The organism is Anaerobacillus sp. QJM3NY_17 (genome assembly GCF_056173665.1).
The window spans coordinates 4,312,493-4,370,163 of record NZ_CM149685.1; the positions used below are offsets into that span (position 1 = coordinate 4,312,493).

General features: G+C 40.1%; 55 protein-coding genes and 4 tRNA genes (2 of these 59 running past the window's edge). 12 read left to right on the top strand and 47 right to left on the bottom strand.

Annotation, left to right across the window (positions count from 1 at the left end):
* Positions 1–590 carry the 5' end (the start) of a molybdopterin-dependent oxidoreductase gene (locus AC0VYV_RS22010; protein ID WP_475373148.1) on the bottom strand. 1,681 nt of this gene lie to the left of the window's left edge, so only the first 590 of its 2,271 coding nucleotides appear in the window; the start codon lies at positions 588–590; its stop codon lies beyond the left edge, outside the window.
* A gap of 102 nt (positions 591–692) precedes the next feature.
* A complete protein-coding gene (locus AC0VYV_RS22015) occupies positions 693–1,388 on the bottom strand; it encodes a LuxR C-terminal-related transcriptional regulator (protein ID WP_430245452.1) in 696 nt (231 codons plus the stop codon).
* A 135-nt stretch (positions 1,389–1,523) separates the two neighbouring features.
* Here AC0VYV_RS22015 and AC0VYV_RS22020 point away from each other — a divergent pair, with 135 nt between their 5' ends.
* From AC0VYV_RS22020 to AC0VYV_RS22030, 3 genes are read left to right on the top strand one after another with little or no spacing between them, the layout of a single operon-like run.
* The gene (locus AC0VYV_RS22020; RefSeq protein WP_475373149.1) at positions 1,524–2,414 is read left to right on the top strand and encodes a R2-like ligand-binding oxidase; all 891 of its coding nucleotides are present in this window, start codon (positions 1,524–1,526) and stop codon (positions 2,412–2,414) included.
* Between the two features lie 18 nt (positions 2,415–2,432).
* Complete coding sequence (locus AC0VYV_RS22025) at positions 2,433–3,959, top strand: aldehyde dehydrogenase family protein (RefSeq protein ID WP_475373150.1); 1,527 nt, start codon at positions 2,433–2,435, stop codon at positions 3,957–3,959.
* Between the two features lie 18 nt (positions 3,960–3,977).
* A complete protein-coding gene (locus AC0VYV_RS22030) occupies positions 3,978–5,192 on the top strand; it encodes an iron-containing alcohol dehydrogenase (RefSeq protein WP_430245449.1) in 1,215 nt (404 codons plus the stop codon).
* 33 nt (positions 5,193–5,225) lie between these two features.
* Here the strand turns inward: AC0VYV_RS22030 and AC0VYV_RS22035 are convergent, their stop codons facing one another.
* On the bottom strand, positions 5,226–5,843 hold the full coding sequence (locus AC0VYV_RS22035) for an NAD(P)-dependent oxidoreductase (protein ID WP_475373151.1): 618 nt from the start codon (positions 5,841–5,843) through the stop codon (positions 5,226–5,228).
* Between the two features lie 77 nt (positions 5,844–5,920).
* The gene (locus AC0VYV_RS22040) at positions 5,921–7,117 is read right to left on the bottom strand and encodes a class I SAM-dependent rRNA methyltransferase (protein WP_475374318.1); all 1,197 of its coding nucleotides are present in this window, start codon (positions 7,115–7,117) and stop codon (positions 5,921–5,923) included.
* Between the two features lie 134 nt (positions 7,118–7,251).
* Between AC0VYV_RS22040 and AC0VYV_RS22045 the strand changes: the two genes are divergently transcribed.
* Both AC0VYV_RS22045 and AC0VYV_RS22050 read left to right on the top strand, forming a co-directional pair.
* Complete coding sequence (locus AC0VYV_RS22045) at positions 7,252–7,374, top strand: hypothetical protein (RefSeq protein WP_255622932.1); 123 nt, start codon at positions 7,252–7,254, stop codon at positions 7,372–7,374.
* Between the two features lie 86 nt (positions 7,375–7,460).
* Positions 7,461–8,795 (top strand): MFS transporter, encoded by a 1,335-nt coding sequence (locus AC0VYV_RS22050; RefSeq protein ID WP_430245443.1) that lies wholly within the window; start codon positions 7,461–7,463, stop codon positions 8,793–8,795.
* A gap of 81 nt (positions 8,796–8,876) precedes the next feature.
* Here AC0VYV_RS22050 and AC0VYV_RS22055 read toward each other — a convergent pair whose 3' ends face one another.
* The 3 genes from AC0VYV_RS22055 to AC0VYV_RS22065 form a co-directional block, all read right to left on the bottom strand.
* The gene (locus AC0VYV_RS22055; protein WP_475374319.1) at positions 8,877–10,361 is read right to left on the bottom strand and encodes a hypothetical protein; all 1,485 of its coding nucleotides are present in this window, start codon (positions 10,359–10,361) and stop codon (positions 8,877–8,879) included.
* A 143-nt stretch (positions 10,362–10,504) separates the two neighbouring features.
* Positions 10,505–11,299, bottom strand: a complete 795-nt coding sequence (locus AC0VYV_RS22060) for an ABC transporter ATP-binding protein (RefSeq protein WP_430245440.1) — start codon at positions 11,297–11,299, stop codon at positions 10,505–10,507.
* 161 nt (positions 11,300–11,460) lie between these two features.
* Positions 11,461–12,987: an RQC-minor-2 family DNA-binding protein gene (locus tag AC0VYV_RS22065; protein WP_475374320.1), complete on the bottom strand. Its 1,527-nt coding sequence runs from the start codon at positions 12,985–12,987 to the stop codon at positions 11,461–11,463.
* Between the two features lie 165 nt (positions 12,988–13,152).
* Here AC0VYV_RS22065 and AC0VYV_RS22070 point away from each other — a divergent pair, with 165 nt between their 5' ends.
* Both AC0VYV_RS22070 and AC0VYV_RS22075 read left to right on the top strand, forming a co-directional pair.
* Positions 13,153–14,607 carry a phospholipase D family protein gene (locus tag AC0VYV_RS22070; RefSeq protein ID WP_475374321.1) on the top strand — a complete coding sequence of 485 codons (1,455 nt, stop codon included), beginning with the start codon at positions 13,153–13,155 and terminating at the stop codon, positions 14,605–14,607.
* A 265-nt stretch (positions 14,608–14,872) separates the two neighbouring features.
* A complete protein-coding gene (locus tag AC0VYV_RS22075; RefSeq protein WP_303532760.1) occupies positions 14,873–15,241 on the top strand; it encodes a VOC family protein in 369 nt (122 codons plus the stop codon).
* A 48-nt stretch (positions 15,242–15,289) separates the two neighbouring features.
* Here AC0VYV_RS22075 and AC0VYV_RS22080 read toward each other — a convergent pair whose 3' ends face one another.
* On the bottom strand, positions 15,290–15,520 hold the full coding sequence (locus AC0VYV_RS22080) for an excisionase family DNA-binding protein (protein ID WP_475373156.1): 231 nt from the start codon (positions 15,518–15,520) through the stop codon (positions 15,290–15,292).
* A 138-nt stretch (positions 15,521–15,658) separates the two neighbouring features.
* Here AC0VYV_RS22080 and liaG point away from each other — a divergent pair, with 138 nt between their 5' ends.
* Entirely contained in the window at positions 15,659–16,513 is an 855-nt protein-coding gene (liaG, locus tag AC0VYV_RS22085) for a LiaG family protein (RefSeq protein WP_475366257.1), read from the top strand.
* A gap of 423 nt (positions 16,514–16,936) precedes the next feature.
* Here the strand turns inward: liaG and AC0VYV_RS22090 are convergent, their stop codons facing one another.
* From AC0VYV_RS22090 to nagA, 4 genes are read right to left on the bottom strand one after another with little or no spacing between them, the layout of a single operon-like run.
* Positions 16,937–17,686: an SIS domain-containing protein gene (locus AC0VYV_RS22090; protein ID WP_475374322.1), complete on the bottom strand. Its 750-nt coding sequence runs from the start codon at positions 17,684–17,686 to the stop codon at positions 16,937–16,939.
* 21 nt (positions 17,687–17,707) lie between these two features.
* Positions 17,708–18,430 carry a GntR family transcriptional regulator gene (locus AC0VYV_RS22095; RefSeq protein WP_194218185.1) on the bottom strand — a complete coding sequence of 241 codons (723 nt, stop codon included), beginning with the start codon at positions 18,428–18,430 and terminating at the stop codon, positions 17,708–17,710.
* Between the two features lie 15 nt (positions 18,431–18,445).
* Positions 18,446–19,180, bottom strand: a complete 735-nt coding sequence (gene nagB / locus AC0VYV_RS22100) for a glucosamine-6-phosphate deaminase (RefSeq protein WP_475374323.1) — start codon at positions 19,178–19,180, stop codon at positions 18,446–18,448.
* Positions 19,167–20,375 (bottom strand): N-acetylglucosamine-6-phosphate deacetylase, encoded by a 1,209-nt coding sequence (gene nagA, locus AC0VYV_RS22105; protein ID WP_475374913.1) that lies wholly within the window; start codon positions 20,373–20,375, stop codon positions 19,167–19,169. The genes nagB and nagA overlap by 14 nt, the downstream gene beginning before the upstream one ends.
* A 185-nt stretch (positions 20,376–20,560) precedes the next feature.
* Here nagA and nagE point away from each other — a divergent pair, with 185 nt between their 5' ends.
* Positions 20,561–22,426, top strand: a complete 1,866-nt coding sequence (gene nagE / locus AC0VYV_RS22110) for an N-acetylglucosamine-specific PTS transporter subunit IIBC (RefSeq protein WP_475374324.1) — start codon at positions 20,561–20,563, stop codon at positions 22,424–22,426.
* 48 nt (positions 22,427–22,474) lie between these two features.
* Here the strand turns inward: nagE and AC0VYV_RS22115 are convergent, their stop codons facing one another.
* From AC0VYV_RS22115 to mqo, 4 genes are all read right to left on the bottom strand, one after another.
* The gene (locus AC0VYV_RS22115) at positions 22,475–23,038 is read right to left on the bottom strand and encodes a hypothetical protein (RefSeq protein WP_194218181.1); all 564 of its coding nucleotides are present in this window, start codon (positions 23,036–23,038) and stop codon (positions 22,475–22,477) included.
* Between the two features lie 12 nt (positions 23,039–23,050).
* Entirely contained in the window at positions 23,051–24,238 is a 1,188-nt protein-coding gene (locus AC0VYV_RS22120) for a ParM/StbA family protein (RefSeq protein WP_194218180.1), read from the bottom strand.
* Between the two features lie 494 nt (positions 24,239–24,732).
* Complete coding sequence (locus AC0VYV_RS22125; RefSeq protein WP_194218179.1) at positions 24,733–24,993, bottom strand: DUF4190 domain-containing protein; 261 nt, start codon at positions 24,991–24,993, stop codon at positions 24,733–24,735.
* A 210-nt stretch (positions 24,994–25,203) separates the two neighbouring features.
* Positions 25,204–26,766 (bottom strand): malate dehydrogenase (quinone), encoded by a 1,563-nt coding sequence (gene mqo / locus AC0VYV_RS22130; RefSeq protein WP_475374325.1) that lies wholly within the window; start codon positions 26,764–26,766, stop codon positions 25,204–25,206.
* A 577-nt stretch (positions 26,767–27,343) separates the two neighbouring features.
* Between mqo and AC0VYV_RS22135 the strand changes: the two genes are divergently transcribed.
* Together AC0VYV_RS22135 and AC0VYV_RS22140 are read left to right on the top strand one after the other, a co-directional pair.
* Positions 27,344–28,342, top strand: a complete 999-nt coding sequence (locus AC0VYV_RS22135) for a tRNA dihydrouridine synthase (RefSeq protein ID WP_475366259.1) — start codon at positions 27,344–27,346, stop codon at positions 28,340–28,342.
* A gap of 394 nt (positions 28,343–28,736) precedes the next feature.
* The gene (locus tag AC0VYV_RS22140; protein WP_475374326.1) at positions 28,737–30,182 is read left to right on the top strand and encodes a DEAD/DEAH box helicase; all 1,446 of its coding nucleotides are present in this window, start codon (positions 28,737–28,739) and stop codon (positions 30,180–30,182) included.
* Between the two features lie 204 nt (positions 30,183–30,386).
* Here the strand turns inward: AC0VYV_RS22140 and rlmH are convergent, their stop codons facing one another.
* The 27 genes from rlmH to AC0VYV_RS22275 all read right to left on the bottom strand — a co-directional run bounded on the left by rlmH (position 30,387) and on the right by AC0VYV_RS22275 (position 53,280).
* Positions 30,387–30,866, bottom strand: coding sequence for a 23S rRNA (pseudouridine(1915)-N(3))-methyltransferase RlmH (gene rlmH / locus AC0VYV_RS22145; protein WP_194218174.1), 480 nt, complete (start codon positions 30,864–30,866; stop codon positions 30,387–30,389).
* Positions 30,867–30,974: 108 nt separating this feature from the next.
* Positions 30,975–31,139: a CxxH/CxxC protein gene (locus AC0VYV_RS22150; RefSeq protein WP_475366261.1), complete on the bottom strand. Its 165-nt coding sequence runs from the start codon at positions 31,137–31,139 to the stop codon at positions 30,975–30,977.
* 81 nt (positions 31,140–31,220) lie between these two features.
* Positions 31,221–32,432: a S1C family serine protease gene (locus AC0VYV_RS22155; protein ID WP_475374327.1), complete on the bottom strand. Its 1,212-nt coding sequence runs from the start codon at positions 32,430–32,432 to the stop codon at positions 31,221–31,223.
* An 84-nt stretch (positions 32,433–32,516) separates the two neighbouring features.
* Positions 32,517–33,311 (bottom strand): MBL fold metallo-hydrolase, encoded by a 795-nt coding sequence (locus AC0VYV_RS22160; protein ID WP_194218171.1) that lies wholly within the window; start codon positions 33,309–33,311, stop codon positions 32,517–32,519.
* A gap of 14 nt (positions 33,312–33,325) precedes the next feature.
* Positions 33,326–34,228 (bottom strand): two-component system regulatory protein YycI, encoded by a 903-nt coding sequence (locus AC0VYV_RS22165; RefSeq protein WP_194218170.1) that lies wholly within the window; start codon positions 34,226–34,228, stop codon positions 33,326–33,328.
* On the bottom strand, positions 34,215–35,600 hold the full coding sequence (locus tag AC0VYV_RS22170) for a YycH family regulatory protein (RefSeq protein ID WP_475374914.1): 1,386 nt from the start codon (positions 35,598–35,600) through the stop codon (positions 34,215–34,217). The genes AC0VYV_RS22165 and AC0VYV_RS22170 overlap by 14 nt, the downstream gene beginning before the upstream one ends.
* 2 nt (positions 35,601–35,602) lie before the next feature.
* Positions 35,603–37,405, bottom strand: a complete 1,803-nt coding sequence (gene walK / locus AC0VYV_RS22175) for a cell wall metabolism sensor histidine kinase WalK (RefSeq protein ID WP_194218168.1) — start codon at positions 37,403–37,405, stop codon at positions 35,603–35,605.
* Between the two features lie 7 nt (positions 37,406–37,412).
* Positions 37,413–38,120 carry a response regulator YycF gene (gene yycF / locus AC0VYV_RS22180; RefSeq protein ID WP_098445599.1) on the bottom strand — a complete coding sequence of 236 codons (708 nt, stop codon included), beginning with the start codon at positions 38,118–38,120 and terminating at the stop codon, positions 37,413–37,415.
* A gap of 269 nt (positions 38,121–38,389) precedes the next feature.
* Positions 38,390–39,796: a peptidoglycan DD-metalloendopeptidase family protein gene (locus AC0VYV_RS22185; RefSeq protein ID WP_475366263.1), complete on the bottom strand. Its 1,407-nt coding sequence runs from the start codon at positions 39,794–39,796 to the stop codon at positions 38,390–38,392.
* A gap of 292 nt (positions 39,797–40,088) precedes the next feature.
* Positions 40,089–40,164, bottom strand: a tRNA-Phe gene (locus AC0VYV_RS22190).
* A 178-nt stretch (positions 40,165–40,342) separates the two neighbouring features.
* Positions 40,343–40,418 (bottom strand) — tRNA-Asp (locus tag AC0VYV_RS22195).
* 131 nt (positions 40,419–40,549) lie between these two features.
* A tRNA-Met gene (locus AC0VYV_RS22200) sits at positions 40,550–40,626 on the bottom strand.
* Positions 40,627–40,797: 171 nt separating this feature from the next.
* Positions 40,798–40,873, bottom strand: a tRNA-Lys gene (locus AC0VYV_RS22205).
* 118 nt (positions 40,874–40,991) lie between these two features.
* Positions 40,992–41,429 (bottom strand): PilZ domain-containing protein, encoded by a 438-nt coding sequence (locus tag AC0VYV_RS22210; protein ID WP_194218166.1) that lies wholly within the window; start codon positions 41,427–41,429, stop codon positions 40,992–40,994.
* A gap of 128 nt (positions 41,430–41,557) precedes the next feature.
* On the bottom strand, positions 41,558–42,844 hold the full coding sequence (locus tag AC0VYV_RS22215) for an adenylosuccinate synthase (protein ID WP_194218165.1): 1,287 nt from the start codon (positions 42,842–42,844) through the stop codon (positions 41,558–41,560).
* 244 nt (positions 42,845–43,088) lie between these two features.
* Positions 43,089–44,450 (bottom strand): replicative DNA helicase, encoded by a 1,362-nt coding sequence (gene dnaB, locus AC0VYV_RS22220; RefSeq protein WP_194218164.1) that lies wholly within the window; start codon positions 44,448–44,450, stop codon positions 43,089–43,091.
* A gap of 48 nt (positions 44,451–44,498) precedes the next feature.
* Complete coding sequence (rplI, locus tag AC0VYV_RS22225) at positions 44,499–44,942, bottom strand: 50S ribosomal protein L9 (RefSeq protein ID WP_194218163.1); 444 nt, start codon at positions 44,940–44,942, stop codon at positions 44,499–44,501.
* Complete coding sequence (locus AC0VYV_RS22230; protein ID WP_475374328.1) at positions 44,939–46,915, bottom strand: DHH family phosphoesterase; 1,977 nt, start codon at positions 46,913–46,915, stop codon at positions 44,939–44,941. Before AC0VYV_RS22230 ends, rplI begins: the two co-directional genes overlap by 4 nt.
* 15 nt (positions 46,916–46,930) lie before the next feature.
* Positions 46,931–47,857: a YybS family protein gene (locus tag AC0VYV_RS22235; RefSeq protein WP_475374329.1), complete on the bottom strand. Its 927-nt coding sequence runs from the start codon at positions 47,855–47,857 to the stop codon at positions 46,931–46,933.
* A 250-nt stretch (positions 47,858–48,107) separates the two neighbouring features.
* Positions 48,108–48,407, bottom strand: coding sequence for an HPr family phosphocarrier protein (locus AC0VYV_RS22240; RefSeq protein WP_194218160.1), 300 nt, complete (start codon positions 48,405–48,407; stop codon positions 48,108–48,110).
* A 155-nt stretch (positions 48,408–48,562) separates the two neighbouring features.
* The gene (gene rpsR / locus AC0VYV_RS22245) at positions 48,563–48,799 is read right to left on the bottom strand and encodes a 30S ribosomal protein S18 (protein ID WP_048311135.1); all 237 of its coding nucleotides are present in this window, start codon (positions 48,797–48,799) and stop codon (positions 48,563–48,565) included.
* Between the two features lie 63 nt (positions 48,800–48,862).
* On the bottom strand, positions 48,863–49,375 hold the full coding sequence (ssb, locus tag AC0VYV_RS22250; protein WP_098445609.1) for a single-stranded DNA-binding protein: 513 nt from the start codon (positions 49,373–49,375) through the stop codon (positions 48,863–48,865).
* Positions 49,376–49,401: 26 nt separating this feature from the next.
* Complete coding sequence (gene rpsF, locus AC0VYV_RS22255; protein WP_048311133.1) at positions 49,402–49,698, bottom strand: 30S ribosomal protein S6; 297 nt, start codon at positions 49,696–49,698, stop codon at positions 49,402–49,404.
* Between the two features lie 141 nt (positions 49,699–49,839).
* Positions 49,840–50,940 carry a redox-regulated ATPase YchF gene (ychF, locus tag AC0VYV_RS22260; protein WP_194218157.1) on the bottom strand — a complete coding sequence of 367 codons (1,101 nt, stop codon included), beginning with the start codon at positions 50,938–50,940 and terminating at the stop codon, positions 49,840–49,842.
* 196 nt (positions 50,941–51,136) lie between these two features.
* Entirely contained in the window at positions 51,137–51,334 is a 198-nt protein-coding gene (locus tag AC0VYV_RS22265) for a DUF951 domain-containing protein (protein WP_430244397.1), read from the bottom strand.
* A 13-nt stretch (positions 51,335–51,347) separates the two neighbouring features.
* On the bottom strand, positions 51,348–52,232 hold the full coding sequence (locus tag AC0VYV_RS22270) for a mechanosensitive ion channel family protein (protein ID WP_475374330.1): 885 nt from the start codon (positions 52,230–52,232) through the stop codon (positions 51,348–51,350).
* A gap of 25 nt (positions 52,233–52,257) precedes the next feature.
* The gene (locus AC0VYV_RS22275) at positions 52,258–53,280 is read right to left on the bottom strand and encodes a YkvI family membrane protein (RefSeq protein ID WP_194218154.1); all 1,023 of its coding nucleotides are present in this window, start codon (positions 53,278–53,280) and stop codon (positions 52,258–52,260) included.
* A gap of 125 nt (positions 53,281–53,405) precedes the next feature.
* Here AC0VYV_RS22275 and yyaC point away from each other — a divergent pair, with 125 nt between their 5' ends.
* Positions 53,406–54,035, top strand: a complete 630-nt coding sequence (gene yyaC, locus AC0VYV_RS22280; RefSeq protein ID WP_475368266.1) for a spore protease YyaC — start codon at positions 53,406–53,408, stop codon at positions 54,033–54,035.
* A gap of 135 nt (positions 54,036–54,170) precedes the next feature.
* Here the strand turns inward: yyaC and AC0VYV_RS22285 are convergent, their stop codons facing one another.
* The 4 genes from AC0VYV_RS22285 to AC0VYV_RS22300 all read right to left on the bottom strand — a co-directional run.
* Positions 54,171–54,884 (bottom strand): DUF554 domain-containing protein, encoded by a 714-nt coding sequence (locus tag AC0VYV_RS22285; RefSeq protein ID WP_430244390.1) that lies wholly within the window; start codon positions 54,882–54,884, stop codon positions 54,171–54,173.
* A 13-nt stretch (positions 54,885–54,897) separates the two neighbouring features.
* Entirely contained in the window at positions 54,898–56,046 is a 1,149-nt protein-coding gene (locus AC0VYV_RS22290; protein WP_475374331.1) for an aminotransferase class V-fold PLP-dependent enzyme, read from the bottom strand.
* A gap of 76 nt (positions 56,047–56,122) precedes the next feature.
* Entirely contained in the window at positions 56,123–56,971 is an 849-nt protein-coding gene (locus tag AC0VYV_RS22295; RefSeq protein ID WP_475374332.1) for a ParB/RepB/Spo0J family partition protein, read from the bottom strand.
* Positions 56,964–57,671: the 3' portion of a ParA family protein gene (locus tag AC0VYV_RS22300; protein WP_371017943.1), read on the bottom strand. 78 nt of this gene lie beyond the right edge of the window; 708 of the gene's 786 nt are visible here — the last part of the coding sequence; the start codon falls outside the window, past its right edge — the gene reads right to left on this strand; the stop codon is at positions 56,964–56,966. Before AC0VYV_RS22300 ends, AC0VYV_RS22295 begins: the two co-directional genes overlap by 8 nt.

A 57,671-nucleotide genomic window follows, 5' to 3' on the forward strand; every position in this document is an offset into this window, starting at 1 on the left:
TGTAATGCCTTCAGCCTTCCTCTCATATTTGGTCCTGTCATTAAGCTACCATTTGAAACAATTGGATTCGCTCCAATCACAAGAAAATACTGTGTTCGATCGATATCAGGGATCGGTATACTGAAATCACTACCATACATAAACTCAGCTGCTAGCTGCTTTGGAATCTGATCGACTGTGCTTGCTGAATATTGATTTCGACTACCGAGAGCACGAAGAAAGAGAGGTAAATAAAGTAAACCTGAGAGATTATGAACATTAGGGTTACCGAGGTAGACGCCCACTGCATCGCGACCATACTTTTCAATCACACGACGAAGCCCTTTCCTAACTTCCTTAAAAGCCTCCTCGTAGCTTACTGTAAACCACTCTGTTCCTTTTCGAATCATTGGCTCTCGAATGCGCTCTGGATCATGATGAAGTTCTTTTAAACTAAATCCTTTCGGGCACAAATATCCCTTACTGAAAGGATCTTTCTTATCACCCTCAATATGCGTTACTTCTCCATTCACCGTGTGAATTTCTAAGCCGCATGTGGCTTCACAGAGCGGGCAAGTACGGTAGTGAATCTTCTCCTCAGCAGTGGTCATCGCATATTCCTCCTTATGTTCGTTTAAATACCAACTGGTTAGTATTTAAAGTTTACTGAAAATTCCATCACTATTCAAGGGAAAGTAAAAGGATTCCGTTAGTTACAGAATCCATTTTTCTCTTAATGCTTTTGCAACTGCTTCGGCACGATGATTAGCTTGTAACTTTCGAATCGCCGTACTTATATAATCTCTCGCTGTAAAATCACTGATTCGTAATAACCTGGCCATTTCTTTCGTACTGTAGCCATCAGCTGCATATTGAAGAACTTCTGTTTCACGTTTGCTTAAGGGATTGGGTGACCGAGAGATTGGTGGGAGCATATAAGCAAGTGCCTGTTGAAAATAAATCATCACATCATCAATAAGCCCTTGATGAACCGTAACACCCTCTTCGTTTTTATCAATTAGGACACAGCCAATAGCAATTCGCTCAATGCTTAATGGAATAATTAAGACAGATGTTAAATCATAAGCTTCGATATATTCTGTGGGGAAGAGCTGATGATGCTGATCCATCACCAGGAAAGAAGGCTTGTTACTTAGAAGGACTCGTTGAATGGGTGGGATGCGCCGTATATCCTCACGTATAGCGCTCATAGAAAACACTCCACTACGATCAACGCGAAGAATGCCTTCTCCAACACCTGTAAAATAGGAAAAAGTAAAGAGACTCGCACGCATGAATGGAAAATGGGCAAGACATTGTTTAATCATTACTTCGCAACGTTGGATTGGATCTTTCATCTCTAACATCCGATGAAAAGATCGCATCCACGTTTCCTCATGCATCGACATGATTCACCCCTATCTTTTCAGGAATCGAACTGCCGTACAAAAATCGTTAAACTGTATATGTAAGCGCTTTCTAAGATAGCTCCTTCATTATAAAATTTGCTAGATTAAATCGCAAGTATTGAAAGGTGGTCAAAGATGCGGAAAGAAATGATAACGACAAGCAACCGCGGACTTCAGGAAGATTCCCTGCCATTTCGTCTTTATCAAAAAGCGAAGAAATTTGGCGGATGGGACCCAAGAGAGATTGATTTTACTCAAGACGTAAAAGATTGGCAGTTTCTAACCGGGGATCAACAAGAAGAGATACTGAGACTAATTTCTCAATTTCAGGCTGGTGAAGAAGCAGTCACATTGGACCTTCTGCCATTAATCATGGTGATCGCAAAAGAAGGAAGATTAGAAGAAGAGATGTACTTAACAACTTTTCTTTTTGAGGAAGCAAAGCACACGGAATTCTTTCGTGTATTTCTAAATGAGATTGGTCAAACCGGGGACCTGTCCCGTTTTCACTCCGACACCTATCGGAAAATTTTTTATTCTATATTACCGGAAGCAATGGGGAAACTCCAACAGGACCATTCTCCTGAAGCGCTAGCTGAAGCTTCTACTGTCTACAATATGTTTGTGGAAGGGGTTCTTGCTGAAACAGGCTATTTTTCTTTCTACGAATCTCTTGATAAAGCCAAGGTTATGCCAGGATTAATGAAAGGCGTTGGATTGCTGAAAAAAGATGAATCACGTCATATCGGCTATGGCACCTTCTTGTTACAGCGCCTGATTGCTGAACATCCCCACCTCTTTGAGATTGTGCAAAATAAGATGAATCAGCTCGCCCCACTTGCAGATCAGTTAACACAGGAAGGAATAGGAGAAAAAACACATAGCGCATTCGGAAATACACTTGATGCCACAATGGCCTTTTCTATGAAACAGCTATCGGTAAGGATGGACATCCTTGCACGCGCAAAAGGAAAAGACATCAACGAGATTTACCGTACTTCTGAATCCGATGTTGGCGTTCTTTAAAGTAAAGGAGGAAGAGCTATGTCAGTAAACGTAGAAATAAAGTCATTTCCGCTTTTTATTAATGGAGAATGGTCTCCTTCAGAAAGTGGTCAACTGTTCGAGGTGATGAATCCTGCTACTGGAGATGTAATCGCAAAAGTAACGAGCGGTAACGCTAAAGATGTTGACCGAGCTGTAGAGGCAGCATCCAAAGCATTCGATAATGAAGAATGGCGGGAGATGCCTCCAAAAGAGCGATCGAAAGTCCTTTACTCCATCGCTCAGAAAATCATGGAAAATGCAGAAGAACTTGTTGCCTTAGAAGCGCTCTCTTCAGGTGGCACCGTTAGAAGACTTGGATCCAATGACATCATTCAGATGGTGGATCTATTCCAGACTCTCGGTAAATTTGTGCTCGATTACACCTATTCAGAAACACTGCCATCTCCTCCGTTTCCAGGACCAGCTCATAACTTTATCTGGCGTGAGCCAATCGGCGTCTGTGCCGCCATAACGCCATGGAACATGCCTATGCTTATTGCAACGTGGAAGATCGCACCTGCGCTTGCCATGGGGAACACCATCGTTATTAAACCAGCGAGTTATACACCACTTACAACGCTCCGTCTCGCTGAAATTATTTCTGAAATAGTTCCCAGAGGAGTGATAAATGTTGTCACGGGTAGTGGAAAAGACGTTGGTGAACCACTCGCTACGCACCCCAAAGTCGATAAGATAGCTTTCACTGGTTCTACTGAAGTGGGACGTCACATTATGAGTTTAGCTTCTAAAACAGTGAAGAACACAACGCTTGAACTTGGTGGGAAATCACCTTCCATTATCCTGGATGATGCAGATCTTTCAATCGCCCTTCCTGGCAGTCTGTTCGGTGTCTTCCTTCACTCTGGTCAATTGTGCGAATCCGGAACGAGACTCTTTGTTCCAGATAAACTGTATGATCAGGTAATCGATGGACTCAAAGAGCTTTCTGAGAAGCTTGTGATTGGGAATCCAATTGATCCGGCGACAGATATGGGTCCGGTGGTTTCTGCTACGCAAAAAGAAGCTATCTTATCTTACATTGAGAAAGGTAAGCGGGAAGGGGCTCGTCTTATATGTGGCGGGAATGAAGTTAACGTGAAGGGCTGTGAGAAAGGACATTTTATTTCTCCAACAATTTTTGCCGATGTCACGAACGACATGACGATCGCCCAAGAAGAAATCTTCGGGCCTGTGCTTTCTGTTATCCGGTATAGCGATGTTGATGATGCCATCCGTATGGCGAACGATACGATTTACGGACTAGCAGCAGGTGTTTGGTCAACTGATGTGAATAAAGCCTATAAGGTCGTAAGAAAACTGCGTGCCGGTGTTGTTTGGATAAATGATTGGCATATGCTCAGAAATGATGCACCGTTTGGCGGATACAAACAAAGTGGCATTGGTAGAGAAATGGGCAAGCATTCTCTTGACGCATATACTCAGGTGAAGCATGTGCACACCTCCATGGTGCCAGAAATCGAACGGAGAAATTGGTACAGTCTTCTCTTTTCTAACCAATCTTAATAAAGGAGGTAAAACCGTATGACATTAACATATTCTCAATATTTGCTTCGAACGGCCATTCATAGCGGGGCAGGCACTCGGGCACTTGTACCCGATCTGTTCAGAGGACTTCAAGCAAAGCGTGTGGTTCTCTTTAGTGACCACGGACTTGAAAAAGCTGGTGTCGTTGAAAAGATCAAAGAGATATTCGATCTGACACCACATGGGACTGGCCCTGAACTTGCAGGGATTTATCTTGATATCAATCAAGATGCAGGGAGTCATGATGTTAATGCAGCGCTTAAATTTGCCAGGGAAGTAAGTGCGGATGGGCTACTCGCTGTTGGCGGTGGCAGCGTGATGGACACCGTAAAAGGGGTGAAATACGCCCTTCACAACGGATTAACAGATATTAAAGAAGCTATTCCAGGAGGACTTCTCTATTTATCCTGGCCAGAGGCCACTCATATACCAATTCCCCACATCTCGATCCCTACAACCGCTGGTACAGGATCAGAGGTATCTCCTATTGCCGTGATTTATAACGAAGAAATCAAGATGAAGACAAACATTATTCATCCATTTATTAATGCCGATATGGCTATATTGGATCCAGAATTGACAACGGGATTACCACCTATTATTACGGCTTTTACTGGATTTGATGCGTTAACTCACGCAATTGAAGCATTCGCCTCACCATCAGCCACATCGCTAACTGATGCTTATGCCCTCCAGTCTATTCGCTTGATTGAGTCACATCTCTCAACTGCCGTCAACCAGGGAGATAACCTCACAGCACGTATGGAAATGCTCCAAGCGAGTATGATGGGTATAACGGCATTTAGCTTCGCCCTTAATGCCATTCCTGTGCATAATTTTGCGCATGCGTACGGAGCTCTTTTCCGCATTCCACACGGCCTTGCGAATGCCGTTTTTCTTCCGGTTGTAATGGAAATGCTCCCTGATCTCTATCTCCCAAAAATAAAGGAACTTGCTCGTGCCCTTCATTTAGAGACAACCGGCAAGAATAATGACACGTTGCTACAAGCTGTCATTCATAAACTAAAAGAAATGCAGCAGAACGTTGGTCTTCCAGCTAATTTCAAAGATTATGACATTAAGCTTGATGCACTTGACGCTACAATCGCAGCGGTAAAAATGGATCCTGCTGCTCTCAATTATCCACTTCCACCAGAATTAATTCGCGCAGTTGGCGAGCGCGTCATTCATTCCCAGAAGGTATTCGTATAACGAAAGAACCGTGAAGCTTAAGCTTCACGGTTCTTAGTATGCAAGTCCGATCGATTCTCGAATGTAGAGATGATCTGTTACGGTATGAAGCATAAAATCAGCTACATCTGATCGAGCGATGCGACGTCCGCCTTTTGGAATGCCACTTCGCGCTTTCCGATACTCTCCAGTCCGATCATCATTCGTTAATCCCATTGGACGAGCCACTGTCCACTCTGCTTCACTTGCAGCAAGAAGGTCGACTGCTCTTCGATGATCAGCAAGGACGTTCTGCAACAGCTTGCCTGCAACAAACCCTGTCACTCCAGGAATCTCTTTATTAATCCCAGCAGAAGCCATATAAACGATCCGCTTTACATCATGAATGCTCATCGCATCGAGGATATTTGCCGTCATTGTAGAAAGATCTGTTGTTTTTCCAAGTCCATTAGCACCCAAACATGAAATAATGGCATCAACGTCAGAAGTTATCGCCTGCTTCACATCAGCTGACTGCATCGCATCGCCAATTTCAACTGATAAATTTTTGTGAGTCGTTTCAAGTTTTGAAGGTGTTCGAACAAATGCAGTGACGGTATGGCCCGCTGCAATGGCCTGTTTCACAAAAGCATTTCCTGTACCGCCTGTAGCTCCGAATACAATTAGTTTCATGAGTACGACCTCTCCCTCTATTCAACGATCTTTATCTTTTTATCCCCGTTAATAGATATCAGTGAAACGCAAATACCCTATTTAATTTTCTTTATGAAAACAACCTTAAGATAGTTTCCTTCACGAAACTCTTTAATCGTACGAAAATCTTCAGGTAGTGTAAATTCTTCTAGCAGCTCATATTTACCGTTCGTTTCTTTAAATGCCTGATCAACAAACCCTTTAAACTTCTTCATATCATAGCCGCTATAGTTCGTTGAAGCGACAATCACACCATTATCTTCCGTAATTGAAATCGCATCTTTCAACAGATCTTTATAATCTTTAGCAGCACTAAATGTATGTTTCTTAGAACGTGCAAAGCTTGGAGGATCAAGAACCACCATATCAAAAGATAAATTCTTTTTAACGGCGTACTTAAAATATTTAAATACATCCATCACGAGGATGTTTTGTTCTTCATAATCAATGTCGTTAACGCTAAACTGCTCGATCGTCTTATTCAAGCTTCGATTAGCAAGATCAACGCTTGTAGTACCCGTCGCGCCACCTTCAACCGCAAATACCGAGAAAGCACCTGTGTAGGAGAACGTATTTAATACTGTTTTCCCCTTCGCGTATTGATCACGGATTAACTTTCGAACAGGGCGCTGATCAAGAAATACTCCAACCATGGCACCTTCATTTAAATACACAGCAAAGTTCACACCATTTTCTTTCACAATTAGCGGGAATTCGCCGCGTTCTCCTTCAACAAAATCATCATCTTCTACATATTGACCTTTCGCGTCAAAGCGTTTCTTCTCATAGATACCTTTAAAATCCACAAGCTGTTTTAACGCCTCTACTACAACATTTTTAAACGAATATATCCCTTCACTGTACCAGTTAATAAGATAATAACCGTCGAAATAATCGATGGTTACGCCTCCCAGGCCATCTCCCTCCCCATTCACCACACGAAATGCCGTTGTTGTTGGATCTTCAAAGAACGAAGTACGATGACGAAGGGCTTGCTGGATTTTCCTCACAAAAAAGTCCTGATCAATTGCTTCTTGTTCATTTTGTGAGAGCACCCAGCCATACCCCTTGTTTTGCCTTCCATAATAGCCTCTTGCAATAAACTGACCTTTCTCATCTTCTAGTCTTAGAATCGTCCCTTCTTCTTTCAAGACGTCTGCATTCTCAATCGCTTCCTTGAATATAAGGGGATATCCTTTAAAAAATTTCTTTTGATGCTTTGCTTGCACCTGCACGCTTCGTTCGTTCCTCATCGTGTCATCCTAACTTTTCGAGTTTTTTTATCTGCTTGCATTATATCACGTAACCTACCTGCTCCATAAACCGAACTTCCCTCTGGATAATTGGATCGATTCATTCAGAAACTAACGACGAAAGGTGGTGATGAATGGTGAAAACGAAAACAGGAACGGATATTGAGACAGTGAAACGTCTTAATGCAAATTCAGGGCTTACCTATAACCAGGCAAAAGAAATGTTGGCTAAAAAGATGAAGAAAGAAAAGAGTTAATTTCATTGAAACCGTGAAATGAGACGAATCATGCGCTTATCGTTTACAATAAGCTGGTGCTTTACTAACGCATCAGGAGGGTTTTAATGAACGAGAAAACAACTTCAAGCTATTTCAAAACCATTCTTCTTTTAAGTGTGGCGGTCTGGCTTGTTGTCATGAATACAACAATGTTTAATGTTGCTTTACCAAATGTATTAACTGAATTTAACCTTTCCCCTGCAGATGGCGCCTGGATTGTGTCTGGATACTCCATTATCCTCGCAATTTTCACGATTACGTATACTCGTCTATCGGATTATCTACCGATCAGACGCCTCTTAATTGCAGGGATTGTCATATTTGGACTCGGATCAGTTCTTGGCTTCTTTTCAGAGACATTTCCACTACTATTAGCTGCACGTCTTTTACAAGCAACCGGAGCAGCTGCAATTCCTGGACTATCTATGGTGTTTGCGGGACGATTCATTCCATTTTCAAGTCGCGGACGGGCGATGGCCATGATTGCTTCAGCATCATCTCTCGGGTTCGGACTTGGCCCTGTTGTTGGGGGCGTCGTAACGGAGTATCTTGATTGGAATTATCTTTTCACTGTAACTTTATTTGTAGTTTTACTCATACCAATTCTCTTTCGTCGTCTTCCGGAAGAGGAGGTTCGTAAAGGAAGCTTTGACATTATAGGAGGACTATTGACAGGGGCTACTGTTACAAGCTTTCTACTCTATATTTCAACTTTTAATTGGCTGTTTTTAGCTCTGGGCATTATCGTAGGCGGACTCCTCTGGCTTCGAATTACAAGAACAGATATTCCTTTTATTCAACCGTCTCTTTTTAAAAACAAAGGATATCGAAAGCTATTGTATATGAGCTATCTTGGGTTCACAACCCACTTTGCCATTTTACTTCTTATGCCACTCATGCTTCAGAACGTTTATGAAAAAGGACCTTCTGTCGTAGGGTATATTATTTTTCCAGGCGCCATGCTTTCAGCAGTTGCCGCTATTTATGTTGGAAGACTACTTGATCGATACGGAAACATGAAAGTGATTTATCTTGCTCACGGTCTGCTTCTCATCTCCACCGTGATTTTCTACTTCCTATCACCTCTAAATGAATACATGATTATGATTGGCTATATGTTCACAAGTTTCGGCTTCTCAAGCCTTTCATCTAGTACAACGAACGAGGTGTCGCGCATTCTTCCTTCTGAAGAGATCGCCACTGGCATTGGTATGAAACAGCTCATACAATTTGTTGGGAGCGCCTCAGGATCTGTAGCTGGTGGGATCATGCTTGAACTTAACGGATTAACATATAGTACAGAATCATTCCAGCTAACGTATATCTTCTTATTTATCTTAATGGCACTATCAGCCATCATCATGTGGATATACGCCCGCAAATTGAAAACCTCAGTATAGATCATCTAAGCACTAGGAGACTAAATAACCCACCTCATGATGAGGTGGGTTATTGATTCGACAGGAATCGGGGAGTGCCTGTCACTCGCTATGTTTCAATCCCTTATTCCAAATAAGCGGTAAGATAAACGCAAGAACAAGGAGATACGCCCAGGTACCGAATGGAACTTTGGTTAGTATGAAGTGTACGACCCAGAATACAGGGATCAATAACGCAAACGGGATAGTCTTCCAACCATCACTTTGCCCGGCTGATTCAAAAGGCTCCGAAAAAGGAAGCGTGCCTTTCAATATTCGAAAACAAATGACGCTATAAATAAGAGCGATTAAGCATACGATGATCAAATCTGGAATAATTCGAAAACCGAATAAAAAGGTATAAATCGCACTGATAGCCACAAACACAGGTGCAAATAGGCGAAGTAGAAAAGCCTTTAACGTACCCTTAATAATCACGCCAGAATTTTGTATAGGTGTGACATGATAAATCCATGACCCTTTACTTTTACTCGAATATTGAAGCATGATCACTATTCCCGGAACCATCATCATGCTCGCATAAATCGTTAAATAGGAGTTACCTGAAGTAAGGGCTTCAAATGACTGCCCAGCAGAATAGCTATTATACAGAAAAACAAAAGGAAAGATCATAGCAAACCCAAGAGAAGGATAGATCTTCAGTTTTAAATCACGTTCATTCTTTAGCATTCTCCCCGCAAATTGATAAAACGCATGCTCTTCTCTGCTTCGCGTGATAAATGAAGCCAAATGTTCCATTCCCTTAAATGTCTTCTTTTTCGATGGGCCAGTCTGATCGATGAGCTTAAGAAGGTTCTTCTCAAACGTAGGTAACAATGATAAATATAGCCACAGAGCGATTAGTGGTATCAAAATAGCTAATGCGATAAAGATATAGTAATAAGCTCCGTTAGCCCCATTCAACACTACAGCAAACGGTGCGCCAAACCAAACTGGCGGTAAAAGGAGATTCCACCATGTTGGTGAAAAGCCTACCTGTAATCCCGCAAATTCAAAAGCACGAGCAAGTACTTGATAACCGACTACGATGGTGATCGATAACCCTATTTGCACATAATTAATGACATCTCTTAAGCGTTCTCCGCCAAAAAATTTTAAGATGATGTAATACAGCAGCGCTGTCAGCGCCACAATTAACAAATCACTAAAAAACACTGTAACGACAAATAACACTCCAAATAAAATTCCATACTGCACAGTTCCTACAATAAGTGGAACAACAACAATCGCAGCCGTTAAGAAAAATAAATATATCGTAACGTGGACAGCCCGTGCTGCACTAATCGTTCGACGATCGACAGGTCTTGTGCCAATAACCGTTTGGTCTCGAACGTCTAAAAGAACAGAAGAGAAATCTGAGATCATCGCCGTCATAATTAAAAACATTAAAACACCGAAAATCAAGCTCATCTGAAACATAAAATTGTCACCAAAAAACAGGATCGGAATCAACGTTAGCCCAATAAAAGCATAAAACCAGAGTGATTTAAGAAACTGGTTGGAATCTTTCTTTTTGTTCCCACTCATGTTCTGGCTCATTATCGTAGTAGGGCGTCTCCCATCCATCGTTAGCTTTACCTGAAGTATTCGACGCAAGGTTGGATAATCAATATCCAGCCGCTCAAATAGGAACCGAAAGAGGTCAAGAATCTTTAGTGTTGGAAAGTTCTTCATACATCTTCACGCTGCACGATTTGCACAAAATCTCCCGCAAGATTTTGATGCTCATTAAAACCTGTTAATTGATTAAATATCTCCTCAAGTGAGCCCTCTTTATTTTTTTGACGAAGCTGTTCAAAGCTTCCATCCGCAACAATCTTGCCATCATTTAGAAGGAGAATACGGCTACTAATTTTCTGAACGACCTCCATAATGTGTGAAGAGTAGAAAATCGTTTTCCCCTGAGCCGCAAGCTGAGCAAGGATTTCTTTAAATACCATGACACTATTCGCATCAAGACCATTGATCGGTTCATCGAGAAAAAGAATATCAGGGTCATGAAGCAAGCTAGAAATCAGTAAGACTTTTTGCTTCATACCTTTTGAGTAGGATGAAATACGAGATTCATAAACGTCTTCAAGCTCAAACACTCTCATCAGCAATCTAGCTTTATATTCCGCTGTATCAGCATCTAATCCGTAGAGTTCACCTGTAAACGTTAGGTACTCCTGGGCAGATAAGTTATCATAAAGGTCCGCCGATTCTGGAACATACCCGATTCTCTTTTTATAATCAACGCTATTCTTTTTAATATTTTCTCCAAATATCTCAACTTCACCAGCGTAAGTAGCTTCTAATCCGAGCATGATTTTAACAGTGGTACTCTTACCAGCCCCATTCGGACCAATGTAACCAATAATTTGCCCTTCATAAACATCAAGATCAATATTATCTAGAACGAGCTTTTCTCCGTACCACTTCGTCAATCCTTTCAAAGAAAGTACTTTTCCCGGTCCGTGTTCCATACAATCCCCTCCATATGTAAACTTCTACTTATTTCTACGAAACGTACGATAAAAGGTTTCATCCTGTCCACAAACCCTTTAGGTAGTATAATCAGGTCCTTTCACACCGAAAATTCATTTCGTCAAAAAAAAGACGATGATACTCACATCGTCTTTTTGAGCTATTCGCCCTCTCTACTTAACATTCGATTGGCCTTCTTTGTCAGCCCATAGCCTTTGGAGATCTTAAGCAGCAAGCCGTCTTTCTCCATGTATTTGATCCCTTTGACAACATGTTTTTCTTGCCAATTCTGTAAAAGACCGAACACCTCATTTTCATGTAGTCTTTGTGCTCGTATCGCATTTGTTGCTTGTCCGGTAAAGACTTTTGAGAGCACATGAAGTGGCTCATTTTCATGCCCGATAATGAAGTGAAGCAATAACTTCATCTCGCCAATTGTCATCGTATGTTGCTTTACATTCATGTACTCTTCCTCATTCGAAGGGACATTTTGACTGATTGACTTTACTTTTTCCAGGTAGTCTCGAACAAAGGTGATTTCTCTTTGATCCAAATCCGGAAAAACTGTCCGAGGCTTAAAAGGTGCTATGGTATCGGTTAATACATGGGAAAACCAAATAAGTGGTGAGCCTGCTCGATCTTCTGGCAGTCTCACGCTTTTGAGCTGCTGATAAACCGTAACCGTAGATGGCGCTTCAAATAAAGCAAGTTCTTCTTCTGATAAAGTATGCTGAACTTGTAGCACTTCAGCATAAAGCGGTGCATACGGCTTGAATGCTTGAATCGCTTGAGACACTTCCTCTATTTTTTCTACTAAACGTGGAGTCTTGTCTACCATTTCATTGAATTGTCGTTCAATCGTTCCGATACGTTTCTTCGCACGGTCAATGTCAATTTCCTCGTTAAAATGGACAAGGTTTTCCTCTATATCATAATAAATCGCATATCCGCAGGCCTCACAATAAAATTCAACATCACCACTAGAAGGGTGAAGCATCATCTTCTTCTCATGATGACAAACTCCCTTTTCGGTCCATAACCATTCATCTGGAACTTCGCGGTAAGGTCTCATCACAATGTCGACTCGGTGTCGCCAGTAAGCAAGATCTTCAGGAGAATTTAAAAGGGAGATAAGAGGCGAGTGATTCATCCTTTCAACCGCTTTTACAACGTTTTCTTTCTCTCTAGCCAATTGAATAAACGGATGAAGTTGATACGCCTCTATAATGCGCTCTTCCCATTCTACACGAGACTTTTCAGCTAACTCCGCGCAAAAAAGGTAATCTCGAATAACCCGATCGAGATGACGATCAAGATCTTCCGTTGATAACTGTAAATAAAACTCTTGATAAGTAGAATTGTTATGGATGGGGAGGCCATGCATCGGTGAAAAAGTTTGCCACAATAATTGCTCTGGTTTGGTAAGATGTGGGTAAAGCTCATCTTCTTTATTTAAAGGAATAGGTAAAACGGCTTCGTTTTCCTTTTCAAGAAACGTTTGCAACTTCTGCTTCTCTTCCTGGATAAGAGCGCCAACCTTCCGTTTCACATGTTCGTGAAGACGATGAATCATGCCTTTTTGTACTTTCTGACCTACCGTTCTAATTCGTTTATTTTTCTTTCCCATTGGGACAAACGCAAACATCGGATAGGCATCAAAATGATAAGTATGATGTTCAACTGTCATTATGCAAAACCCGCTTTCTGTCTTTCAGCTGTTTATCCAACAGTATACGGCGGAATTTGGTATGGAAACAACCTTACAGCATGCAAAAAAACACATTCAGAGGAGGGATACATTTGTACGGCGCGGGGTATATAAAGAGAAAATAGAAACTGAGGAGCACTACATATGAAGAAACGATCATGGTATCGCAAAAAACGTTGGATGATATTCATTATATTTTTAGTTATTTATGTAGGCGTTATCACTTATCACCGCTTCAAGCCTTTACCTGAAGGCGTATCCTACGCAGGTGAAGTTCATCAAATAAATGATGAAGACATCGAGTTTCTTTTTGACTTAACTTACGACAAAAAGGAGAAAGAAGTTTATGATCATAGTATTTTTGATGAAATCAACAGTACGATTCAAGAAGCCGATGATTTCCTTATTTTAGACCTTTTCTTATTTAACGGATACACGGACGGGAAAAGAGATTATCCAAAAATCAGTGAAGACTTAGCGAATACAGTAGTTGAAGTAATGAAGGCGAAGCCTAACCTGAAGGTTGTCCTCATTAGCGATGAAGTGAACACAACATATGGATCTCACGAGGCTGACCAAATAAATAAAATTAAGGAAATGGGCGCCGAAGTTATTTTCACTGATCTTGATCGGCTGCGAGATCCAAACTTATTTTATTCAGGGCTTTGGAGAATGGGGATCACCTGGTTTGGGCAAGAAGGCAAAGGATGGCTTCCAAACCCAATGGCACCTTCAGCACCAAAAGTCACTGCACGATCTTATCTAGAATTGCTTAATGTGAAAGCGAACCATCGTAAAACGGTGACTACAGAAGATGCGGGTATTATCATGTCTGCAAATCCTCATGATGCGAGCGGTTTTCATTCTAACATTGCCTTTAAAGTGAAAGGCGAGATTCTAAATGACCTTATCGAAACTGAAAAAGCAGTTGCCGCCTATTCTGGAGGAAACGTATCGTCATTTCCAGACACTAAGTTGACCGATGAGAGTCCCGAGGCTGCTTCTAATGTTAAAGCTCAAATTGTGACAGAAAGTAAAATTCAGGATAGTGTTGTGACAGCTATTGATGATGCCAAAAAAGAAGAGCTGATCTATATTGGAATGTTTTATCTGGCAGACCGGGATATCGTTGATGCGCTTGTTGACGCAACCGAACGAGAGGTCGACGTACGTCTCGTACTAGATCCCAATCAAAATGCCTTTGGACAGCAAAAAATCGGCTTACCTAACCTTCCTGTGACAGCTGAGCTAGAGAAACAAGGAAGTGAGCATCTTACAATCCGCTGGTATGACACAAATAAAGAGCAATTTCACACAAAACTATTGTATATAAAAGGAAATAAAGAGAGCACAATCATCGGTGGATCAGGCAACTATACCTCTAGAAACCTGGATGATTACAATATGGAAACGAATATTCATTTAAAAGCACCTAACGATACTAAAGTCGTCCAGGATGTTGACCGCTATTTTGAGCGAATTTGGTCAAATAAAGATGGAACCTATACAGCTGACTACGAAAAATATCAAAACTCTCTTTCCCCCTATAAATATGTCATGTATATTCTTCAAAAATTATTCCAAGTAACCACATATTAACTATCATTAAAAATCCCCGGGAAAAATTTCCCGGGGATTTTTAGGTTACCTTGTTCTTCTTTTATTTCGCATTTTCTTTACAATCGGATAAATAATGGGACCGTATTTAATCGCTTTTTTAATCAAATTTCTCATAAAAGGATACCCTCCTCTAGTACTATCCTTTATTCCCGATTTCTTATTACCTAAACGAAAGATTAGAGGAGATTCAACGGACTGGAGAGAAATAGAAAATAACCAGATAATTAGGAGGACGATTTCTCTTATGATCAAACAGGTGAGCCAAATAGCGATTCCCGTCAAAAAGATGGAGCGAGCGGTCCAATTCTACAAAGAGCATTTGGAACTTAAATTATTATTTGAAACAAATCAGATGGCTTTTTTTGATTGTAATGGGCTGCGCTTGCTACTAAGTATTCCAGAGAAAGAAACTTTCGCACATGCAAGCTCAGTTCTTTATTTTGAAGTAAGTCATATTGAGAAAAGCTACGAACGTTTAATGAAGAATGGGGTGATTTTCATTAGTAAACCTCACCTAGTTGCGAAAACAGATGACGTTGAAACGTGGATGGCGTTTTTTGAAGATAGTGAGCAAAACACACATGCCATCATGAGTGAAGTGCTAACAAAATAAAGAAAGGATGCCGGTGGCATCCTTTCTTACTTGAGTTCTAAACCTTACTTAATCTTCATCTTTTACATCTGGATCTTCTGGAAGCGGCTCATTGGCTTCTTCTTCTAATTGTCTCTTCATTTTTTCCAGCTGTTCAAAATGAGTATTAAACTGCTCTTTATATAGCAAATATTGCTCACCATCAAAAATGGTGCGAACGCGCTTCTCTCGAATGAGCGTTTCGATATAGGATTCTGGTAAAGATAAATATTCTGCCGTTTCTTTAATAGTGAGGTACATGCGCCTGCCTCCAATATACGTCATTACGTCTCAAGTCTTATTCCAATTTAATACTCTAGATGATGTTTAGATGACTTGAACTACTATAAGATTACCATAGGGAATAGCATAACGACGGAAACTCGGGGAGGAAATATAGTGAGAAGTGGATTTATGGTCATTGTTGGGTTGCTTGCAGTAGGGGCGGTTTTATTAATTTTATTTGAAAACACCTCTCTTTTTGCACGAGGAAGTGATGAGAACAGCATTGAGTTAAGTGAAAGAATTAATCAAGTTAGTATTTTGACGCACAGCAGTGATATGAACATAGTCACTGAATCACGTGATGATGTGAAAGCAACCTTAAATGGTAGTGGAGAGCTTTCGGTGAGAAAGAAGGGAAATGCGATTGAAGTTGAAGTGAAGCGAAAGTGGTATAAGTTTTTTAACTTTAACGGGGGATCAGATGTTACTGTTTACCTCCCAGAAGACTTTAAACACGATCTCAAGCTTGAGGTTGGCTCAGGAAGTGTTGTCTTCAATAATGAAGAAAATCCTACCATTTTAAACGAAGTAGATATTGATATGAGTTCGGGTGATGTTGAACTTTCCAACCTTGAAACAAAAAGCTTCGAGCATGACGGCTCATCTGGTCGTCTTATCATTGATCGACTTTCAACCGAAAAGGGAAGCTTTGATATAAGTTCTGGAGACGTGATTTTAACCCATTATTCTGGCCCACTTGAGGGAGAAATGTCATCAGGTGACATGAAAGTTCAAATGGATCAGTTAACAGGGGATGTATCGTTTGACCTTAGTTCAGGTGATGTTGATTTGGACCTTCCGGACAATGCTGATTTCACATTGGATAGTGAGGCAAGCAGCGGGGACATCTCAACCAAATTCACTTTAGAAGAGCAGACGATTAGCAATAAGGAAATATCAGGAGTACATGGTTCAGGGAAGTATCACGTGAAGATATCCCTTTCAAGCGGAAGCGCCAGCGTTTATTAAAAAGGAACACCTGCTTTCCAATAGGATGGCAGGTTATTTTTGAGTTTTCAATGGAAAATAAACGATTTGGTTTACTCGTCGGTTACTATAACGGCATTTATCATTTCACATCACCAAATTATTTCCATGAAAATATTCCTTAACATGTTCTAGGTAATATTTATAGCCCTGCCTTCGTAATTATACTCGGTGGAACGCTCATTACCATTATAGGAATCTTGAGCATTCTCTTCATTCAGAAATCAGAAACAAAGCATAAAAAGCAAGCTTACAAAATACCTCGCTATAAAGAAAAAAACCACTTTTCAGCTCTACTGAAAGGGCGCCCTATGATGACCAATCCGATTGGTCACCACAGGGCGTAAATGAGTCTAATATCAACAACATTCAATTACATAGTCTTTAAAATAAGAGATTTTTTTGCTAAAAATCTTGATTGCCTTCGAGGAGCGGAATACGTGATTTGTATCTCTCAACCAATGCCTGATTCGATTCATCTGACCCGTCTACATTCCCGCTCTTAAACACAGGAGGAGTTATTCCCCGTTCAATCAACTGATGAATAGTTTCTACAGTAATACCGTTCAGGATCCCCATTCCTATAACGGTAGAGATTGAACCAAATGAGACTTGATTCTCTGTATCTTGAATCACCGCATCACCCACCTCAACATGGTTATCAATCACTTGATCTACTACATCGTACAAGTACTTTCCTTCTTTGTGACGAGATGATTGTCCATTTGAAGCTTTTCGTGAGGTTAAGCCGATAACGTACGCTCCTCTTTCTTTACTAAGAAGGGCAACATCAATCGGAACCGGGTTACGACCTGACGTCGATACAACGATCACTACATCGCCTTTTTGAATATCCTGGTCCGCCATGAATTCCCGGGCTAATCCATTCGTTCGCTCTAGAGCAGAAGATCTCGTTCCGCCTCTATGGAGCATTAAGTCTTCAATAAAAATAGGACGAACTGGCACAAGCCCACCTGCACGGTAAAAAACTTCTTCCGCCATCATGTGAGAATGTCCACATCCAAATACATGAATGATTTTTCCGTTTTCGATGCTATCAGCTAGAGCGACTGCTGCTCGCTCCATAGAAACGGCTTCTTTCTCTTCAATTACTTGAAGGGATGTTCTAATTTTGTTGAAGTAATCATGAAACAAATGAACGCCTCCTCAATGAAATTAACGCTTAAGTGTAATCATAAATTTATACCGATCTGCTCTGTACGAAGACTTCACTACTTCAAGCGGTGTATCATCCGCTAGTTTCGTATTCCTCTGAATGAGCAGTATCGGTGCTCCTTTTTGTATATTTAGGTATTCTGCCTCCTGCTGAGTTGCTACAGAAGACTCTAACACTTGGGTCGCTTCCTCAATCTTGATCGCTAGCTGATTTTCAATGTGATGATATAAAGAGTGCTGTACAGTTTCTTCCGTCAACCCTTTTACAAGGTTAGCCGAGATGTACGTCTTCTCAAGTGCCATTGGGATACCATCAGCAAGTCTGACCCGTTTAATTTCGTAAACAGGTGCGTGATCCTGTATTTTTAACTGCTCCGATATATAAGGTGGAGCAGGTACAATTTCAAACCCTACTAGTTTACTACTTGGTTCCATGCCACGTGATTTCATATCTTCGGTAAAACTTGTTAACCCCATCAGCTGTTGCTCAATTTTTTTCTCAGCAACAAAGGTACCTACTCCCTTTTGTCGATAGAGGTAACCCTCATTAACCAGCTCTGTAATGGCCTGTCTTACTGTCATGCGACTAATGCCAAAGCGCTCTGCATATTCTCGCTCGGATGGAAGCGAATCTCCTGGGGTTAACTCGCCTCTTTCAATCAGTCCTTTTATCCACTCAACTAACTGATAATAAATAGGTAATGGGGACGTCTTATCAATCATCGGAAATAACTCCTTTCAGCGCACTGTTACGCCTGATAACGCTTTTTTATCAGCAATAATTGTAACATGAGAATGCCTGTTTAACACCGATGCAGGAAAGGATTCGTCCACTTCACCTTCAACCAATTTCCTCATTGCCTCGTTCTTTGCTTCACCAGCAACAAGTAGCAAAATCTCTTTGCTTTTCATAATGGTTGCAATCCCCATCGTAATAGCTTCATGTGGTACTTCGTTAATATCGTGAAAAAAACGAGCGTTGGCTTCTCTAGTAGATTGAGCTAGCTGAACTATTTGTGTTGTAGCTTCAAAAGAAGTCCCAGGCTCATTAAATCCGATATGCCCGTTACTACCCATTCCGAGTAGTTGCACATCAATTCCACCTGACTCTTTAATGCTTTCTTCATATGTTTTACATTCATCATTAAGATCAATCGCCGTACCATTTGGAAGATGTATATTCGCACTTGGAATATCGATTTTCCCAAAAAGTTTCTCATACATGAAAGCATGGTAGCTGTTCGGATTATCAGCTGAAAAACCGACATATTCATCAAGGTTATAAGTAGTAATCTCCTTGTAGGTAGTATGATTTCGTTGATGATCCTGAATTAAATGCTTATAAGTCCCTTGCGGAGTTCCTCCAGTCGCAAGTCCCAAAACCATACTTGGATGTGTATGAATTTTATCAATAAGATAATTCGCTGCCAGTTCACTCATATGCTCATAGTCATGTGCTTCAATGATTCTCATTTTCTACATCTCCTTTATTCGTATATGCAAGATGTCCATTACAAAATGTCATCATTACTTCTCCATCATTGGATCGTAAGAAAAAGTCTGCGTCTTTTCCCACGGCAAGGCTTCCTTTTCGATCAAAAACACCAAGCTGTTTCGCAGGATTTTCCGATGCCATTTTTATCGCGTTTTCAAGAGTACAGCCGGTAAAAGCCTGGATGTTAGCAAGTGCATCCTTCATTTTCAGCACACTACCTGCCAAAGTTCCATTATCTAATAGCGCTTTACCATCTTTCACTTCAACATCTTGTCCACCCAAATCATAGCGACCATTTTTTAGACATTTGGCTCTCATCGCATCGGTGATTAAAATCATCCCAGCATCTGATTTTTGAAAATAAGCTAACTTAATCATTTCAGGTCTCACATGATACCCATCTGCAATCACTTCTGTTTTCAATTGCTTACTTAACAGAGCAGCACCTGCTACACCCGGTTCACGATGATGGAGACCTCTCATCCCATTATAGAGGTGGGTAACGTGAGAGGCACCACATTCAACTGCCTTCATGACCTGCTCATATGAAGCATCGGAATGACCAATTGAAGCCACAATACCTCTTTCTGTTAAATATCGAACAAGTTCCATGCCACCTTCTATTTCAGGTGCCAGGGTAACTAGCTTAATCGTGTTGTTTGCTAGTTTATTCCACGTTTTAAATACATCCACATCTGGTTGCTGCATGGCATGTGGCGGCTGTGCACCTGCCCGCTTACTATTAAGGAATGGACCTTCTAAGTGAATGCCAAGTACTTCCGCATGTCCTGGTTGTTGTCTCTCCATTAAGTACTCGCCTGCATTCTGAATAGCACACTCAATCGCTTTTGCTTCCTGAGTAATAGTCGTTGCTAGAAAGCTCGTTGTTCCTTCAGCTGGAAGTGCTTTCGTAATAGTATCAAGCGCTTCAGTAGAAGCGTCCATCGTATCGGCTCCATTCACGCCATGAATATGGACATCAATCATTCCAGGAAGCACAGATACACTTTCATTAAACGAATAGACTTTTTCTTGTCCTGCTATAGTACGTTCATCTGTATGACCTATTTCAATAATTTTACCGTTATCGACTTTAAGATAGCCGTTTTGGATCGTTTGTTCTTCGCTATAAACTGTCACATGATCAATAACAAAACACGCTTCATTCACGATGAGACACTCCTTTTTTCGGTTCATCTTGTTATTAAAATCGTACCACCATTAAGTACAGTTGTCTATACCAGTATAAACCCAAATTCGTCCTGCACAAGGAAATTGGTATAGACAACTATATTTAGTGCTGTTATGATGAACATGACAATAAAACGTTTTCAAATTTCGAAAGGGGTTGAACGTAAATGCTCGGAGCTTTACAACGTATTGGTAAGTCCTTAATGCTACCAATTGCTGTACTTCCGGCTGCTGCCTTGCTATTGAGGTTAGGGCAGGATGACTTACTTGGTATTCCATTTGTAGCAGCAGCAGGGGGAGCCATATTTGATAATCTCGCACTTATCTTCGCAATAGGTGTAGCCATTGGATTTTCTAAAGACAGCAATGGTGCGGCCGGTCTAGCCGGTGCCATCGGTTATCTTGTTCTTACACAGGGAACTCAAGCAGTTAATGAGAATATTAATATGGCGATACTTGGAGGAATCCTTTCTGGTATTGTTGCAGGACTTCTTTATAATCGATTTCATGATATTAAACTTCCGACCTGGCTTGGTTTCTTTGGTGGACGACGCTTTGTCCCTATCGTCACAGCAACAGCAATGGTTATTCTAGCAGGGATATTTGGATTTGTTTGGCCTCCGATTCAAGAGGGCATTAATTCGATTGGACAATGGATTATCGATGCAGGAGCACTTGGTGTTGGTGCATTCGGATTCTTAAATCGACTACTTATTCCATTCGGACTACACCACGTCCTTAATAGTTTAGTTTGGTTTGTCTTTGGTGAATACAACGGTGCAACTGGAGACTTGAATCGATTCTTTGCAGAAGATCCAACTGCTGGTATATTTATGGCTGGTTTCTTCCCAATTATGATGTTCGGACTTCCTGCAGCGTGTTTTGCAATGATTGCAGCTGCTAAAAAGGATAGAAGAGCAGAAGTAAGCGGGATGTTAATCGGGATCGCATTTGCATCCTTCTTAACAGGGATTACTGAACCAATTGAATTTGCCTTTATGTTCTTATCACCATTATTGTATGGGATTCACGCTCTATTAACTGCCAGTTCGATGGTTCTGGCGTATGTGCTGGATATCCATCACGGCTTCGGTTTTTCTGCAGGAGCCATTGACTTTTTCCTAAATTACGGCTTGGCACAGAAGGCAGGTTTACTCCTTGTTATTGGGATCATTTACGGAGGAATCTATTTTGTTGTATTCTATTTCCTTATTAAAAAATTAAATCTCAAAACACCTGGACGTGAAGATGAAGACATGTCATATCCAACAAATGCACCAGCTACAAAAGAAGACAAATACGATGTAATGGCAGGTCACTTTATCCGCAGCATTGGTGGCATTGATAACATCTCATCTATTGATAATTGTACAACAAGACTCCGTTTACAAATGAATGACATGGCAAAAGTAGACGAAGCAGAATTAAAGCGTCACGGTGCTCGAGGTGTAGTGAAAGTTAACAACCGCAACTTGCAGATCATCGTAGGAACTGATGTGGAATTTGTTGCAGATGCAATGCGCGGAACAAATTCACATGCTTCTAAAGAGAGCAACGATACAACTATCAATCTTACAAAAACGCTAGCTGAGCAAGATTTCGTCATGCCAGTCAAAGGAAAAATTATTCCACTGCAGGAAGTTCCAGATGAAGTGTTTTCTGCAGGTATGATGGGGGATGGCTTCGCAATTCTTCCTGAAGACGGACATTTCGTTTCACCTGTTGATGGTGAGATTATAAGCATCTTCCCTACAAAGCATGCAATCGGCATTAAGTCGAATAGCGGCGTTGAGATATTGATCCATGTAGGAATTGATACCGTCAACTTAAAAGGAGAAGGCTTTACAACACTTGTAAACGAAGGGGATACAGTTAAGAGAGGCGATAAGCTTATGACGGTCGATTTAAGTAGCGTCAGACGTTCCGTACCTTCAGTTGCAACTCCAGTCATTTTCACGAATTTACAAAAGTTGAAAATCAAAAAATCCGGTAATATTAATCAAGGCGATAGTGGAATCATTTCGATTGATTAATCGCCAAAAACGAAGAAAGGCAGCGGATATCCGCTGCCTTTCTTTTTTTTATTTATTCATTTTATCAAGAAATCCGCCGAGCAAATCATCTGCGCTTTCTTCTTCCTCTACCGCTGAACTTTGCTCCTGTTGCGCCTGATCCCAATCAAAATTCATCAAATCATCATCAGACGACTTGGAAGGTGCTTCAATCGGTTCATAAACGTCTTTTGGCATAGTCCTTTTCGAAACTTCATCTTGCAAATAAAGCGCCTGATCAATATCAATCGAGTTGCTGTTAAAAGATGCAAGGAGTGATGCAGCCCGCACTGGATCAGATAAAATTTGGTAAACGATGTTGCCAAGAAGCGCTTCTGAATGCTCATGCTTAAGCCAATCTCGTTGGGCTTTGCTTAATCCCTTAGGCAAAGGCACAGTAATAGCATCATTATCGCGCCTTATCGTTTGCGTGACACCATCTAACACATACTCCGCAACGCGGCTTGAGAAGTTACGCTTTTCTTCGTCCTTTAACTTCTGAAGCTGCTTTAGAATATGATCAGGTGTATCAGAGGGAAGACGAAATGTAATCGCCTGTCCTCTCTGAATCCCCGTCATCCCCGCCTTTTTCATCAAATCACCCTACTAGTTTTTGACCTTGTTCTTTTCTTCTCTCTTTTCCTGGGGCTTGTCTTTATTATTCTTACGATTAAAGTCAGAGATGAGCTTGTAGTAAGCATTCGACATCATCCAAATGCTTTCTTTTTCATCTTCAAAGAAATCAATATTGTAGCCATCAAGATTGTTATTCAATGTTTTAAGGTAATCTTTTAGAACAATGGAGCCACCACCAACGAAATAGCAGATTTCAGATTGAGAGTTCTTCTGCCAAACGTTACGAAGATGGCGATATTGCTTCTTAGCTAGTTCTAGTAAAATGCGATCCGTAATATCATGAACGCTTGTACGACTTCCGCGAACCATAATATGATTACGATCGTTTTTCTTCGTAATAATATCTACTACGTCTCGACGGCTGTCGAGCTCCACACCATGCTTAGAGCGGATTTCCTCACGAATGGCTTCTAGTGACTCAGCAACTCCAAGATTAAAGCCCTGCGCCTTATCATCGTCGACATTACGATTCTTAATAACCGCGATGTCAGTAGAAAGACCACCGATATCTTGAATCAAAATACGCTTATCAATTAAGTCTTTATTAATGATGTTTAAATCGCTGTCCATTACAAGATTAATGTAAGCAGCAAAACCTTCAGGGTAGACCTTCACTTCATCAAATTTAATATTAACTTTCTTTCCTTGGTACTTAGGCGTTACAAGAAATTCTACCTGGTGGACGGATCCTAGAAGTCTTGAGCGATATCCAACGTCCTTTCCTTCTTTCACTTCACGTAGTGGAAGTCCTGTACCAAGCGTGTAATTCGCATCCACAACGCCGTTCTGATTTCTGAAATTTGCTGAGTTCTTTGGATCAACAGCATCTAGAGCAAGTGATGCAAACAACATTACAAGAGTTTGATCCTCTTCTGATTTTGCGCTTCCTGGATCTAATTCTGTTGGGTTGTCACTCTTTGTCGCCAGATTGCCAACCCGATAGATCGCGTTGTTATCTTGTAGAGCAGGGGAGTGTACACGAATATGAATGCCATCAAGCGGATCTTTAGTATCCAACTCTTCAATTCCAATTACAGGGCGATCTTCTATATCTCTAGCAATTACGTTTGGTATGTATAGATCAGATTCAAGTTTTCCATAGATTCCTTTTAACGAGTCGTTACCTACATCGACTGCTGCAATTCTTGAATTACTCATAAAATAATCCATCCTTTCATATTTGAAATCTAGTATTTCTACTATTAACTTAAAATTTATAGAAATTTGCAAATGAAGTCAATGAGTCATTCTATCTAGTTTACAAATTTGTGTACTTGTACACAAATACGTTTACATGTGTACACTTTCTGTATACACGTAAACAATTATGTTTACATCCCTACAAATCAACATGCGTACACTTTTGTATACTTGTGTACGTTTTTCGTTTACAAGTACACGATTTTGTTTGCATGTGTACGTTTTCTGTATACATTACTTTTTAAGTTCTACTCGTCTTTTTAAGTTCCCCCTAATATTCTTTACAATCTATAGATTTTAAGCAGAAACACTAAATCAACTTATTGAAATCCTAAAGAAAGGAAGAGTAAAACAAACTAAGTCTTTTCTGTAAAGGTTCTGTAAAGGTTCGGAAGTAGAAATAGAAAAAGGAAGATGAGAGAAACTAATCCCTCCCCTTCCCTTCAAACACGTTACATTAATGAGGCAACTCCTGCCCAAAACCATATTTTCAAACCTAACGTAACAATTCCCGTAACTAACCCTGTAACGGCAAATCCTTTCTTAAGAGGGTTTTTCTTCGCAATTACTCCAAAAATGATGGCCAATATTGCCAAAGGATAAGGAATAATTGGCACTAGAAAAAGCACAAGTCCAATAATACCTAACACCATCGAAGATACCGCGAGACCATTGCTCTCTGGTTGTGGAGCTACATTCACATTTCCTTCCATATCAATTCCCCCCTAAAAATCATCTCTTTTTAGAAACCTATTTTTTTACATAATTGAATTTATTAAAGTGGCATTGATTTTATTCCATTAAAAAAAGCATGTAGCAATTAATTGCTACATGCTTTTTTTGTGTATTTTTCAACTAAGCCAAATATAATCAGGGTTTCTTTAGCAAATAAGGCTACAAATCCTCCTCTATTTCATCACAACTTAACTATAAGCGGGCTCACTTTCATTGAGAGCAAGCGTCTGTACTATTGAGGCATTGATTTCCTTGAATAATTCAGGATTTTCTCCTAGTAACTTGCCATATGAAGGTATTATTTCTTTAATTTTGGGTTCCCAATCAGCCATCATCTCTGGGAAACATCGCTCGAATATCTCAAGCATAACGTGTACAGCAGTAGAAGCACCTGGAGAAGCGCCAAGAAGCGCAGCAATGGAACCGTCAGAGGAACTAACAATCTCTGTTCCAAATTGAAGCGTTCCTTTTCCTCCACCTTCCGTATCTTTAATTACTTGCACACGTTGACCAGCCGTTACGATATCCCAATCTTCACTTTTGGCAGTTGGAATAAATTCACGTACTTCTTCCATACGTTTTTCATCTGATAACATGACTTGTTGCACTAAATATTTTGTAAGGCCCATCTCTTTTAAACCAGCAGCCATCATTGTTAACACATTATTGGGCTTAACTGAGCCTATTAAATCCAAATTTGACCCGCCTTTTAAGAACTTTGGTGAAAAGCCCGCAAATGGTCCAAACAACAAGCTTTTTTTGTTATCAATATATCTTGTATCAAGGTGAGGAACAGACATAGGAGGAGCGCCAACTTTGGCTTTTCCATACACTTTTCCATGATGCTTCTCAATCACCTCAGGATTATTGCATACCATGAAGAGTCCGCTTACCGGGAATCCGCCAATATGTTTTGACTCAGGAATACCAGTCTTCTGTAGTAGTGGTAGACTACCTCCTCCACCGCCGATAAAGACGAAATCAGCTGTGTGATACTCAAGATTATCGTTGTCGATATCCTTTACCTTTACTTCCCAAATGCCATCACTATTTCGTTTAATATCTTCTACGCTATGCTTATAGTGAAGTTCTACATTTTCACCTTCTAAATGCTCAAACAGCATGCGCGTTAACGCTCCAAAATTGACATCTGTACCAGAGTCAATTTTTGTCGCAGCAATCGGTTCATCTGACGTTCTTCCATCCATGATGAGTGGAATCCATTCTTTCAGTTTCTCAGGATCGTCCGAAAATTCCATTCCTTTAAACAATGGGTTAGCTGACAACGCTTCCAATCGCTTTTTCAAAAATTTTACATTATCTTCCCCATGAACAAGGCTCATGTGAGGAAGAGGCTTGATAAAGTCCTGTGGTTTATCAATCAATTGATTGTTTACTAAATAAGACCAAAATTGTTTTGAAAGCTGAAATTGCTCATTGATTTTGACAGCTTTCTCAATGTCTATCGACCCATCGGTCTTTTCAGAAGTATAGTTTAGTTCACATAGTGCAGAATGGCCTGTCCCCGCATTATTCCATTCATTAGAACTTTCTTCTCCTGCACTTCCTAGTTTTTCAAATACTTTAACGTTCCAATCAGGTGCTAATTCTGTCAGTAATGATCCCAAAGTCGCACTCATGACTCCAGCACCAATTAAGATAATGTCTTTTTTTTGATTCTTGCTCATGATACCCTTCCTTGTCTCATTTATTTGTAATAAAAAGAATAGGCGCTCATGCTCACATGTCATAAAAAGCAAGGCGACTCTTAGGTACACAACATGTTCTATCTTAATTATACCTTATCATAGTCAATTGTTATAATTGTAGAAAAAATATCTAATAATCTGATGCGTTTTTACTAATTTTTACACGTTATTTGAAGAATAAGAGGCTTGAAAAACAATACAGAAACTAACATCGGAAATTATAAAGTTAAATAAGGTAGGATCATTCTTATTTAAAAAAATTTACTATCCCAGGTAGCTTAAAGACCAACTTCTACCATGAAAAATAAATATTATCCAAGATAGAATTCCTAACAAACCAAATTCTTGTTTGGAATCACACTAACTATTTTCCCTTTTAGCCCCGTCATTAACCGTTTTGAAGTCTGTTTGTTCTTATCCAGAGGTTATAGAGTTTTGATTTGTTTCTATGTCGATTTACTTAAACACAAGACGACTCTTCCTCTTGCACTTTTCATTGAATGCTTTTAAAGTATATAATGGTTAAATTCAGTCTAACTAGTAATGGATAAGATAGAAACATTATTACTTTTTAATTTTGGGAACTTGTTTTCCCTTAAGGAAAGGGTTCAGATATACTATGAAAGATAATTTTTGGCACGAGTTGCCTCGACCATTTTTTGTTCTTGCTCCAATGGAAGCTGTGACGGATGTTGTTTTTCGACATGTTGTGAGTGAAGCAGCGAGACCTGACGTGTTTTTTACAGAGTTCACCAATACTGCAAGCTACTGCCATCCGAGAGGAAAAGACAGCTTAAGAGGACGATTGACATTCACAGAAGATGAACAGCCAATTGTTGCCCATATTTGGGGAGACAAGCCCGAATACTTCCGAGAAATGAGCATTGGCATGGCAGAAATGGGTTATCGTGGAGTGGATATCAATATGGGCTGTCCTGCTCCTAATGTTGCCACTAAAGGGATGGGATGCGGACTCATTCGTCGTCCTGATGTTGCAGCGGACATCATCCAGGAAGCGAAAGCGGGGGGATTGCCCGTCAGCGTAAAGACTCGCCTTGGTTATACGGAAGTGGAAGAATGGCGTCACTGGCTGAAGCACCTTCTAGAACAGGATATTGTTAATCTTTCCATCCATCTTCGTACGAAAAAGGAAATGAGTAATGTTGATGCGCATTGGGAGCTGATTCCGGAGATCAAGAAACTTCGAGATGAAGTTGCCCCAAATACGCTTCTGACGATTAACGGCGATATTCCAGACCGTCAGAAGGGACTTGAACTTGTTGAGAAGTATGGCGTGGATGGCGTTATGATCGGGCGTGGGATTTTCCATAATCCGTTTGCTTTTGAAACAGAGAAGAAAGAGCATACGAGTGAAGAATTGCTTGATCTTCTTAGATTGCAGCTCGATTTACATGATAAATATTCAGCAGAACTAGAAACGCGTCAGTTTATAACGCTTCGCCGCTTTTTTAAGATCTATGTAAAAGGATTCCGTGGCGCAAGTGAATTAAGGAATCAGCTTATGAGCACTGAATCCACTGATGAAGTGCGTGCTCTTCTTGATGAATTTAAAGAAAAAGAAAGATCAAATAAAAGTGAAAATTTTTCTATTTCTTGAGTAAAGTTTGAGTCATTTGAACCAAATCGTTCTTAGATTGTTACAGGAGAGGAGAGCCATTCGTGCTTTTCTCTCTTTTTTATAAGACTATGTTAATAAACCATTTTGATTTTTCCTCATTGAAACTCTGTGATGAGCAATCGCATTGAGCAAAAACCAAGAATCAACAGAAGAAAGCTGGTCTGGCTTCAATATGGAGGCTTGACCCCATTTCTTTAAAGCTTTATCAGATGTAATGTCAGACAATTTATATCTGTTACTTTTAAAAATTTAATATAAAAGCCGGTTTCTCCCGCACTTTTCAAGTATAATGGACCATATTCTGATAATGCATATAATATTTCTTGGAGAGAATTCTATACATATGACGAAAAACCAAAAACGAGGTTGAAAAATGAGTAAAAAAAGTTTTGCAGAATATCATCTAAGCGAAGAAATAAAAAGAGCACTAGCTGTGCTAAAATACGAAACGCCAACAGAAGTTCAAAGTGAAGTTATTCCATTAGCATTAGAAAATCAAGATCTTGTCGTAAAAGCTCAAACAGGAAGTGGAAAGACTGCTTCCTTTGGTATTCCTGTTTCCGATATGATTGAATGGGAAGAAAAAAAACCACAGGCCTTAATTCTTACTCCTACTAGGGAGCTTGCGGTTCAAGTCCGCGAAGACATTACGAATATCGGAAGGTTTAAACGCATTAAAGCAGTGTCCGTTTATGGCAAAGAACCTTTTACGAAACAAAAGGATGAATTGAAACAAAAAACTCATTGCGTCGTTGGTACTCCTGGACGGGTCATGGACCATATTGAACGAGAAACTCTAGCTTTGGATCAAATAAAGTATCTTATCATAGACGAAGCTGATGAGATGCTTAATCGAGGTTTTATCGATAAAGTAGAAGCGATTATGAAAGAGCTGCCTTCAAACCGAGTAACAATGGTTTTTTCTGCTACCTTGCCTAAAGATGTTGAAAATCTATGCCATAAATATATGAACGATCCGATTCAGATTGAGATTGAATCGGACGGGATGACAGCCGATACCATTGAACATTCTTTAATTGAAGTGAGAGAAGAAGAAAAGATCTCACTCCTTAAAAGCATCACGGTTGTAGAAAATCCAGACAGCTGCCTCATTTTCTGCAGAACCAAAGAACACGTTGATTCTGTGTATAGCGAACTAGAGAAATCTGGATACCCTTGCGAGAGACTCCATGGGGGGCTAGAACAAGAAGACCGGTTCTCTGTTATGGAAGGTTTCAAACTGGGGAACTTCCGCTATCTCGTGGCTACCGATGTAGCTGCGAGAGGTATTGATATTGATAATGTGACACTTGTTATCAACTACGACGTTCCTATGGAAAAAGAGAGCTATGTACACCGAACAGGAAGAACCGGTCGCGCTGGAAATAAAGGAAAAGCCATTACGTTTTCGACGCCTTTTGAAGGAAAGTTCATTAAAGCAATTGAAAGATACATCGGCTTTGAGCTACCAGTTATAGAAGCTCCAAGCCATCTGGAACTGGCTGGCAAAAAAGCAGCTTTCGAAGAAAAACTTAACAGCAGACGCATTGTAAGAAATAATAAAACAGCCCGCATCAATCAAGATATTATGAAACTCCATTTCAGCGGCGGTAAAAAGAAGAAAATTCGTGCTGTTGATTTTGTTGGAACGATCGCAAAAATCTCTGGAGTCACTGCAGAGGATATCGGCATTATAACCATCCATGATCATATGTCCTATGTTGATATTCTGAATGGCAAGGGCTCACTAGTTCTACAGGCCATGGAGAATGCGACTATCAAAGCAAAGAATTTAAAAGTGAGCATAGCCATTAAATAAAATATTTATAGAAATCCTTAAATCCCCCTCACCTTTAAAGATGAGGGGGATATTTGCTTCTATATGAGATTAAAAGAGACATGATGACCCCAGTGTTTGGTCTAGCCAAGTTTAGCTCCTACTGTACTGAATACAATGAGAACAAAGTAATATGTTTTCTCCGGAAAAACTTGAGATTTTGACTCTATTCTTTTATATCCACATTTACTTATGATACGGTTCGCCTCTATTAATCTTAAACGCACGATAAACCTGCTCAACTAGAATAAGCCTCATTAGCTGATGAGGAAAAGTCATCTTAGAGAAGGAAAGCGTGTCATTTGCTCTCTTGAGAACATCATCACTTAAACCAAGGGAGCCTCCAATAACAAAAGCTACCTTACTCTTTCCATATGTTGCGAGCTGGTCAAGGTCGCGTGCTAACTGTTCAGAAGTTTTCATTTTTCCTTCAATAGCTAAGGCAATTACGTGAGCATCAGGTGAAATTTTGCTCATAATGCGATCACCTTCCGCCTTTTTCACCTGAAGCATTTCAGTGTCACTTAGGTTCTCTGGAGCTTTTTCATCTGAGACCTCGATCACTTCTACTTTTGCGAAAGGACCGAGACGTTTCGTATATTCCGCAATCCCCTGCTTTAAATATTTTTCTTTCAGTTTCCCCACAGTAACAATACTTATGTTCAAAAGTTATCCACACCTATCCTTTTTTCTTAAATCCACAGCCGATAAACAAGTTATCCACAGAAATTATCCACATATACACATTTTTCACCCACATGTCGTGACCGAATATTAGTTCGATACCATATATGTTGCGCTGTTTTTGCAATACTCACATGTTGTGGACAACTCATTTGATTCTTTCTCAAGCTCTTCTAATACAGGGAAACTTTCTGTTTCATCAACCATTACATCAAGAGCCAATTCAACATGATCTTTACAGCAATATATTTTCATTCTACCTCTCCTTCATTTCACTTATCCACTGTGCATAAGTTTCTCCAAAAAGAAACAGGAGAGTTCCCCCTCCTGCACTATTTAAGAGCTTTGCTGCTCGGCAAGTGTCACTTCTACTTCTTGTTTCGTACCTTCACGATAGACTGTTAATTTCACTCGGTCTCCAATTTCTTTTTTTGTGTAAAGAAATTTACGAAGGTCGATTGAATTCTTAATTTTTTCTCCATCCATTGCTGTTATAACGTCAAGCTCTTTTAAGCCCGCAATATCACCTGAAGAAGTAGGAAAAACACTCATAACTACGACTCCATAATCGACTTTATCTGGCAACTTTAGTGATTCACTCCAGTGATAGGTAGGAATCTCTGAGAGTGATTTTGTTCCTATTCCTATTTGAGGCCTTCTGACTTCGCCATACGACTCTAGATCATTAATGATAGGCTCAGCGATATTGATTGGAATCGAGAAGCCAATTCCCTCTACGCTTGATTGAGCGATCTTCATTGAGTTAATCCCTACTAATTGACCTGAGATGTTAATTAACGCTCCTCCACTGTTACCTGGGTTAATAGAAGCGTCTGTTTGAATTACATCAGCATTCCAATCAATTGTCCCATTCTGATCGGTATCTACTGGAAATGAACGCTCAGGGTTGCTAATAATACCTTGTGTGACGGTCCCTTCAAGAAAGCCTAATGGATTACCGATGGCTATAGCTGGTTCACCTGGCTTGAGGGTATCCGAGTCACCAAATTCAGCAACCATTGTAACGGCCTCAGAAGGGATTTTAAGGACGGCAAGGTCCATTAGAGGGTCAGTGCCTACAAGCTCTGCAGAAACGCGCTTTTCGGCGTTTAAGCTCACTTCAAGCTGCCCTGCACCTTCAACCACGTGATTGTTAGTAACAACAAATGCCTCTCCGCCTTCTTTTTTATAAATAACGCCTGATCCTGCTCCAGCTTCTCCGTAATCCTCTGCCCAGAAATCTGTTTTTTGTAAATTAATCACCCCGACAACCGCTTCGCTTACATTCGCAACAGCTGACGTAATGTCATTTGTTACATCAATACTAATATCTTTAGTAATCGCCCGCTGTTCCGACTTCACTTCCGCTTCTTCATCTTGCGGTGGTTGAATATCAGGCAGCACGCCTACATCCGAGAGAGCAGGCACAGTAAAGAGAATAAGTAATGCGCCTAGAATGGCACCAATCAGTCCAGCCATAAATGCGCCGCCGCGATTACCGTTCTGTCGCATCGGTCGATTGTTTTCATCACCATCATAATAGCCCAAATTCTTCACCAATCCTTTCAGTTAAAAAAGGAGACCTCAGAATCAAGACTAATCTATCTTACTTGCCCTCACTCAAGCTTCTCGTTATAACTTCGTAACAAGTGTTGGCGCAGCAGGATCTGTATCATATAGAGCAATCTGCTCCCCGACTGCAAAGCCGTTTTGTTCAAGGGTTTGCTGGACAGAAAGTCTTGCCAGGTCTTTCATGTTATTATCTTTACTTAAATGGGCTAAATAAATACGCTTTGTTTGATCACCAATTATATCTGATAGGGCAGCTCCCGCATCTTCATTAGAAACGTGACCCATGTCACCTAAAATTCGTCTTTTCACATTCCATGGATAGCGCCCCATCATAAGCATATTGATGTCATGATTTGACTCAAATACAAGCATATCTGAATTGCGAATCGTTCCTTTGATTCGATCACTCACATATCCAAGGTCTGTCGCGATACTAAGTTTCTTACCTTCGTGATGAAAGGCATAAAACATCGGCTCGGCTGCATCATGGGAGACACCAAATGATTCGACATCAAGATCGTCAAAAGTTTTCACAGTATCCATATCAAACTGAAACTTTTGTTCTACTGGTATTGCACCAATTAGACCTGACATCGCTTCCCACGTTTTTGCATTTGCATATATAGGCAGCTTATACCTTCTTGCAAAAATGCCAAGACCTTTAATATGATCGCTATGTTCATGAGTCACAAGCAACCCATCTAGATCCTTTGGATCGAGATGGGCTTTTGCGAACAGTTCTTCAAGTTTTTTTCCACTTAATCCAGCATCTACAAGAAGCTTATGCTTCTCTGTACCAACATAAATGGCGTTACCAGTGCTTCCGCTTGCAAGCACACTAAATTCAAGAGACATATTCCATTCCTCTCCTACTTATCGCTTGTTACCGTTTTAGGCTTAGAAGGATCCGGTTTCTCACTGTCATCTGAATCCTCCTCATCCTCTTGCTCATTGGTTTCGACCTCTTTAGGATCACTAAAGACTGTTTTCTCAATCGCATTGACATAATAGTTCTGAATTGGTTTATCCTTGTTTTCGTTCTTAACGACAACATGCCAAGTTGGAACGAAAACAAATGTATCGCGGTCATCCTCGTTCGTAACCGTTGTGTAATAGCCAATTGACATGTCTTCTACTTTGTCATTTAAAGAAATATCCTGCTGATTCACAAGAAGCCCAATCGTTTCAGAAGCTGGATCGATTTTACGTTCTTTGCCGATTTTCTTTAAGTTCAAGTATGTTTGCGTATAAGAGACAACCTTGTCATCTTCAAGCGTAACAATTAGCATACCTGAATCCTGGCTATAAATAGGACGATCTTCAAAGGTTTCCGCGAAATAAATAATGTTTGGATTATTCTCATCACGGGCGTAAAACTGATACTTCCCACCTTCATACACATACGTCTCTAGAAATATTGAAAAGGCAGAAGGCTCGTCCGGATCGCTTATCGGGAACGGCTTCTTAAGAGTGGAGATTAACTTTCGTCCATCAAGCGTAATGTCCTGACTTGTTCCCTCTTCTAACGTTTTCTCTTCTTGCTCTGTAAATTCATGAACGTCTCCACTAATGAAAGACATCTTCTCCGTTTGAACAGGAAGGTTTTTCTCATATGTGACGTTTAAATTCTTTAATTGATCTTCAATCGTAACCTGCTCATACTGCTCGAGATCACTTAATTCGGTTTGCTTCTTAAATAAATCACTAGCTAGAAAGATATTAAACACAAGAAACGTTAATATTAATATCGTTTTCGTTCTATTCCAATCCAACTGATTCCCCTCCCTGTTCATTGCTAATGGATTGTAGCGGTGTCCAGGAATTGTTCAACTTCACATACCATTGGGGAATAAGTGTAAACTCATAATTTTGTTCTGCTGACCGATCAATTGTGAAACCCATTGTTATGTTTTGTATTTCGGTTTTCTTAAAACTTCCCTCGTCTAGTAGAGAAAGGACTTCTTCATAACTCGGTAGCATACGATCTCCAATTTCTCTAGCGTATTGAATAACCTTCAACATTCGCTTGTACGTGCTAACATCATCATTTTCAAGAGTTACATCAATCTCATCAAGATCTTCTGTTGAAGAGCTATAGACTGGATAGCCACCCGTATATAGTCGGAAGGTAATTTGATCTGTATTGTTATCAGAAGATCTGATCCATTCGTTCAGCACATATTCATCATCATCGTAATCGGTGATACGAAAACCAAAATGCTTATTGATAAATCCATAGGCATCCAGAATAGGAGATTCATTCGATACATACCGACTTGTTGTAGAAGGTGGATTCTTAAACACCATAAATTCATTTTCATGACTAAACGTTAAGTCTCGGCTACCGTCAGTATAAAGATCAGAAATATTGTTGAATGAGTTCTTCTCAACACGATCTTGTTCAGGAAAAAGCGCTTCTTTAAAATCTTCTTCATTTGCTAGCTCATCGGAACTTCCTCCGAACGCCGCTAAAGAAGGACCTTGTATCGGAATATAAAAAGTCGGTAGCTCGTCAGAAACTTGAAACGATTTGGCACGAAAGATCTTATTTTCTTCAGCTTCACTACTATTAACCTCAAAAGAAGAGAAGACGTTTGAATACCATTCTTTTATATCATTCGAAGCTTCAACCGTAGCTCGCATTCCATCACCATTGGATGTATTGAGGAAAATGATTTCATTGTTTTTACCTGATGCAATAGACGGAATGATAATGCGATCGAATGTCGACAAAGGAATATCGTCTTTCGAAATGCTCACTAGTTTCTTCAAAACGTCATTTGAAAGCAATGTTGGAAAAATAAGCTCTACGCTATTGCCGGTCTCCCGTATACTTTTCATATCATTCTCCATCGTAAAGGACTTGATTTTCATTCCGGAGATAAATTCATTGTAAAAAGAATCAATGGTATTGGAATAAAAGGAAGTAAAATGTTGATTATCAATGTGATAAACGAGCTGATTTGGTTTTACAACTTCATTGATACTTACTTCCTTAATACCAACAGGACTTGCTTCTGTAGGAGCAGCTTCCTTTTCGTACTCAGGTTCGAATGTCCAAATCTGCCACGTTAGAAACAAGCTAGTTAAAACGAGAACATTTAGTAAAACGGTTTTAAAGTTCTCAAATTGTTTCTTCGTCATTCTCACTTGTCTTCGACCTCCCTTATTCGCTTATAAGGGAGAGTAAAGTAGATCGTTGTTCCATGTCCCCACTTACTCTCTGCCCAGATATCCCCATGATGGGCATGGATCATTTCCTTGGCAATAGCCAAACCAAGTCCAGTTCCTCCAAGCTGCCGTGAGCGAGCTTTATCTACACGATAGAACCGATCAAAGATCTTCGAAAGATTATTTTTGGGTATGCCAACACCTTCATCACTAATGCTGATTCGGATCTTCTTCCCAATCGTCCAGCATCTTGCTGTGATAGTACCTCCATCCGGGGAGTACTTAATCGCATTAGAAATAATGTTATCAAGCACCTGTGTCATTTTGTCCTTATCCACTTTTGTGTAAATCGCTAAACGCGGAAGCTGCCTTACAATTTCAATATTCTCTCGCTTCGACATCTCAAAGCGATCAAGCACATGATCAAACATCTCAACGAAATCGACTTCCGTAAACTCAAGATGATACTCTTTCTTATCCATTTTAGAAAGCTGTAATAGATCATTAACTAACCTGATCATACGCTCTGTTTCATTTTGCGTGACGCTTAAGAAGCGCGGAGCAATTTCAGGATCCTGCAAGGCTCCCTCCTGAAGCGCCTCAAGGTAACTTCTCATCGTTGTAAGAGGCGTACGTAACTCATGTGACACATTCACTACAAATTCACGTCGTTCCTGTTCAAGCTGTTCTTGCTCGGTAATATCATGAAGGACAGCAATCAATCCATTAATTGGACCGTCTTCTTTATGGATAATAGAAAAGTTAACTCGAATAATAAACGTTTGTTGATCATCACTTAAATCTAGAATCATTGAGTCAGGACCATTGTAAACATCATCCCACGTCTTCTCTTCAGCGAACTGAAGAATTTTGTTTAGTGATGTTCCAAGAACCGTTTCACGTGAAACGTTCATCATTTCCTCAGCACGATCGTTCATTAGAATGATCATACCTTCTCGGTCTGTAGCAATAACACCATCCGTCATATAAGCAAGCACAGATGTAAGTTTACGTCGCTCTCCTTCTGTAATGGCATTAGCTTCTTGAAGCCTTCTTGTTAAATCATTAAAGGCAAGCGCAAGCTGTCCAATCTCATCTTCTCCATACACCTTCACTTTTCGAGTGAAATCGCCTCTGGCCATCACAAGTGCTTGTTTTCTCATATCCGAAATTGGCCTTGTTATCGTACGAGAGATAATAATACCAAGTAGGCCTGTCAGTACCAGGGCAATCAAGGCAGATTGAGCCAATAAACTATTCACTTCATCTGCTTGTTCAAATACCTGATTCATATTTGCCTGAATGTAAACCGCTCCAACAGTAGTGTTCGTTTCACCTTTAATAGGATAGCCATAAGCTAAAAACCGCTCTCCTTCACTATCAAGAAGGATTTCTTGTTCAGCTACACCATTTAATGCACTATCCACGAAATCATTCGTTGCACGTGTTCCTTCTAGACCATCATCATTAAGCGTACCGACTACTTGACCTAATGAATCAACTACTAGAATTTGACGAATTTCATTTTGGCTAAAATTTCTAATCAAGTTATTAATCGTATCATCTTCTTCATCGCTCTTACTGTTCACCTGATCAGAGACATTATCAGCTAGAAGCTCAGCACGATCGCGAATGGAACTAGCGTAGTTACTCTGAAACTGCTCTTCTAACTTGTCGTTAAAATAAACAGAGATAAACTGGATGGCAACAAGAATAAGAAGGACATAAACAATCGCAAACTTAAAATGAATGGATTTAAAAAAACCGACCTTTCCCATCTAAAGTTTACTGCTCCTGTTCCGGTTCACGCATATAGTAGCCAACGCCACGTCTTGTAATAATCCATGTCGGATGGCTTGGATTATCTTCGACTTTCTCGCGTAATCGACGTACTGTTACATCTACTGTTCTAACATCGCCAAAATAATCATATCCCCAAACAGTTTGTAACAAATGCTCTCGGGTCATAACTTGACCTATATGTTTTGATAAATAATGTAGCAATTCAAATTCTCTATGTGTTAACTCAATTGATTCTTCACGCTTCGTAACAAGATAAGCATCTGGATGAATCGTTAGCGCACCCACTTTAATAAGCGAGTTCGGTGAAGATTCTTTCTCAGGCTCCTGCTGACGACGGCGCAAATTGGCTTTTACACGCGCAATAAGCTCACGTGTACTGAAAGGCTTTGTCACATAATCATCAGCACCAAGCTCAAGACCTAGCACTTTATCAATTTCAGAATCCTTTGCCGTTAACATAATAATTGGCATTTCATATTTTTTACGAACTTCACGACAAACTTCCATTCCGTCACGTTGAGGTAACATGATATCAAGAAGAATCATATCCGGATTCTCTTCCTCAACTTTAGCAATGGCCTCGTCTCCATCGTAAGCACAAACCACCGTAAAGCCTTCCTTCTCAAGATTAAATTGCAGAATATCTGCAATTGGTTTTTCATCATCTACAACAAGAATTTTCTTGTCCATTATGAACGCTCCTTCTTTGATATGACAATATCAATTTACCGTTGATATGAAACATGCATACTTTTGTCTATTTTATCATATTATGTAGGTTTTATTACGATTCCCTACCGCTCTTCCCTTAACTTCTATAAGAGAAACGCTACGTCCTTTCTCTTTCGTCTTATAACACCGTTACCTAATGGCTTTATGAAGTCCTACTAATGCATTCGCCATTCAAACACATCTTTCGCCAGGAAGCCATAAAAGAAACCTTCAGTTTTCACTGAAGGTTATTTTTTCACGTAATTCATTGGATTTTCAAGATCACCGTTCTTATATACTTCAAAATGAAGATGAATACCTGTTGAATCCCCTGTAGTACCCATAACTCCAATTTTGTCACCTTTCTGAACCGTATCGCCAACTGAGACAGAAATGGACGCCAGGTGAGAATAAGTTGTTTTTAAACCGTTATTGTGATTAACAGTAACCTGGTTCCCATAACCACTTCGCGTACCTGCAGCTGTAACCTTTCCATTATCCACTGTACGGATTGTTTTATCCGATACCCCCGCAATATCGATTCCTTTATGGTAAGATCCCCAGCGATCGCCCTGCTTACTTGTAATTGTTCCTCCTACAGCAGGCCATGCAAATGAACCAGTTCCTTTTGATGGAATTACCTTTGTTCCAATTTTAATTACCTCATCTACAGGTTCCTTAGAAACGTCTTCTTTCACAACTTTCTTTTCAACGGCTTTTCCATTTTCACGTTTTACTTTATAAGTAACAGTCTTCTTACCCTTTTCTCCATCTTGCGTTACTTTCTTCTCACCCTTTAAGAGAGAATCACTTTTCTTTTTAGTAACTTGATATGGAATTTCTTTTGTTTTTTCAATTTCTACCGTTTCCATCACGTTTACAAATTTATTCTTCTCAAGAACGTTTAATTGATCACCCTTCTTTATCTCATCCTCACTAGAAAGGTTATTTTTCTCCATTAATTCTTTAACATCCATCTTAAACTTTTTAGCTACTTGTTTAAGAGATTGGTTTTCTGTAACTTTATATGTTACCTCTTCTTCAAAACCTGATTTAAGGAGGGACACTCCTTCCTCCTCCGTTAAAATATCCTCTGGGTTCACTTCATTCTTTTCAACTGTAAACGGTTGTGAGAGCTCAACAGCATCGATCGGATGAGGCTTATCACCTGATTCGAATACATTCAGACTTGTTCTCTCAATTTCCTTCACTTTATCATCAGTAAGTAAGGACTTAGCGTACTCCCATAGAGCATCTTTTGCTTGTTCCTCACTTACGAAGCTCCCTACCTGCTCTCCATCAAAAGAGAGGGTATACCCTTCACCAGTAAACGTAATTTCTTCATCTAATTGCTCGAGTGCTTCCTTATTGTCAACTGAAGGTTTAAATAAGCGTTCCGTCACAACCTCCACGTCATTCTCAACTGATAACTTCACACCATTTGCCTCTTGTTCGTTTTTTAATTCCTTTATATTCTCGTTCAACACCGCTCGACTATCTACAGTGCCTACGTTTTCTCCATCTATATAAACGTGATAAACAGGCTTCATGAGATTATAAACTGATGCACCAACTGGTTCTATCCAAAAAAGTGTACTAACACTCGTTACAATGACTGAAAGTTGTATAAAACGACGTACATTTATTTTTTTCATGCGACTTCCCCCTGCTATAGCTAAAACTATCTTTTTACTCACGTTTCGCACTTTATCATATACAGGAAGTCACATGGGTACAAATACTCAACTTGTAATAAAAATGTAGTCATTTCGTCACGATCGTGGCAACTCATACCAGAAAACTGGAAGGTTCTTCATCGATTACCTTACACTTTAAATAAGGATCACGACTGCAGGAAATAGTTCGCTTTTAAAAATCAACAACAAAAAAACGCATACCCCTCAATGAGAGATATGCGATATATGTACGTTGTTAATTGAAAAATAATGGTGGCTCCGGACGGAATCGAACCGCCGACACGTGGATTTTCAGTCCACTGCTCTACCGACTGAGCTACAGAGCCATATAAGATATACTGTCCATCAGCTTATGCTGTGTAAAACCTCTGTCCCTTCCTCTACAAGCCTTGCTTTGAAGCTAGCTGTGTCGGGACAACTCGTCGGAAATTCGATGAAGCTTTGCTCGTTGCTCTACCGACTGAGCTACAGAGCCATATTACTAATTCCATTTAATAGATTAAATGGCGGTCTCGACGGGAATCGAACCCGCGATCTCCTGCGTGACAGGCAGGCATGTTAACCGCTACACCACGAGACCAAGTTATGAGTGTATTTTGCTCACTTACGTTAGAAAGTAGTTACATCTAGCAGTGAGTTTAGGTTGCCCCTAAAGGGACTACCATTAAATTTTATCATCGATGTTTAATCGACGTAGTTAAAATTTTTATTTGGTTGCGGGGGCAGGATTTGAACCTGCGACCTTTGGGTTATGAGCCCAACGAGCTACCGAACTGCTCCACCCCGCGACGATATGAATGAAAGATTGCTGCACTTGCTTCTTTATGCTGTGCACTGTTTCGTCCTCTGCAAGATTATGCTCCGATGCGTATCCGTCGAAACAACTCGATGTTGATTCAATGAAGTAACGCTCGTTGCTCCACCCCGCGACGATATGTATCATTTTCATCTAAAGAAAATGGTGAGCCATGAAGGACTCGAACCTTCGACCCTCTGATTAAAAGTCAGATGCTCTACCAACTGAGCTAATGGCTCGTCATAAGTATCTTGTAACGACGACAAGATTTATCATATCATTGGATTTCATAAAAAGCAAGAGATCTTGAAAAGAAAATAAAAAAACAGCCATGGAGTAAGTTAACCCTGTCTTAATTTACCCCTTTGCCTGTTTATTTAATCGCTCTTTCATCATTTCACGAATTTCTTGTTTCCGACGATGACGTTTAATGGCGAAACGATTGACCTCTTGAAAAATGAGTGAGGATTCCTTATCCGTTTTGAGATGAAACTTCACACCAAAAAAGTGGCTTGCTCTTGTGTTTGGATCATTAGGGTCGTTTGGCTTCCCCCACACCACTTCACCTGTAATGCGAAATGGTTCATCATTTAACTTAATCGAAAACTCCATATTCGTATGCATTGGCGCTTCAAAATCTACAGAAAAACCAATACCTTCGAGTCCGATATCATGAATATAAATTTTATGGTTAAAATCCGTAGCGACAGGTGTGTTCTTTTCAATAATTCTCATCCTTGCAGCAAAAGGAACGTCAAGCTGCTGACGAAAGACCTGTCTTTTATTCCGACTCATGCGAACACCTCATCAAAGTTTAACAATTTTGATAGTCCAAGTTTACCACAAAAATCGTTTTTCTGCAGAATTTTCCAACTTCTAATGTTCTAAAAAAAGCTGGCAGTCTCAGCTGCCAGCTCGATCAATTAAGCAAAAACGCCACGAATCATATTTGTTTGATTACGGTCTGGACCTACTGAGAAGATTGATAATGGAATACCTGTCAATTGTGAAACACGCTCAATGTAGTGACGTGCGTTAGGTGGTAAATCACCAAGGTTTTTCACACCAGTAATATCTTCTGTCCAACCAGGCATTTCTTCATAAACAGGTTCACATTCAGCAAGAACCTTAAGGCTTGCTGGGAACTCTTCAATAACTTCACCTTTGTACTTATATGCTGTACAAATTTTAAGCGTTTCGATGCCAGTCAGTACATCAATGGAATTTAGAGAAAGATCGGTAATTCCGCTTACGCGGCGTGCATGTCGTACTACAACGCTGTCGAACCAGCCAACTCTGCGCGGTCTGCCAGTCGTTGTACCATATTCATTTCCTACTTCACGAATTTGGTCGCCTACTTCATCATGAAGCTCAGTAGGGAACGGGCCGTCACCTACTCGTGTCGTATAAGCCTTCGAAACACCAACAACATGATTAATTTTACTAGGTCCTACACCTGAACCAATTGTAACCCCACCAGCAATTGGATTTGAAGACGTTACAAATGGGTATGTACCCTGATCGATATCAAGCATGACACCTTGTGCACCTTCAAATAGAACACGACGCCCTTCATCAATGGCATCATTAAGGACCACTGAAGTATCTACAACATACTTTGCAATCTTTTGGCCGTATTCGTAGTATTCTTCAAGAATATCTTCTTTTTTAAAGCCTTCAACTTCATACATTTTCTCTAGAAGACGATTTTTATCAGTTAGGTTACGCTCCAGCTTCTCTTCAAATACTTCTCTGTCAAGAAGATCACAAATACGGATTCCCACTCTTGCAGCTTTGTCCATATATGCTGGGCCAATTCCTTTTTTCGTTGTGCCAATTTTATTTTCGCCTTTGTACTCTTCTTCCACGACATCAAGCTTCAAGTGATAAGGAAGAATAACATGTGCGCGATTGCTAATGCGCAGGTTATCTGTATTAATATTGCGTTCATGTAAATAGGCAAGTTCTTCAAGAACAGCTTTTGGATCAACAACCATTCCGTTTCCGATGACACAAATTTTATCGTCATAAAAAATTCCTGATGGAATCAAGTGAAGTTTGTACTTCGTATCATTAAATACAATTGTATGTCCTGCATTGTTTCCACCCTGATAACGAGCGACAACTTCTGCATTTTCCGAGAGGTAATCCGTAATCTTTCCTTTACCTTCATCGCCCCACTGTGTTCCTACCACAACTACTGATGGCATTTGAGCACCTCCAGATGCTTCCTACGATTAATTCATCAAGAAGCATACTTCTTTTTTTAAAAAACCCAGGGTAAGTGTACCAATTTGATGGTTGTAAGTCAACAAACCCGAACAATTATATAAATAAATATAATTATGTTCGTTATTTAGTTATTCCTTTCGAATAAAAATAAGACAAATGTAGTGCTTTTATTATGCTCATTTTTGTGAACTATAATAAAAAAGCCTCATAAAAGAGGCTTTTTTAGGCACCTGGTGGCATGTCACCTTCATCATGACGCCTTTCCAGGTTAACGAATTTATTGTATTCTTTCACAAATGCAAGCTCTACTGTTCCAACTGGACCATTTCGCTGCTTTGCAATAATAATTTCAATGATGTTTTTATTTTCCGATTCCTTATCATAATAATCATCTCGGTATAAGAACGCGACAATATCAGCATCCTGCTCAATACTTCCAGATTCACGTATATCAGACATCATTGGTCTTTTATCCTGTCTCGACTCAACTCCACGAGAGAGCTGTGATAGTGAAATGAGAGGTACTTCAAGTTCACGTGCAATGCCTTTTAAGGACCTCGATATTTCGGAAACTTCTTGTTGTCTGTTCTCCCCAGATCCATTACCACGAATAAGCTGCATATAATCAATTAGAATCATGCCAAGGCCCTTCTCCTGCTTCAAGCGTCGACATTTAGCACGAATATCACCAACTCGTATACCAGGAGTATCATCAATATAAATACCGGCATTTGAAAGACTACCCATAGCCATCGTCAGCTTCTGCCAGTCATCTCCTGTCAGTCCACCTGTTCGAAGACGTTGTGCATCAATATTCCCTTCAGCACAGAGCATACGCATAACAAGCTGTTCAGCACCCATCTCAAGACTAAAGATCGCAACATTTTCATCCGTTTTCGTAGCGACGTTTTGAGCAATGTTAAGAGCAAAAGCTGTCTTACCTACAGAAGGTCTTGCTGCAACGATAATCAAGTCATTTCGTTGAAAGCCTGCGGTCATTCGATCAAGCTCAGAAAACCCTGTAGGAATGCCTGTAATATCTTCCGTACTGTTTTGTAGCATTTCAATATTGTCATAGGCAGTTACAAGAACATCTTTAATAGATATAAATGCTCCTGTATTCTTTCGCTGAGAAACCTCCATAATGGATTTCTCAGCTTCTGATAGAAGGTTTTCAATCTCATTTTCTTTCGCATATCCATCGGAAGCTATATCAGTGGCGGCGCGAATAAGTCTTCTTAAGATTGATTTCTCTTCTACAATTTTAGAATAATACTCAACGTTCGCAGCCGTAGGAACTGAATTAGCCAGATCACTTAGGTAAGATACTCCACCAATTTCTTCAAGAATTTTAAGATCCTGCAGCTCTGATGTAACCGTGACAAGATCGACAGGCTCACCCTTCTCGGAGAGATCAATCATGACAGAGAAAATCTTCTGATGTGCCGCTCTATAAAAGTCTTCTGGCTGCAATACTTCCGTTGCTGTTGTCAGAGCATCAATTTCTAAGAAAACAGCACCGATTACCGCTTGTTCAGCTTCTATATTTTGAGGTGGCGTACGATCAGCAAATAAATCACTCATGTTGTTTTCCCCCTGAGCATTTCGCTATTTTCCACCCGTGATCACCTATTATTGCTCTACCACATGTACTTTAACAGTTGCTGTTACATCATGGTGCAATTTAATGGGTACATTCGTGTATCCCAGTGAACGGATTGGTTCATCAAGCTCGATTTTACGTTTATCCACTTTAATGTCGTGCTTTTTCAGTTCTTCAGCAATATTTTTACTTGTAATGGATCCAAATAAACGGCCGCCTTCACCAGATTTTGTTTCCAATTCAACTTCAAGGCTTTCGATTGTTTCCTTCAGTGCTTTAGCCTCATCAAGCTCTTCCTGAGCCTTTTTATCATCACTGCGCTGTTTTGCTTTTAAAGTTTTCATATTTGCATTATTTGCTTCTAGAGCTAGATTATTCTTCAACAGATGGTTACGAGCATAACCGTCTGCCACATTTTTCACTTCGCCTTTTTTACCTTTACCTTTTACGTCTTCTAAGAAAATCACTTTCATGATTCATCTTCGCTCCCTTCCAAATAGTTATCAATTGTTTCCTTAAGCAATTCTTCTGCTTCTTCGATTGATCCAGAATCAATTTGCGTCGCAGCATTGGTTAAGTGCCCACCGCCATTAAGGCCTTCCATTATAATCTGAACATTAACATCACCAAGCGATCTTGCGCTAATGCTAATCTTACCATCAGTTCGTTTTGAAATAACGAAAGAAGCAATCACGCCGCTCATTGATAAGAGCGTGTCTGCGGCTTGGGCAATCAATACTTGATCATATGTTTGATCTCTTTCACCGAGTGCAATCGCAATACCGCTTCGATAGATGTGCGATTTCTCGATAATTCTGGCTCTCCTAATATACTGGGCAATGTCTTCACGTAGAAACTCCTGTACAAGAACAGTATCAGCTCCATGTGCCCTTAAATAGGATGCAGCGTCAAACGTTCTAGAACCGGTTCTAAGCGTAAAGCTTTTTGTATCCACAATAATCCCTGCTAAAAGAGCTGTTGCTTCCATAATGTCCATTTTGAGCCTTTTAGGCTGGTATTCAAAGAGTTCCGTTACAAGTTCAGCTGTAGAAGAAGCATATGGCTCCATATACACAAGAACTGGATCTTCAATAAACTCTTCTCCACGTCTATGATGATCAATAACAACCACATGGTCAAGCTTTTGTAAAAGGCGCTCTTCCATCACAAGAGAAGGTTTATGGGTATCGACGACAACTAGAAGCGTATTCGGTGTACAATTCTCAAGCGCATCTTCAGGGTCAATAAAGCGAGCCCAAAGTTGGTCATTCCCTTCAATCTCTTCCATTAATCTTGAGACACCACTTGTCCGTTGGTTTTGATCAAAAACGATAGAACCTTCTTTTCCATTAGCCTGTGCTACTTTTAATATACCTATCGATGCACCGATAGAATCCATATCAGGATTTTTGTGTCCCATAATTATGACTTGATCACTATCCAGTACAAGTTCTCTTAAAGCGTGAGAAATAACTCGTGCTCGAACCCTTGTCCGCTTTTCAATTGGATTGGTCTTTCCTCCATAGAACTTCACTTTCCCGGTTGTCTGCTTAATCGCCACCTGGTCACCACCACGTCCAAGTGCTAAATCAAGACTAGATTGAGCTAATTGACCAAGTTCCGTAAGTGTACTATGGCCACTACCAATACCTATACTCAATGTAATGGAAATGTTCTCTTTCGAAGTAGCTTCACGCACTTCATCAAGGATAGAGAATTTATTTTTCTCCAAATCCTGAAGGATCTTTTGATTTAATACAGCAAAGAATTTCTCAGATGAACTTCGCTTCAAGAAAATTCCCTGCTCATCAGCCCAGTTATTTAGAATCGAGGTAACAGAGCTGTTTAAGTTACTACGCACCTGATCACCAAGTCCCTGGGTTACTTCTTCATAGTTATCCAGATAAATAATCCCAACAACCGTTTTTTCTTCGCTATAAAGACGTTGTATTTCTACTTTTTCACTCACATCAAAGAAATAGAGAAGTCTTTCTTCTTGTTTGAAATACGTTTTGTACTTACGATCATGGATCGTTAAAATTTCTTCATTCGCTTCTGACTTCAAAAAGGGAAGAATTTGCTCTGATATATCATTCAACGAAAGTCCTATCAACTGTTCTTTCTCCATCATGATAGGCAAATATGGATTGGTCCATTCGATGTGATAATCCTCATCATACAGCAATATTCCAAAAGGCATCTCCATAAGAGCCTCGTCTCCCACCTTCTTCACGCGGTGAGACAGAGTTGATACGTAATCCCTAAGTGCAGCTTGAAATAAAGATTCAGCTCGAATCGCTGTATAAACAAGAAGCGTCATGACCACTACGCTTCCAACCCCTAATATCCAGTTGTAATAGGTGATGATGCCGATAAACAGGATGGAAATGACGAACAAGGCTACCACATGATAACCATGCCACCGTTTCGTTAAAAACTTTGGCATACTTTCAGCTCCTACCTATGATTTCATTCTCCTTCGCAATTCGAAACCAAGATCAATGATTCCAATAATAACAATAAATGATGTTAGTGCGAAGCCAAGAACCGTTAACAGAATTGGCACGACGATGGGCCACCCCTTTTGATGGCTAAAAAAGTAAATGACTGCAATCCCCTGAACAAATATCAGTGCGTTGAGTATTAAGTAAACGTTAATGGATGCAACAAATACAGCAGATCCTTCTTCTAATCCTACCATCATAACAATAGTAACAACTAAATAATACCATAAAAAACTCTTCGGAAATGACCATTCTCGGATTGGTGGAAAGACTGGTGGATGAAAATTCCCTACCCTCTTTAAAATCGGCACCGAAATAAGTTGAGATATAAGCGCAATAACCGCCCCCATTAACACAAGAACAGTTGGGATAAGATATCGAATCAAACTAATTTGCTCCCTAGCCTGAGCAATTTGATCCGAATCCCCCCCTAAAGCTTTCGCCATTGACTCAGCCTGTCGAAAAGATTGATTCATCATTTCCATAGATAAATCGGCTGGATTTTGACCAATAAGTAAAATACTTGAAATGAAAATGATAACCAAACCAACAACATAAGCAATGGTACTACCAAGTAAAACAGCAAGCGCAGATTTACGAAGATAATATAAGTACCCAGCAGTTAAACCACCAAGACTAAATACTAAGGTAAAAGCAAACGAAGGTATACCAGCTGTTAATACCCCAATAACGATAGTTACGGCCCACATCACCAATCCACTCTTCAACCCATTCCGAACTACCATTAAAATAAACGGCACTGGAAGAGCCCATAAAGTAATTACACCAACAACAGGAACATACATCGTTACCAAAAATAAAACAGCAAACACAGCCGCAAGCGCAGCTCCTTCAACTAACGGTACAACAGCACGATTCTTCATCATTAACTCCTTTTCAGTAAAGCGGAAGTGGGCGATTAGGTCCGACTACTAAATAAATCTACATTCAGTCTCACGCCCTACCATACCAGTGTTTACACGAATTAAATAAACTACCTTTTATATAATTCAAAAAAACGGGTCGAAATCCCCTTACTACATTGTAAGAATTTCTGCCCGTTTCAGCAAATGTTTCATTAATTTGAATAGTAAGCATTAAGAAAAGGCTGTTTTCTAAACAGCCTACTATGTATTACATAAGAGATAAAGTCTCTTCTTTTGCGCTATCCATTTCATTTTGAAGCCATTCTTCTAATTGCATAGATGCTTCGGTAGCATCCTCACCGTCAGCAATAAGAAGAAGTGAGTCATTTTCTTTCACCGTAAGATTGAACGTTATAACGCTAGTTAAGTTCTTTGCGTTAATGCTATGACCATTACGATAAAGTGACACGTGACTGTTAAACGATTTCGCTTTTTTTACGAATGCCATAAGGGAGTTCATACTAAGCTGCTCTGTCAGATTAATTGTTGTTGTTTCCACATTTTTCATTATTGTGGTTCCTCCTTACAGATCTCTTGTAAGGTTCTTATTCCCTCAAAATGTGAAATGATAAACCACTTATTCTCAAACAATGTAAAAAAACATTATTTCAGAATAAACTTGTATAGAAAAAACAGTGGGACATTGTCCCACTGTTTTAAAACTTACTCACCAAGTACGTATGGTAGTAAAGCCATTTGACGAGCACGTTTAACCGCACGAGTCAATTGACGTTGATATTTAGCGCTAGTACCTGTTACACGACGTGGAAGAATTTTTCCACGCTCAGATACGAAGCGCTTAAGAAGATCTGTATCTTTATAGTCGATGTAAGTGATTTTGTTTACTGTGAAGAAACAAACCTTTTTACGACGACCTCTGCGTCCACCTGGTCTTGCCATGGGTAGTTACCTCCTTTGCATTTAAAATTCGATCTCTGTTTTCACCGCTCGAAACAGAGAGTATTAGAACGGCAAGTCATCATCTGAAATGTCGATCGGCTTGCCATCGCTCGCAAACGGGTCATCTCCAAAATTGGAGTGATCACGGTTGTTATCACGATTTTGGTTCTGATTCCCGTAACCGCCGGTTTCTCTGTTTTGGTTGCCGCCACCGTAGTTACTACTGTTACCGCTTCCGCCACCGCCTTGGTTAGAACCTTTAGGCTCGAGAAATTGGACGCTTTCAGCCATCACTTCTGTCACAAACACACGCTGTCCCTGGCTATTATCATAAGAGCGAGTCTGAACTCGTCCATCTACACCAGCAAGGCTGCCTTTTTTCAAGAAATTGGCTGCATTTTCTGCCTGTCTGCGCCATACAACAATGTTGATAAAATCAGCTTCGCGGTCTCCCTGCTGATTCGTAAACGGGCGATTCACAGCAAGTGTGAAGTTCGCAACCGCTACGCCACTAGGGGTATAACGCAATTCAGGGTCTTTTGTTAAACGTCCAACTAATACGACGCGATTCAGCATCAGAACCCCTCCTATTTATAAAACAATTACTTTTTAGCTTCTTCTAGGTTGATCGTCATGAAACGAAGAACATCGTCGTTGATTTTCATCAAACGGCTGAATTCATCAATCGCTTCAGTATTACTGTTAATGTTAAGAAGCATGTAGATCCCGCTGTTGAAATTCTCGATTTCATAAGCAAGACGCTTCTTACCCATTTCTTTAGTTTCATTAATTTCCGCACCATTGTCTGTAAGGATACCGTTGAAACGCTCAACAAGAGCTTTCTGTGCATCCTCTTCAATGTTTGGACGGATAATGTACATAATTTCGTAGTTACGCATTCCGTTCACCTCCTTTTGGTCTAACGGCTCTTAACTGGAATTAAGAGCAAGGAGTAAGTATACAAAGATAATTACTCACAGCTTTAGATTATACCAAATTAATTCTCTATTAGCAAGTACCGTAGAAATTGAATCTATATCTTAAACGTTAAAGCGGAAATGGATCACGTCTCCGTCTTTTACAATGTACTCTTTTCCTTCAAGACGAACTTTTCCTTTTTCTTTCGCGATAGCCATTGTCCCAGCTTCAACTAGGTCATCATAAGCTACAATTTCTGCGCGGATAAAACCACGTTCGAAGTCTGTATGGATAATACCAGCTGCTTGTGGAGCTTTCATTCCAAGACGGAATGTCCACGCACGAACTTCTTGCTCACCAGCTGTGAAGTAAGTAGCTAGTCCAAGAAGGTCATAGGAAGCGCGGATTAATTTATTCAATCCCGGCTCAGAGATTCCGATGTCTTCAAGAAATGCATCTTTTTCTTCGCCTTCAAGTTCAGCGAGTTCGGATTCAATCTTCGCACAAACGACGATAACTTCTGCGCCTTCTTTTGCAGCATATTCACGAACTTTAGCCACATATTCATTATCAGTTGGGTCCAGAAGATCATCTTCGTCAACGTTTGCTACGTAAAGAACAGGCTTTTTCGTTAATAGATGGTAGCCGTAAACAATTTTCTCTTCTTCTTCCGTTAGCTCTACGCTTCGAGCAGGCTGTTCTTCTTCAAATGCTTCCTTAAGCTTTGTGAGAACGTTAAATTCAGCTAGCGCTTCCTTATCTTTTTGCTTCGCCATTTTCTGAACACGGGCGATGCGCTTTTCTACTGATTCAAGGTCTGCAAGGACTAGCTCAAGGTTAATCGTTTCAATATCAGAAATGGGATCTACTTTACCAGAAACGTGTGTAATATTCTCATCATCGAAACAGCGAACAACTTGAGAAATCGCATCTACTTGACGAATATGAGAAAGAAACTTGTTTCCTAGACCTTCGCCTTTACTTGCACCTTTAACAATTCCAGCAATATCCGTAAATTCAAAAGCTGTTGGTACAGTTTTCTTTGGATTTACAAGCTCAGTTAGCTTTTGAAGGCGCTCATCTGGAACTTCTACAATTCCAACGTTCGGATCAATTGTACAGAACGGATAGTTAGCTGACTCTGCTCCTGCCTGTGTAATTGCGTTAAATAAAGTTGACTTCCCAACATTTGGAAGTCCTACAATACCGGTGGTTAATGCCATCTCGGTCACTCCTTTAAAAGTATCTGCCTCAGAAGGCGATTTTTATAAATATAAAGATGGCTAAATGAGCCATAAATAGACTTTTTTGATCATCTTGTTCAACGAACGACATACCTTATCAATTATAGAGATGACGAAGCAAAAAAACAAGCGTCCCCCTTTCTCTATAAGTAAAATGACCGCCCAATATGGACGGTCACGATTCCGCATGCTCAAGAACTTTTTTCAATTTTCTAGAGAACTCTTTTCTTGGAAGCATCACACTATGGTCACACCCGAGACACTTGATTCGGATATCTGCTCCCATCCGAATTACTTTCCAACGGTTTTCTCCACACGGATGCGCTTTTTTCATTTCGACAATGTCATTCAAGCCAAAGTCTTTATCAGACATAAGGATTCCCCCTTTATGCTTTTTCTTTTACTTCACTTTGCTCATCACGCTGATACATGACAACGCGTGGCAGAGCAATTTCAATACCAATTTCATCAAAACGTTGTTTAACCGCTTTTCGGATTTCTCGCCCTATGACCCAGTGCTCCATTGGATGCACTTCTGAGATAATACGAAGAATTACTTCTGACTGCCCTAAATCCTGGACTCCAAGATATTCCGGTTTCACAATCATAGCATCAAACTGCTCATACAGCTCGTCCATTAAATCAATGATCACTTTCTCGGCTTCTTGTATATGTTCTTCATACGCAATGTTCACATCAACAACGGCAATACTATTATGAATAGAATAATTCGTTACTTGACTAATGTTACCATTCGGTAGGATATGAAGTTCTCCTGTCCAACTTTTAATTTTCGTAACGCGTAGTCCAATTTCTTCAACAAATCCTTCTACACTAGAGATACGGACATAATCGCCAACAGAAAACTGTTTTTCGAAAATAATAAAGAAACCTGTAATAACATCACGAACAAGGTTCTGTGCCCCGAAACCTACAGCAAGACCAACCACTCCGGCTCCAGCAATTAGGGTCCGAACGTCTACGCCAAATTCACTCAAAATCATAACTAGTGCAACAAAATAAGTAACATAGGTTAGAACATTCTCAATCAACCTTATGAGAGTCGCTTCTCTACGTTCCGATAACCGGAGGGGGCTTTTTAAACGAATAGAGAAAATCTGACCTAATGCTGATTTTGCTATTCGCAAAAAGATCCATGTACCAATTAAAATAGCTAAAATAGTAAGTGCACTTTTGACCATATTCCCCCAAAGCTCACGATTGGTTAAATACTGATATGTAGGCGTCCACAAAGAATCGAACCAATCCAATCCACATACCTCCCAGTTTTTAGTACTATGATAACAAATCATACCGTTTAAGAACTGGGAAAATCAAGATAGATGCTAAAATATAGAGATTAAGTACACCGTACAGAGGGTATAAAAAAGCAATTAGTGTAGAAAAACCAAACGCAGTAAACGGAAGCATAATCATGACAATAATAAAAGCGACAATCCATAGAGGAAGACCAAGCAAATCTCGAAATCTCGATGTAAGACCAAAGACTCCACTTACAGCTGTAGTGTATATGGCTAACCATAGTAAGACAGACATAATCAAAATCATATAGTACGGATACGTTTTTAAGATCGCAAACAATGGGATCTCGTATAAAAGAAGGTCATGAGCCACCTGTATGAGCGATTGATTATAAAGAAAAGACACTCCCCCGAGAATTAATCCACTTCCAAGGCTCGCAATCCAAATTTCTCCTTTATGCTTAATTTGATGACCGACGGCTGAAAGGACTGCGACAAGTGGTAAAATATTTAGCGCTGTGAACGTAAAAGCCGCTGGCCAGTTCGCTTGTTTGGTCCAATTAAAAAGCATAGCTGAGGGATTCGAGTGAATGAACAATCCAAGTACTGAAAGTAAGAGAATAATAAGCAAAGGAAGAATAATGGCATTCATTGATAACATCCCGTTGATATCCCAGAAGAAAAGGATAATAACTAATACAGCAAGAATACAAATACCTAACCAATAAGGTAGATGAACCACTTCCATCGTTGCCCCACCACCTGCAAACATTACAATCGTTGTTGTAAACAAATACAGGATAATGAGTAAATCATAGATTCCGGTTAACTTTTTGCCCACAAGTCGTTCCAAAATCGGCAAATAATGAGTGGATTTCGTTTCGTAACTTATTTTCATAATCACATAACAACAAATCGAGAACATGACTGTAAATAAAATGATAGCCAGTACGCTTTCATGACCAAAAAATTGCCACAGTTCTCTCCCTGATGCATAGCCTGCACCAATCATCGTTCCTAATATAAGAAACAACCATTTCATTCCACCGCTTATCATGGCATTCCCTCCTAGTCTTACTCAATACGAAATTGAAGTAAAATCCACGGCAGAAATGATCTTGTATGTATAGATCACGTCAAAATTCCGTATACTGTTACTACTATTACAAAGGAGAGAATCCTATGAATCTTCGAGACAAGTTTTTTCAAAAAAAACCTGCTGCATATCGAATCCATCATGAGGATGATCTTGCTATAGAAACACTTAGTGAGAGGATTTCGCTTCTGCTGCCAACGAGAAGAACAGATTCAATTGTGATCGTTTGCATCGGAACGGATCGTTCAACGGGAGACGCTTTAGGCCCGCTTGTTGGAAGCAAATTGCAGCAGCTTCAGCCAAAAGCAACAGTATACGGTACGCTTGAGTCACCAGTTCATGCTGTGAATTTAAATGAAGTGATGACATCAATTGAACAGACGCACACTCGTCCATTTATTATCGGAATTGATGCTTGTCTCGGACGTCTTCACTCTGTTGGAATTATTACGGCAGGAGAGGGCCCTGTGAAGCCAGGTGCGGGAGTAAAAAAAGAGCTCCCAGAAGTTGGGGATATTCATTTAACAGGGATCGTGAATGTTAGTGGATTCATGGAATACTTTGTTTTGCAAAATACACGATTAAATTTAGTTATGAAAATGGCTGATGTTATGGCTATAAGTCTTCATCAATCTATTGAAGCATATGGATCAGATATGTCACTCGAGAAGAACAATGCCTTAAATTGGGGAGATGACCTTCTTCAACTTCCATAACGTCGACAAAAAGACCCGTATCCTGGTCATTTACAAAACCAGAGTACGGGTCTTTTTAATATAGATCTCTGTTACTAAATCATATGGTTTCTTGATTTTTGACTGCTTAACAAAACCTGATTAAATAATCGCATTCTAAAACATCGAAGGCATCAGGTACAGACTTGAGACAAGAATAGCTGCAATTAATAAAGCAGGGAGAAAGTTAGCTACTCGAATTTTAACAATACCGAGCAAGTTCAATCCAATTGCTAGAATCATAATTCCTCCTGCAGAAGTTACCTCTGCAATAAACGCATCGAGAAGGGCTTGGGGGACAAACTGGTTTATCTGTGCAGCAAAGAGAGCAAGAACTCCTTGATACAGCATTACGGGTATTGCTGAAAACAATACACCATAACCTAGCGTTGCTGTAAACATAATTGCAGTAAAACCATCTATTAAAGACTTTGTAAATAATATTGAGTGATCATTTCGTAGGCCACTATCAAGTGCCCCAAGAATAGCCATAGCACCAACAACGTAAACGAGTGTAGCTGTTACAAAAGCTTGAGCTACGCTGCCTTCCGAAGCAGCACCAGTTTTTCTCTCAATCCACTTCCCTAAACCATTCAGCTTTCCTTCTAGATTCCAATACTCACCTAGTATACCGCCCAGCACCAGACTGCCAATTACAATTAAGAACTGCTCGCTTTTCATGGCCATTTGTAGTCCGATAACAGAAACAACTAAAGCTAGGCCCTGCATAATTGTCGTTTTCGTTTGTTCAGGGATGCGACTGCTAACCGTGCCAATCAGCGTACCCGCAATAATGGCTGCACCATTCACAACTGTTCCTAATAATACCATTTCCTACATCTCCTCAGCCAAAGTACCCCTCAACAATTTCTTCTACTGCTTGGATGGTTTTATTAATTTCATCTATTGAATTATAAGGTCCCACACTTAATCGTACCGCTCCAGTAGTGGTCGTTCCGATCGTTTCATGTCCAAGCGGAGTACAGTGTAGGCCTGCTCTTACTGCAATCTCGTAATGCTGATCAAGTATAATTGCAATTTCCTGAGCATCAATTCCTTCAATAGTAAAAGGGATAACTCCAAGGCGTTCTTTATTAGGTCCATACACCTTCACATAATTAATTTCTTTTAAACCATTTATTAGATGCTCAGTTAAATGCAGTTCATGCATTCTTATTTTATGAAGACCCATTTTCTTCACTGCATTGAGACCTGCTAATAACCCGGCAATTCCTGGTGTATTGACGGTTCCGCTCTCAAGGCGTTCAGGGTATTTTAGTGGCTGATCGACCAACTCAGAACTACTCCCCGTACCGCCATGATATATAGGATTAAGCTCAACCGCTTTGCTAACCATTAGTACACCTGTACCCTGCGGACCAAGTAAACCTTTATGACCTGGGAAAGCCAATAGATCAACGCTCATTTGCTCCATATGAATAGGAATAATACCAGCTGTTTGGGAGGCATCTACGAGAAACGTAATTCCCTGTTCTCTGGCTATTTTTCCAATCTCATCGATAGGAATAATTTTACCAGTTAGATTAGAGCCATGTGAAACAATAATCATTTTTGTAGAAGATCGTACGGCATTGCAGAATGCCTCGACATCAAATTCCTCAGTCGTCTCCAGATTAATGTAATCCACTTCAATTCCTGAAGTTTTCTTCATATATTCTAAAGGACGACGTACTGAGTTGTGTTCATAAGAAGTGGTTAATACATGATCCCCTTCATTGAAGGAAAAACCTTTTATTGCCTGATTAAGAGCTCCTGTAGCGTTTGCTGTAAAACAAACGCGTTCAGGTTGGTCAAAGCCAAAGAAATCAGCCAGCTGTTCACGTGCTTGTACAATCATGTTATCAGCGCGCTTGGATAAAGCATGTCCACCACGACCTGGATTTGCCGCGTATTCGGTCATACACTCAGTCATAGCCTGAACAACTTCAGGCGGCTTAGGAAAGGACGTTGCCGCTTGATCAAGATAAATCACATTACCACCCCATTAAGTTCGTTTCAAATTCTACTAAGCTAGAATAAAAGCATAAACTGAATGTCAGTTTATGCTTTTATTCGTTATCTTCTTTCTCAAACACTTCTAATATGCGATTTAGATCTTCTTCTGAAAAAAACTCAATCTCTATTTTACCTTTTTTCTTCATTCTTTTAATTGAAACCGACGTACCAAATCGCTCACGAAGGTGATCTTCCTTTTCCTTAAGAAACGGATCTGACTTCTCTTTTCTCTTTGTTTCACGTGAAACGTTCTGATTCAATTCCGTAATTAACTTCTCTAGCTGTCGAACGTTTAATTTCTCCTGAAGAACTCGATCCGCAAGTGGCTTTCTAGCTTCTTTATTTTTTAATCCAAGTATCGCCCGCCCATGCCCCATCGTGAGCTTTCCGTCTGAAATATACTCCTGTACTTCAGAAGGTAACTGTAAAAGACGAAGGAAATTAGCGAGATGCGGTCTACTTTTACCCAGGCGTTTTGACAATTCTTCCTGTGTCACATCTGTTTCTTCCATCAGTTTCTGGTAAGCATGCGCCTCTTCAATCGGATTTAGATTCTCACGCTGCAAGTTTTCAATTAAAGCAATTTCCATCATTTTTCGATCTGTTAAATCTTTCACAACAGCTGGAACGGTTGTAAGACCTGCTTCTAAAGAAGCCCTATACCTCCGCTCACCTACAACAATTTCATAGCCTTTAATGCTTTGACGAACGATTAATGGCTGGAGGACACCGAAAGTTTGAATCGAAGCACTTAATTCTTCAATCGCTTCAGTACTAAACTTCTTTCTCGGTTGATAAGGGTTAGGACGAAGCTCATTAACGGGAATATCTCTCACAGTCTCGTTCTCATTTTGGGAAGGGAAAAAGGCGTTAATTCCCTTACCCAAACCACGATTAGTCATTGACTAACACTTCCTTTGCAAGTTCTAAATAGCATTCAGCCCCTCGAGATTTTGGATCATAGACAATGATTGGCTTCCCATGACTTGGCGCCTCACTCAAACGTACATTCCTTGGTATGATCACTCGATAGACTTTTTCTTGGAAGTACTTTTTAACTTCTTCAATCACTTGAATACCAAGGTTTGTCCTTGCATCAAGCATCGTTAACAGTACTCCTTCAATCTTTAATTCTGTATTTAAATGCTTTTGGACGAGTCGTACTGTATTAAGTAACTGACTTAGTCCTTCAAGTGCATAGTATTCGCATTGGACAGGAATAAGCACTGCATCTGCGGCTGTAAGAGCATTAATTGTTAATAACCCCAACGATGGAGGACAATCAATTATAATATAATCATAGTTTTTTTCAACTTTATTTAGCGCCCTTTTCAATCTTACTTCCCGGGAAATGGTGGGAACAAGTTCGATCTCTGCTCCTGCAAGCTGAATTGTTGAAGGAATGACGTGCAAATTCTCAACAATCGTCTCCTGAATAATGTCTCCAGCATCTAGGTCATCTACGAGGATGTTATACACACATTTTTCAATATCGCCTTTCTCAATCCCAACGCCACTTGTTGCATTCCCCTGAGGATCAATGTCAACAAGCAAGACCCTTTTACCAAGATAGGCGAGACAGGCACTTACATTCACTGAAGT

Coding starts and splice junctions, on each gene's coding strand:
- AC0VYV_RS22125 (WP_194218179.1), bottom strand. CDS start 24,993: ATGGAAGGAAATGTGAATGTAGCTCCACAACCAGAGAGCAATGGTCTC.
- AC0VYV_RS22060 (WP_430245440.1), bottom strand. CDS start 11,299: ATGGAACACGGACCGGGAAAAGTACTTTCTTTGAAAGGATTGACGAAG.
- AC0VYV_RS22230 (WP_475374328.1), bottom strand. CDS start 46,915: ATGCCAAAGTTTTTAACGAAACGGTGGCATGGTTATCATGTGGTAGCC.
- AC0VYV_RS22185 (WP_475366263.1), bottom strand. CDS start 39,796: ATGAAAAAAATAAATGTACGTCGTTTTATACAACTTTCAGTCATTGTA.
- mqo (WP_475374325.1), bottom strand. CDS start 26,766: ATGACATGTGAGCATGAGCGCCTATTCTTTTTATTACAAATAAATGAG.
- rpsR (WP_048311135.1), bottom strand. CDS start 48,799: ATGGCAAGACCAGGTGGACGCAGAGGTCGTCGTAAAAAGGTTTGTTTC.
- AC0VYV_RS22215 (WP_194218165.1), bottom strand. CDS start 42,844: ATGCCATCAGTAGTTGTGGTAGGAACACAGTGGGGCGATGAAGGTAAA.
- AC0VYV_RS22295 (WP_475374332.1), bottom strand. CDS start 56,971: ATGACTAATCGTGGTTTGGGTAAGGGAATTAACGCCTTTTTCCCTTCC.
- AC0VYV_RS22030 (WP_430245449.1), top strand. CDS start 3,978: ATGACATTAACATATTCTCAATATTTGCTTCGAACGGCCATTCATAGC.
- nagB (WP_475374323.1), bottom strand. CDS start 19,180: ATGAGAATCATTGAAGCACATGACTATGAGCATATGAGTGAACTGGCA.
- AC0VYV_RS22045 (WP_255622932.1), top strand. CDS start 7,252: ATGGTGAAAACGAAAACAGGAACGGATATTGAGACAGTGAAACGTCTT.
- AC0VYV_RS22115 (WP_194218181.1), bottom strand. CDS start 23,038: ATGAAAAAGGCGGGGATGACGGGGATTCAGAGAGGACAGGCGATTACA.
- AC0VYV_RS22150 (WP_475366261.1), bottom strand. CDS start 31,139: ATGAAAATATATTGCTGTAAAGATCATGTTGAATTGGCTCTTGATGTA.
- AC0VYV_RS22240 (WP_194218160.1), bottom strand. CDS start 48,407: ATGAAAAATGTGGAAACAACAACAATTAATCTGACAGAGCAGCTTAGT.
- ychF (WP_194218157.1), bottom strand. CDS start 50,940: ATGGCATTAACCACCGGTATTGTAGGACTTCCAAATGTTGGGAAGTCA.
- AC0VYV_RS22070 (WP_475374321.1), top strand. CDS start 13,153: ATGAAGAAACGATCATGGTATCGCAAAAAACGTTGGATGATATTCATT.
- AC0VYV_RS22025 (WP_475373150.1), top strand. CDS start 2,433: ATGTCAGTAAACGTAGAAATAAAGTCATTTCCGCTTTTTATTAATGGA.
- AC0VYV_RS22135 (WP_475366259.1), top strand. CDS start 27,344: ATGAAAGATAATTTTTGGCACGAGTTGCCTCGACCATTTTTTGTTCTT.
- yycF (WP_098445599.1), bottom strand. CDS start 38,120: ATGGACAAGAAAATTCTTGTTGTAGATGATGAAAAACCAATTGCAGAT.
- rpsF (WP_048311133.1), bottom strand. CDS start 49,698: ATGCGTAACTACGAAATTATGTACATTATCCGTCCAAACATTGAAGAG.
- AC0VYV_RS22235 (WP_475374329.1), bottom strand. CDS start 47,857: ATGAAGAATCGTGCTGTTGTACCGTTAGTTGAAGGAGCTGCGCTTGCG.
- ssb (WP_098445609.1), bottom strand. CDS start 49,375: ATGCTGAATCGCGTCGTATTAGTTGGACGTTTAACAAAAGACCCTGAA.
- nagE (WP_475374324.1), top strand. CDS start 20,561: ATGCTCGGAGCTTTACAACGTATTGGTAAGTCCTTAATGCTACCAATT.
- AC0VYV_RS22140 (WP_475374326.1), top strand. CDS start 28,737: ATGAGTAAAAAAAGTTTTGCAGAATATCATCTAAGCGAAGAAATAAAA.
- AC0VYV_RS22285 (WP_430244390.1), bottom strand. CDS start 54,884: ATGGTATTATTAGGAACAGTTGTGAATGGTGCAGCCATTATTGCGGGT.
- dnaB (WP_194218164.1), bottom strand. CDS start 44,450: ATGAGTGATTTATTTGCTGATCGTACGCCACCTCAAAATATAGAAGCT.
- AC0VYV_RS22265 (WP_430244397.1), bottom strand. CDS start 51,334: ATGTCTGATAAAGACTTTGGCTTGAATGACATTGTCGAAATGAAAAAA.
- AC0VYV_RS22020 (WP_475373149.1), top strand. CDS start 1,524: ATGCGGAAAGAAATGATAACGACAAGCAACCGCGGACTTCAGGAAGAT.
- AC0VYV_RS22095 (WP_194218185.1), bottom strand. CDS start 18,430: ATGATTGATAAGACGTCCCCATTACCTATTTATTATCAGTTAGTTGAG.
- walK (WP_194218168.1), bottom strand. CDS start 37,405: ATGGGAAAGGTCGGTTTTTTTAAATCCATTCATTTTAAGTTTGCGATT.
- rplI (WP_194218163.1), bottom strand. CDS start 44,942: ATGAAAGTGATTTTCTTAGAAGACGTAAAAGGTAAAGGTAAAAAAGGC.
- AC0VYV_RS22075 (WP_303532760.1), top strand. CDS start 14,873: ATGATCAAACAGGTGAGCCAAATAGCGATTCCCGTCAAAAAGATGGAG.
- AC0VYV_RS22040 (WP_475374318.1), bottom strand. CDS start 7,117: ATGAGGAACGAACGAAGCGTGCAGGTGCAAGCAAAGCATCAAAAGAAA.
- AC0VYV_RS22210 (WP_194218166.1), bottom strand. CDS start 41,429: ATGAGTCGGAATAAAAGACAGGTCTTTCGTCAGCAGCTTGACGTTCCT.
- AC0VYV_RS22080 (WP_475373156.1), bottom strand. CDS start 15,520: ATGTACCTCACTATTAAAGAAACGGCAGAATATTTATCTTTACCAGAA.
- AC0VYV_RS22035 (WP_475373151.1), bottom strand. CDS start 5,843: ATGAAACTAATTGTATTCGGAGCTACAGGCGGTACAGGAAATGCTTTT.
- AC0VYV_RS22170 (WP_475374914.1), bottom strand. CDS start 35,600: ATGACGAAGAAACAATTTGAGAACTTTAAAACCGTTTTACTAAATGTT.
- AC0VYV_RS22160 (WP_194218171.1), bottom strand. CDS start 33,311: ATGTCTCTTGAATTTAGTGTGCTTGCAAGCGGAAGCACTGGTAACGCC.
- yyaC (WP_475368266.1), top strand. CDS start 53,406: ATGAATCTTCGAGACAAGTTTTTTCAAAAAAAACCTGCTGCATATCGA.
- AC0VYV_RS22055 (WP_475374319.1), bottom strand. CDS start 10,361: ATGAGTGGGAACAAAAAGAAAGATTCCAACCAGTTTCTTAAATCACTC.
- AC0VYV_RS22015 (WP_430245452.1), bottom strand. CDS start 1,388: ATGTCGATGCATGAGGAAACGTGGATGCGATCTTTTCATCGGATGTTA.
- AC0VYV_RS22050 (WP_430245443.1), top strand. CDS start 7,461: ATGAACGAGAAAACAACTTCAAGCTATTTCAAAACCATTCTTCTTTTA.
- AC0VYV_RS22065 (WP_475374320.1), bottom strand. CDS start 12,987: ATGACAGTTGAACATCATACTTATCATTTTGATGCCTATCCGATGTTT.
- AC0VYV_RS22275 (WP_194218154.1), bottom strand. CDS start 53,280: ATGATAAGCGGTGGAATGAAATGGTTGTTTCTTATATTAGGAACGATG.
- AC0VYV_RS22120 (WP_194218180.1), bottom strand. CDS start 24,238: ATGAGTAATTCAAGAATTGCAGCAGTCGATGTAGGTAACGACTCGTTA.